Source organism: Allostigmatella hybrida, assembly GCF_020103775.1.
Taxonomy (GTDB): domain Bacteria; phylum Myxococcota; class Myxococcia; order Myxococcales; family Myxococcaceae; genus Hyalangium; species Hyalangium aurantiaca.
In genome coordinates, this window is the sequence record NZ_JAHXBH010000001.1 from 1,143,524 (window position 1) to 1,199,296 (window position 55,773).

At 69.9% G+C, this 55,773-nt stretch carries 49 protein-coding genes (1 of these 49 running past the window's edge); 23 read left to right on the forward strand and 26 right to left on the reverse strand.

Annotated features, from left to right (window positions below; all coding sequences use genetic code 11):
• The 3 genes from KY661_RS04600 to KY661_RS04610 all read left to right on the forward strand — a co-directional run.
• A protein-coding gene (locus tag KY661_RS04600) for an immunity 52 family protein (RefSeq protein WP_225409018.1) crosses the window boundary here: on the forward strand, window positions 1-709 show its 3' portion. 20 nt of this gene lie to the left of the window's left edge; 709 of the gene's 729 nt are visible here — the last part of the coding sequence; its start codon lies beyond the left edge, outside the window; its stop codon occupies window positions 707-709.
• Window positions 702-3,467 carry a serine/threonine-protein kinase gene (locus tag KY661_RS04605; RefSeq protein ID WP_225409019.1) on the forward strand — a complete coding sequence of 922 codons (2,766 nt, stop codon included), beginning with the start codon at window positions 702-704 and terminating at the stop codon, window positions 3,465-3,467. The genes KY661_RS04600 and KY661_RS04605 overlap by 8 nt, the downstream gene beginning before the upstream one ends.
• A gap of 66 nt (window positions 3,468-3,533) precedes the next feature.
• Window positions 3,534-4,832, forward strand: coding sequence for a hypothetical protein (locus tag KY661_RS04610; protein ID WP_225409020.1), 1,299 nt, complete (start codon window positions 3,534-3,536; stop codon window positions 4,830-4,832).
• On the opposite strand, the gene KY661_RS04615 is transcribed toward KY661_RS04610, so the two are convergent.
• The 3 genes from KY661_RS04615 to KY661_RS04625 form a co-directional block, all read right to left on the reverse strand.
• On the reverse strand, window positions 4,833-5,939 hold the full coding sequence (locus tag KY661_RS04615) for a hypothetical protein (protein ID WP_225409021.1): 1,107 nt from the start codon (window positions 5,937-5,939) through the stop codon (window positions 4,833-4,835).
• A 13-nt stretch (window positions 5,940-5,952) separates the two neighbouring features.
• Window positions 5,953-7,365: a vWA domain-containing protein gene (locus KY661_RS04620; protein WP_225409022.1), complete on the reverse strand. Its 1,413-nt coding sequence runs from the start codon at window positions 7,363-7,365 to the stop codon at window positions 5,953-5,955.
• Between the two features lie 110 nt (window positions 7,366-7,475).
• Window positions 7,476-10,376 carry a PAS domain S-box protein gene (locus tag KY661_RS04625; protein ID WP_225409023.1) on the reverse strand — a complete coding sequence of 967 codons (2,901 nt, stop codon included), beginning with the start codon at window positions 10,374-10,376 and terminating at the stop codon, window positions 7,476-7,478.
• Between the two features lie 307 nt (window positions 10,377-10,683).
• Between KY661_RS04625 and KY661_RS04630 the strand changes: the two genes are divergently transcribed.
• Window positions 10,684-12,417, forward strand: coding sequence for a sensor histidine kinase (locus tag KY661_RS04630; protein WP_225409024.1), 1,734 nt, complete (start codon window positions 10,684-10,686; stop codon window positions 12,415-12,417).
• A gap of 3 nt (window positions 12,418-12,420) precedes the next feature.
• Here KY661_RS04630 and KY661_RS04635 read toward each other — a convergent pair whose 3' ends face one another.
• Entirely contained in the window at window positions 12,421-12,936 is a 516-nt protein-coding gene (locus KY661_RS04635) for a GreA/GreB family elongation factor (RefSeq protein ID WP_075005760.1), read from the reverse strand.
• 60 nt (window positions 12,937-12,996) lie between these two features.
• On the opposite strand from KY661_RS04635, the gene KY661_RS04640 reads away from it, so the two are divergent.
• On the forward strand, window positions 12,997-13,278 hold the full coding sequence (locus KY661_RS04640; RefSeq protein WP_225409025.1) for a rhodanese-like domain-containing protein: 282 nt from the start codon (window positions 12,997-12,999) through the stop codon (window positions 13,276-13,278).
• Between the two features lie 25 nt (window positions 13,279-13,303).
• On the opposite strand, the gene KY661_RS04645 is transcribed toward KY661_RS04640, so the two are convergent.
• Window positions 13,304-14,107 (reverse strand): prolipoprotein diacylglyceryl transferase, encoded by an 804-nt coding sequence (locus KY661_RS04645; RefSeq protein ID WP_225409026.1) that lies wholly within the window; start codon window positions 14,105-14,107, stop codon window positions 13,304-13,306.
• A gap of 563 nt (window positions 14,108-14,670) precedes the next feature.
• Here KY661_RS04645 and popC point away from each other — a divergent pair.
• Both popC and popD read left to right on the forward strand, forming a co-directional pair.
• On the forward strand, window positions 14,671-16,071 hold the full coding sequence (gene popC, locus KY661_RS04650) for a subtilisin-like protease PopC (protein ID WP_225409027.1): 1,401 nt from the start codon (window positions 14,671-14,673) through the stop codon (window positions 16,069-16,071).
• 61 nt (window positions 16,072-16,132) lie between these two features.
• On the forward strand, window positions 16,133-16,543 hold the full coding sequence (popD, locus tag KY661_RS04655; RefSeq protein ID WP_450097567.1) for a PopC secretion inhibitor PopD: 411 nt from the start codon (window positions 16,133-16,135) through the stop codon (window positions 16,541-16,543).
• Window positions 16,544-16,775: 232 nt separating this feature from the next.
• Here popD and KY661_RS04660 read toward each other — a convergent pair whose 3' ends face one another.
• Window positions 16,776-17,522, reverse strand: coding sequence for an SDR family oxidoreductase (locus KY661_RS04660; protein ID WP_225409029.1), 747 nt, complete (start codon window positions 17,520-17,522; stop codon window positions 16,776-16,778).
• Window positions 17,523-17,614: 92 nt separating this feature from the next.
• A complete protein-coding gene (locus KY661_RS04665) occupies window positions 17,615-18,496 on the reverse strand; it encodes a serine hydrolase (protein WP_225409030.1) in 882 nt (293 codons plus the stop codon).
• Between the two features lie 180 nt (window positions 18,497-18,676).
• Here KY661_RS04665 and KY661_RS04670 point away from each other — a divergent pair, with 180 nt between their 5' ends.
• The 3 genes from KY661_RS04670 to KY661_RS04680 are packed head-to-tail and all read left to right on the forward strand — an operon-like array spanning window position 18,677 to window position 22,013.
• Window positions 18,677-19,279, forward strand: a complete 603-nt coding sequence (locus KY661_RS04670) for a hypothetical protein (RefSeq protein ID WP_225409031.1) — start codon at window positions 18,677-18,679, stop codon at window positions 19,277-19,279.
• Window positions 19,280-19,323: 44 nt separating this feature from the next.
• Window positions 19,324-20,982: a hypothetical protein gene (locus KY661_RS04675; RefSeq protein WP_317987209.1), complete on the forward strand. Its 1,659-nt coding sequence runs from the start codon at window positions 19,324-19,326 to the stop codon at window positions 20,980-20,982.
• Window positions 20,983-20,984: 2 nt separating this feature from the next.
• A complete protein-coding gene (locus tag KY661_RS04680) occupies window positions 20,985-22,013 on the forward strand; it encodes an alpha/beta fold hydrolase (protein WP_225409033.1) in 1,029 nt (342 codons plus the stop codon).
• Window positions 22,014-22,016: 3 nt separating this feature from the next.
• Here KY661_RS04680 and KY661_RS04685 read toward each other — a convergent pair whose 3' ends face one another.
• The 3 genes from KY661_RS04685 to KY661_RS04695 form a co-directional block, all read right to left on the reverse strand.
• A complete protein-coding gene (locus KY661_RS04685; protein ID WP_225409034.1) occupies window positions 22,017-23,039 on the reverse strand; it encodes a lipase family protein in 1,023 nt (340 codons plus the stop codon).
• 108 nt (window positions 23,040-23,147) lie between these two features.
• Window positions 23,148-23,735: a tetratricopeptide repeat protein gene (locus tag KY661_RS04690; RefSeq protein ID WP_225409035.1), complete on the reverse strand. Its 588-nt coding sequence runs from the start codon at window positions 23,733-23,735 to the stop codon at window positions 23,148-23,150.
• Between the two features lie 93 nt (window positions 23,736-23,828).
• Entirely contained in the window at window positions 23,829-25,505 is a 1,677-nt protein-coding gene (locus tag KY661_RS04695) for a methyl-accepting chemotaxis protein (RefSeq protein ID WP_225409036.1), read from the reverse strand.
• A 507-nt stretch (window positions 25,506-26,012) separates the two neighbouring features.
• Between KY661_RS04695 and KY661_RS04700 the strand changes: the two genes are divergently transcribed.
• Window positions 26,013-26,375, forward strand: coding sequence for a helix-turn-helix transcriptional regulator (locus KY661_RS04700; RefSeq protein ID WP_225409037.1), 363 nt, complete (start codon window positions 26,013-26,015; stop codon window positions 26,373-26,375).
• 13 nt (window positions 26,376-26,388) lie between these two features.
• Here KY661_RS04700 and KY661_RS04705 read toward each other — a convergent pair whose 3' ends face one another.
• From KY661_RS04705 to KY661_RS04725, 5 genes are read right to left on the reverse strand one after another with little or no spacing between them, the layout of a single operon-like run.
• Complete coding sequence (locus tag KY661_RS04705; protein WP_225409038.1) at window positions 26,389-27,918, reverse strand: response regulator; 1,530 nt, start codon at window positions 27,916-27,918, stop codon at window positions 26,389-26,391.
• A complete protein-coding gene (locus KY661_RS04710; RefSeq protein ID WP_225409039.1) occupies window positions 27,911-29,959 on the reverse strand; it encodes an ATP-binding protein in 2,049 nt (682 codons plus the stop codon). The genes KY661_RS04705 and KY661_RS04710 overlap by 8 nt, the downstream gene beginning before the upstream one ends.
• A 12-nt stretch (window positions 29,960-29,971) precedes the next feature.
• Window positions 29,972-30,685 carry a hypothetical protein gene (locus KY661_RS04715; protein WP_225409040.1) on the reverse strand — a complete coding sequence of 238 codons (714 nt, stop codon included), beginning with the start codon at window positions 30,683-30,685 and terminating at the stop codon, window positions 29,972-29,974.
• Window positions 30,686-30,690: 5 nt separating this feature from the next.
• Window positions 30,691-31,356: a cobalamin B12-binding domain-containing protein gene (locus tag KY661_RS04720; protein WP_225409041.1), complete on the reverse strand. Its 666-nt coding sequence runs from the start codon at window positions 31,354-31,356 to the stop codon at window positions 30,691-30,693.
• Between the two features lie 47 nt (window positions 31,357-31,403).
• Window positions 31,404-32,210 (reverse strand): GNAT family N-acetyltransferase, encoded by an 807-nt coding sequence (locus KY661_RS04725; protein WP_225409042.1) that lies wholly within the window; start codon window positions 32,208-32,210, stop codon window positions 31,404-31,406.
• A gap of 69 nt (window positions 32,211-32,279) precedes the next feature.
• Here KY661_RS04725 and KY661_RS04730 point away from each other — a divergent pair, with 69 nt between their 5' ends.
• From KY661_RS04730 to KY661_RS04745, 4 genes are all read left to right on the forward strand, one after another.
• Window positions 32,280-32,738, forward strand: coding sequence for a hypothetical protein (locus KY661_RS04730; protein WP_225409043.1), 459 nt, complete (start codon window positions 32,280-32,282; stop codon window positions 32,736-32,738).
• 145 nt (window positions 32,739-32,883) lie between these two features.
• Entirely contained in the window at window positions 32,884-35,337 is a 2,454-nt protein-coding gene (gene gyrB, locus KY661_RS04735) for a DNA topoisomerase (ATP-hydrolyzing) subunit B (RefSeq protein WP_225409044.1), read from the forward strand.
• A gap of 56 nt (window positions 35,338-35,393) precedes the next feature.
• Window positions 35,394-36,428 carry an AAA family ATPase gene (locus KY661_RS04740; RefSeq protein WP_225409045.1) on the forward strand — a complete coding sequence of 345 codons (1,035 nt, stop codon included), beginning with the start codon at window positions 35,394-35,396 and terminating at the stop codon, window positions 36,426-36,428.
• Window positions 36,425-37,024, forward strand: a complete 600-nt coding sequence (locus KY661_RS04745) for a hypothetical protein (RefSeq protein WP_225409046.1) — start codon at window positions 36,425-36,427, stop codon at window positions 37,022-37,024. Before KY661_RS04740 ends, KY661_RS04745 begins: the two co-directional genes overlap by 4 nt.
• On the opposite strand, the gene KY661_RS04750 is transcribed toward KY661_RS04745, so the two are convergent.
• Genes KY661_RS04750 through KY661_RS04765 form a run of 4 tightly spaced genes read right to left on the reverse strand, consistent with a single transcriptional unit; the run spans window position 37,008 to window position 40,210 of the window.
• Window positions 37,008-37,574 (reverse strand): hypothetical protein, encoded by a 567-nt coding sequence (locus KY661_RS04750; protein WP_225409047.1) that lies wholly within the window; start codon window positions 37,572-37,574, stop codon window positions 37,008-37,010. The genes KY661_RS04745 and KY661_RS04750 overlap by 17 nt on opposite strands.
• Window positions 37,575-37,582: 8 nt before the next feature.
• Window positions 37,583-38,422 (reverse strand): formate dehydrogenase accessory sulfurtransferase FdhD, encoded by an 840-nt coding sequence (gene fdhD, locus KY661_RS04755; protein ID WP_317987214.1) that lies wholly within the window; start codon window positions 38,420-38,422, stop codon window positions 37,583-37,585.
• 22 nt (window positions 38,423-38,444) lie between these two features.
• Complete coding sequence (gene mobB / locus KY661_RS04760; protein ID WP_225409049.1) at window positions 38,445-38,975, reverse strand: molybdopterin-guanine dinucleotide biosynthesis protein B; 531 nt, start codon at window positions 38,973-38,975, stop codon at window positions 38,445-38,447.
• Window positions 38,972-40,210 carry a molybdopterin molybdotransferase MoeA gene (locus tag KY661_RS04765; protein ID WP_225409050.1) on the reverse strand — a complete coding sequence of 413 codons (1,239 nt, stop codon included), beginning with the start codon at window positions 40,208-40,210 and terminating at the stop codon, window positions 38,972-38,974. The genes mobB and KY661_RS04765 overlap by 4 nt, the downstream gene beginning before the upstream one ends.
• Before the next feature lie 109 nt (window positions 40,211-40,319).
• Between KY661_RS04765 and mobA the strand changes: the two genes are divergently transcribed.
• A complete protein-coding gene (mobA, locus tag KY661_RS04770; RefSeq protein ID WP_225409051.1) occupies window positions 40,320-40,943 on the forward strand; it encodes a molybdenum cofactor guanylyltransferase in 624 nt (207 codons plus the stop codon).
• On the opposite strand, the gene KY661_RS04775 is transcribed toward mobA, so the two are convergent.
• Both KY661_RS04775 and KY661_RS04780 read right to left on the reverse strand, forming a co-directional pair.
• Window positions 40,906-42,735: a sensor histidine kinase gene (locus KY661_RS04775; protein WP_225409052.1), complete on the reverse strand. Its 1,830-nt coding sequence runs from the start codon at window positions 42,733-42,735 to the stop codon at window positions 40,906-40,908. The genes mobA and KY661_RS04775 overlap by 38 nt on opposite strands.
• A gap of 6 nt (window positions 42,736-42,741) precedes the next feature.
• Entirely contained in the window at window positions 42,742-43,110 is a 369-nt protein-coding gene (locus KY661_RS04780; RefSeq protein WP_225409053.1) for a response regulator, read from the reverse strand.
• Window positions 43,111-43,248: 138 nt separating this feature from the next.
• Here KY661_RS04780 and KY661_RS04785 point away from each other — a divergent pair, with 138 nt between their 5' ends.
• Together KY661_RS04785 and KY661_RS37170 are read left to right on the forward strand one after the other, a co-directional pair.
• Window positions 43,249-44,868, forward strand: a complete 1,620-nt coding sequence (locus KY661_RS04785) for a sigma-54-dependent transcriptional regulator (RefSeq protein WP_398577134.1) — start codon at window positions 43,249-43,251, stop codon at window positions 44,866-44,868.
• A gap of 219 nt (window positions 44,869-45,087) precedes the next feature.
• A complete protein-coding gene (locus KY661_RS37170; RefSeq protein ID WP_263436622.1) occupies window positions 45,088-45,219 on the forward strand; it encodes a hypothetical protein in 132 nt (43 codons plus the stop codon).
• Here the strand turns inward: KY661_RS37170 and KY661_RS37175 are convergent.
• The 5 genes from KY661_RS37175 to KY661_RS04810 form a co-directional block, all read right to left on the reverse strand.
• Complete coding sequence (locus KY661_RS37175; protein WP_263436623.1) at window positions 45,216-48,821, reverse strand: serine/threonine-protein kinase; 3,606 nt, start codon at window positions 48,819-48,821, stop codon at window positions 45,216-45,218. The genes KY661_RS37170 and KY661_RS37175 overlap by 4 nt on opposite strands.
• A gap of 30 nt (window positions 48,822-48,851) precedes the next feature.
• Window positions 48,852-49,496, reverse strand: a complete 645-nt coding sequence (locus KY661_RS04795) for a hypothetical protein (RefSeq protein WP_225409055.1) — start codon at window positions 49,494-49,496, stop codon at window positions 48,852-48,854.
• A gap of 140 nt (window positions 49,497-49,636) precedes the next feature.
• Complete coding sequence (locus tag KY661_RS04800; RefSeq protein ID WP_075005735.1) at window positions 49,637-50,572, reverse strand: proline dehydrogenase family protein; 936 nt, start codon at window positions 50,570-50,572, stop codon at window positions 49,637-49,639.
• Window positions 50,569-51,456 carry an alpha/beta fold hydrolase gene (locus KY661_RS04805; protein ID WP_225409056.1) on the reverse strand — a complete coding sequence of 296 codons (888 nt, stop codon included), beginning with the start codon at window positions 51,454-51,456 and terminating at the stop codon, window positions 50,569-50,571. The genes KY661_RS04800 and KY661_RS04805 overlap by 4 nt, the downstream gene beginning before the upstream one ends.
• The gene (locus tag KY661_RS04810) at window positions 51,449-52,099 is read right to left on the reverse strand and encodes a lysophospholipid acyltransferase family protein (protein ID WP_225409188.1); all 651 of its coding nucleotides are present in this window, start codon (window positions 52,097-52,099) and stop codon (window positions 51,449-51,451) included. The genes KY661_RS04805 and KY661_RS04810 overlap by 8 nt, the downstream gene beginning before the upstream one ends.
• A 283-nt stretch (window positions 52,100-52,382) precedes the next feature.
• On the opposite strand from KY661_RS04810, the gene KY661_RS04815 reads away from it, so the two are divergent.
• The 5 genes from KY661_RS04815 (at window position 52,383) to KY661_RS04835 (ending at window position 55,703) form a co-directional block, all read left to right on the forward strand.
• Window positions 52,383-52,799 (forward strand): hemerythrin domain-containing protein, encoded by a 417-nt coding sequence (locus KY661_RS04815; RefSeq protein ID WP_225409057.1) that lies wholly within the window; start codon window positions 52,383-52,385, stop codon window positions 52,797-52,799.
• Between the two features lie 225 nt (window positions 52,800-53,024).
• Window positions 53,025-53,561, forward strand: coding sequence for a cell wall protein (locus tag KY661_RS04820; RefSeq protein WP_225409058.1), 537 nt, complete (start codon window positions 53,025-53,027; stop codon window positions 53,559-53,561).
• A gap of 180 nt (window positions 53,562-53,741) precedes the next feature.
• Window positions 53,742-54,617: a tryptophan 2,3-dioxygenase gene (locus KY661_RS04825; protein ID WP_225409059.1), complete on the forward strand. Its 876-nt coding sequence runs from the start codon at window positions 53,742-53,744 to the stop codon at window positions 54,615-54,617.
• A 94-nt stretch (window positions 54,618-54,711) separates the two neighbouring features.
• Window positions 54,712-54,885: a hypothetical protein gene (locus KY661_RS04830; protein ID WP_225409060.1), complete on the forward strand. Its 174-nt coding sequence runs from the start codon at window positions 54,712-54,714 to the stop codon at window positions 54,883-54,885.
• Window positions 54,886-54,947: 62 nt separating this feature from the next.
• On the forward strand, window positions 54,948-55,703 hold the full coding sequence (locus KY661_RS04835; protein ID WP_225409061.1) for a hypothetical protein: 756 nt from the start codon (window positions 54,948-54,950) through the stop codon (window positions 55,701-55,703).
• Window positions 55,704-55,773 lie beyond the last annotated feature (70 nt).

Here is a 55,773-nt window from a genome sequence, read left to right on the forward strand (position 1 = left end):
GGGGGCGTACTGGTTGGCCCGTCACGAGTCCGCCGAGGAGTGCGCCCGGCGCTCAGAGCGCTTCTTCAGCATTCTGGGCCATTGCAACCCAGGCTGGACCCGATGGCATGAAACGGCGGACTCCTTCGAGGAGGCGCGCAAGTTGCGCGCCGGCACGGATGCCACCGCGTTCCTGAAGATGTTCGGCCGGAAGAGGAATCGGATCGGTGATGGTTTCCACTTCTGGTTGTGGGCGGGTGATCATCCAGATGAAACAACGACCGTCAATGTGGCCTGCGGTTCATCTTCGCCGCTGACAACCTCTGTTTGTTTGCTCAAGCCGCCCAAGCAGGGTCCCCATGTAGAACGGTTGCTGAGTGCTTCTCTTTTGACCGAAGTCGTGCGCGCCTTGGCGCTGGCGTGGGAACCTGAGTGGGCGATTGCGACATCCGATGCGTACAGCTCTCAGGGGAGCGGCCGCCCCCGGCCAGGCACGTTCACCGGATGGGTGATGTACTTCTCGGGCTCACGGGGCAAGGTCCCCCCGCTGCCCGAGCCCGTGAGGGTTGAGGCAGTGGAGGACAAAGGATCGCTCGTGGTCCTGACCCCAGAAAAGTTCACTGTCTCCAATCCGGAGCATGTGGCTCTGGCGGGCCGGGTCCATACCCTGTTGGAAGGGAAGGGACTTTTGAGGCCCCTTCAACCCATGGGTTCCAAGTCGCATGAGTGATGGGACGCGGGAGGACAGGAAGAGCAGTCCCCCGGTGCCCACGCCGGATGACGAGGACACCCAGGTCATCGCCCCGCCGCCTCCGCCCGTTCCCTGGGACACCCCCGGGGCCGCGCTGAACTCCCCGCCCCTGCCGGAGCGGGGAGACCCCGAGGCCTTCGAGAAGACGGCGACGAGCCCGAGCCTCTGGCGGCCCCCACGGGATGTGCCCCCTCCGGGACGCACGGTGGCCGGGCGCTACACGGTGCTGGACCGGCTGGGCGAGGGCGGGATGAGCATCGTGCTGGCCGCCTATGACGTCCGGCTGGACCGGCGCGTGGCGCTCAAGCTGCTGAACGCGCGGACGGGGCCGGCCCAGGACCACTCGGAGCTGCGCATGGTGCGCGAGGCCCAGGCCATGGCCCGGCTCAACCATCCGCACGTGGTGGCCGTCTACGACTCGGGCGCGCTGGAGGACGGCTCGTTCTTCATCGCCATGGAGTACGTGGAGGGGCAGACGCTGCGCCAGTGGCACGTGGAGAAGCCCCGGAGCTGGCGCGAGGTGCTCGAGGTGTTCCTGGCCGCCGGCCGGGGGCTGGCCGCCGCGCACGGGGCGGGGCTGGTGCACCGGGACTTCAAGCCTGACAACGTGCTGGTGGGGCAGGATGGACGCGTCCGGGTGACGGACTTCGGCGTGGCGCGCACCGAGGCGCTGCCCGAGGGGCCCTCGCTGGGCCTCCCCCTGCCGCTGCCGCCCGGGGCCTGGGACACCTCGCTCACCCAGCCGGGCTACGTGGTGGGCACGCCCCGGTACCTCGCCCCCGAGCTGCTCAAGGGCGCCCCGGCGGACGCGCGCAGTGATTTGTTCTCCTTCTGTGTCGCGCTCTACGAGGCGCTGTGTGGCCAGCCCGCCTTCGCCGGGAGCACGGAACGCGAGCGGACCCTGGCCCGGCTCGAAGGCCGCGTGGCGCCGCCGCCCCCGCAGCTGCCCGGCTGGCTCCTGCGCGCGGTGCTCCAGGGGCTGTCGCCCCAGCCCGGGCAGCGCCCGGCCTCCATGGCCGTGCTGCTCAAGGCGCTGGCGGACGACCCGGCCCTGCGGCGGAGCGTGTGGATCCGCTCGGCCCTGGCGGCCTCGGCGGGCATGGGGCTGGTGGCGCTGGCCGCGTGGGGCTGGCTGGGCCACCGCGAGCCCGCGCCCGATTGTTCCCAAATGCCGCGCCAGTTGGAGGGCATCTGGGATGCGGACGTGCAGCAGCGGATCCGCCAATCGCTGGAGGGCACGGGGCTGCCCTATGCGAAGGCCACCGCGGACCGGGCCGTGGCGGCGCTGGAGGGTTACGCGGGGACCTGGGCGCGGATGCGCGTGGAGGCGTGCGAGTCGCCGCGCGTGGAGGCGCCCCGGCCCCTCGGCCTGGCGGTGTTGCAGGAGTATTGCCTGGAGCGGCGGCGCAGCCAGCTCCGCGCCGTCACCGGGCTGCTGGCGGGAGCGCCGGACGCCGAGCTGGTGCCGCGCGCGGTGGAGGCCATCCAGGCCCTGCCGCCGCTGGCGTACTGCGCGGACGCCCAGGCGCTGACGGCGGCGGTGCCCCCGCCCGAGGATCCCCAGGTGCGGGCCCAGGCCGAGGCGCTCCACGCGGAGGTGGACCGGCTGGAGACGCTGTACGAGGCCGGCAAGTACGCGCAGGGCCTGGCGCTCGGTGAGCAACTGCTGCCCCAGGTGGAGAAGGCCGCCTATGCGCCCCTGCACGCGCGCGCCCTGTACCACTTCGCCCAGAACCTGGAGGGCGCCGGCGAGTTCAAGCGGGCCGAGGCCCTGACCCGGGAGGCCATTCCCCTGGCCGCCAAGGGGCAGGATGACGCGCTGGCGGCGCGCGCCTGGGGACACCTGGTGTTGCTGGTGAGCAACCGGCAGGGCCGCCATGAGGAGGCGAAGGGGCTGGAGCTCGTCACCGCCGCCGCGGCGGCGCGCACGGGGGACGTGCTGGCACGGGCCGAGGCCCTCAACGCGCTGGGCATGCTGCTCAACGCGCAGGAGAAGTACGGCGAGGCGCGGGACACCTTCGAGCGGGCGCGGGGGCTCTGGGAGCAGGTGCGGGGCCCGAAGCACCCGTACGTGGCGGGGTTCCGCAGCAACCAGGGCATCGCGCTGTTTCTCCAGGGGCGGTACGAGGAGGCGCGGGCGCAGCTCGCCGAGGCGCAGGAGCTCTGGGAAGAAGTGCTCGGCCCCGAGCACCCGTACCTCATCCACGCGTTGATCAGCCAGGGCGCCTCGCTCTGGCGGCTGGGAAGGCTGCCGGAGGCGGCGGGGCTCCTGGAGCGCGCCCAGTCCCTGATTGAAAAAGTCCTGGGGCCCGAGCATCCCTTCCTGAGCGAGCCCTTGAGCGTGCTGGGGTTCGTGTTGACGGACATGGGCCGCTACCCGGAGGCCCAGCAGCGGCTGGCGCAATCCCTGGCGTTGATTGAAAAGGTGATGGGCCCGGAGTCTCCCAGCGTGGCGGATCCGCTGCGGGGCCTGGCCCACCTGCACCGGATGCAAGGCGCGTCCGCGAAGGCCCTGCCCCTGCTTGAGCGGGCCCTGTCCCATGCGCAGGGCGGCACGCTCGCGGAGGTGCAGTTCGAGCTGGCTCAAACCCTATGGGAATTCGAGACACGGCGGCCGCGCGCCCGCGAGCTGGCCACGCAAGCACATACTTACTGGCAACGATTGGAACACCCGCAAAGCACGCAGTCTCAGCAATGGCTGTCGAGCCATTCCCTGTCACGTGGACAGGGTGAATAGGCTTGCCTGCTTGCCGTCCTGAGGGCGCCCTGAATACTCCGGGCATTTCCAACAAGGACTGGGCTGATGAAGCGCAACAAGGCGTGGATGTCCGTATTGCTTCCTGCGGTGCTGGCACTGGGTGCATGTGGTGGCGAGGACGAGCCCTCCCCTCAGCCGGGCGGACCCACGGTGCATGAGGGGTTCATCACGTCGGATGAGACCTGGCTGGCTTCGGGCAATCCGCACGTGGTGAAGGGGATGCTGTTCGTGGGCGGAAGCCAGAGTCCCGTGCTGACCCTGGAGGCCGGCGTGCAGGTCCGCTTCGAGAGCGAGTCAGGATTGAGCGTCGGCACCTCTCCCCGGGAGCTGGGCTCCCTGCGGGTGGCGGGAACGCAGGAGGCCCCGGTGCTGCTCACGGCCAACGCGGACGCGCCCCAGCCCGGACACTGGCTGGGCGTGACGCTGGGGACGGGGGCCGGGCTCTCGCGCTTTTCCCACGCCACCATCGAGTACGCGGGCGGCATCTTCAGCAGCGACGACGAGGAGACCCGTGAGTTCTGGAAGCAGAACGCCGCGGGGCTGCACATCGTGGGAGGCGAGGAGGCGCCGGAGAATTTCCGCCCTGCCGCCCTCCAAGCCGTCACGGTCCAGCGGAGCGCGAACCACGGGGTGATTTTGACGGGGGGCGGCTTCGCCGAGGGCTCCCTCGGGCTGAACCTGCGGGACAACGAGGGCGTGGCCCTGAAGTCGACCGCCAACGAGGTGGGCACGCTGCCCGCGGGGAGCGCCATCAGCGGCAACACCGTCAATGAAATCCACGTGCTCGAAGGGACGGTCACCACCAGCCAGACGTGGCACAACGCGGGGGCGCCCTACGTGCTCACCTCGGTCATTGACCTGGGCCTGCCCAACGCCCTCCGGGTGGGCTCCGCCGCGGCGCCGGTGCTCACGTTGAGCCCGGGCACGGAGCTGCGGCTGCCCGAGGAGGGCTACATCAGCATTGGCTACCAGAACGAGGACGGCACCCTCGTTCCCGGCAGGCTCCAGGCCGTGGGCACCGCGCAGGCGCCCATCCGCTTCGGTCCCACCGGCGCCACGGCGGGCTTCTGGTCGGGGCTGTTCTTCTACGGCGCCCAGGACACGTCGCTGGAGTACGTCACCGTGGCTCAGGCGGGCCAGCCCCTCTTCGGCCTGCTGGGCGGCGGCAACCTGAACGTGAATGGCGACCTGGGGGTGTCCGTGCGCCACAGCACGCTCAGCGGCTCGGTCGGGTGCGGCATCGCCGTCACGATAGGGCCCAATGGCTCCGCGCCGGACTACGTCGCGGAGGAGCTCCAGAACGTCTTCACCGGCAACGCCGGTGGGGCGCAGTGCAACCGGTAATCACGCGCGCAAGCGCGTGACGGACGCGGTGGGCGAGGCCGGGGACTCCTCGCCGGCAGGGGCCGGGTTCTCCTGGCCCAGGGCCGCGAGCCGCTGGGCCAGGTGGGCCGCCTGGGCCCCCTTGGCACCGGCCTCGCTGCCGGCCACGCCCACCAGCGACACCCGGGCCCGCTCCAGCAGCGCCACCTGCGCGTGGAGCTGGGCCAGCAGGCGCTCCCGCTTGCTGGCCAGCAGGTTCAGCCGGTTGAGCTCCTCGCCCAGCGAGGAGGCCGCCAGCTCCAGTTGCCGCCGCGCCACCGCGTCCCCGGTGGCCTGGGCCCGCGCCCGCAGGTCCTCCACCTGTTTCTGCACGTCCTGGGGCGCCACGGCGGACAGCTGGGCCTCCAGCTCGGCATGGGTCTCGGCCAGGGTGAAGGCCTCGCCGGTCATCTTCTGCAGCACGCCCACCAGCTCGTTGCGGCCTGCGCCCGGGCGCATCTTCAGGGCCACCGTGCGGCACTGCCGGTACAGCTCCCGGGTGCGCACGAGCAGCATCTTGGCCTCGCCGCTCACCTGCTCCTCCAGCGTGCCCCCGCGTGACTCCACCGCATCCCCGTGCACCGTCATGTGCGAGGCCAACGTGCCCACGCTCCAGAAGAGGGCCACCGCCGTGTGGCCCACCAGTGCGCCCAGCAGCCCCCCGGTGGGGAAGAAGCGCGCCTCCAGCACCTGCTGCACGTACAGGCCCACCGGCACCAGGAGCCCCGAGGCCACCGCGCCCGCGGCCACCTGGGAGGGCTGTCCCCCCCGCTCGCCGCCCTGGCCCAGCCAGCACACCATCGCCGCGGCGAGGGCGCCCGAGAGGGCCTGGGGCACCGGCGCATCGGCCTGGAAGAGGTAGGGCAGGGCCGCCAGCAGGGGCATGCCTACCCACATCAGGGCCTGGGTGCCTGGCTTCGGCCGGGCCCCGGCCAGCGCCGCGGCCACCACCGCGAAGCCGGGGTTCAGGGGCAGGTGGGCCTGCTCGGCCAGCGTGGCCAGCATGCCTACGGCGGCGCCTCCCACCAATGCGCGCAAGGTGCGCGTTTCGAAGTCTTCACGGTGAAGCAGCTGGAGGGCGGGCGCCATGGTCGTCATCCCCTCAATACGCATTTTCCTGCCCAAAGTTCTTGATGGACTTGATCTGGAGGGAGCGGGCGTGGTCCCTCTGCTCGGATGCGCTCTGGGCGTGCTCGTAGGCGTCCCGGGTACGGTCCAGGTCCTCGATGTCCCCGGACAGCGCCGAGGCGCTCGCGCCAAAGAAGCGCCGGGCGCTGCCCATCAGGCTCAGGGCGCTCTGGCGGTTGCCCCGCTTCATCTCCTCGGCCGCCGCGCGCATCTGCTGGGTGCCCAGGGCCCGGTGCGCATGCACGCGCACATCCTTGTCCAGGTGGGCCCGCACCACCTTAGACTTCTCCGTGGACTTCGCCGTCAGCGCCACCTGCACCTCCGCCGGGCGGTCCGTCTCCACGTTGATGTAGTGCACCGTGGCCACCAGCAGCTCCAGGGGGTCGTCCGAGGCTTCCGTCTCCAGGGACAGCTTCACCACCAGCCGCGCCGACTGGCCGCCCGCCATGTCGTACAGCGGCACCCGCACCTCGTTGCCCTCGCGCACGGCGTTCACGCCCATCACCTCCACGGTGTGGACGGCCGGCGGCAGGGTGAGCCGCACCTCCACGGCGCGCGCCACCGTGCTCGTGGCCTGCTCCAGCTCGCGGGTGAACACCTCGGCGAGCTGCTCCGAGCGCAAGAAGCCGCTGAAGCCGCCGCCCTGGTCCGCGATTCCCTGCATCAGGTTCTCGTTGAAGTCCGCGCCCACGCCCAGGCCGCTCACGGCGATGCCCTGGCCCCGGAGGGTGCGCGCCAGCGCCAACAGCTCCTCCTCGCGCTGCAGGCCCGCGGTGGGCTGCCCGTCGCTCAGGAGGATGATGCGGCTCACCTTGAAGAACTCCGTGGCACCCTTCAGTTGCTCGGCCGCCGCCTCCAGGGCGCCGCTGATGTTGGTGGAGCCCCCATCCTCGATGCCCTCCACGAAGGCGTACATCCGCTCGCGCTCGTACTCCGTGGCCAGCGTGGCGGGGAACACGGTGACGTCCGTGCCGTAGTGCACCAGCGTCACCCGGTCCTCCGGGCGCACCCGGGAGATGAACTCGCGCGCGGCCTGCTTGGCGTCATCCATCTTCTGCCCGCGCATGGAGCCGGAGCGGTCGATGACGAGCGCCACGTTCGCCGGCACCCGGCGCCGCTCCTTGGGCTCCCGGGCCTTCACCTCCAGCACGGCGAAGGCCTCGCTGGGGCCCGCCTGCACCCAGGCCCCGGACAGCTTGCCCTCCAGCGTCAGGGGGCCCCAGCCCGAGGAGGCCACCCACGGGAGCACCTCGGTGGCGGCCTCCTCATCCGGGGTGGCCACCGTGTGGGTGGTGTCCAGGACGGGGGGCGGCTTGGGCAATCCCAGCGCCAGGGCCCCGAGGGCGAGCAGCACGGCGGCGGACAGCAGCAGGACGGTGCGGCTCATTCGGGGAACCTCGCAGGCGGAAGCTTGGGAAGCAGGCTAGGGAGTTTCCTGCTTCCGTCACATCGGGCACTGGGAGGACCCCGGGCGTTTGTGGCCCGCGGCCGCATCGGTCAACGGGAGGAGGGTCCCCGGCTCACCAGGTCCTGCACGATTTGCCGCAGCGCCGGCTCGTTGAAGGGCTTCTCCAGCTTGGGGTTGGGGATGGCCTCCAGGAACTCGCGCGCGTTGGTGGTGAAGGCGCCGCCGGACACGAAGATGAAGCGCCGCTCCAGCCCGGCCTGCGTCTTGCGCACCGCCTCGTACAGGTCCTTACCGCCCAGGTCCGGCATCATCACGTCGCACAGCACGGCGTCGAAGAAGTCCGGCTCGCGCTGCAGCCGCTCCAGGGCCTGGCGCCCGCCGGAGGCCACCTCCACCTCGTGCTCCTTGAGGATGCGCCGCAGCACCTTGCCCACGCCGGGCTCGTCGTCCACCACCAGCACGCGGCCCTTGCGCTGCGTGGCCGGCTGCGCCGCGGGGAGGGCGGCGTGGGTGCGCGCGCGGGTGCGCGGCTCCAGCGAGGGCAGGATGACGCGGAAGGTGGAGCCCTTGCCCATCTCGCTGTCGGCGGAGATCTCGCCGCCCAGGTTGGTGATGATGCCGTGGCAGATGGACAGGCCCAGCCCCGTGCCCACGCCCACCGGCTTGGTGGTGAAGAACGGATCAAAGATGCGGCCCAGCGCCTCGCGCGGAATGCCCGAGCCCGAGTCCTGCACCTCGATGAGCACCCGGCCCACATCCAGGCGCCGGGTGACGAGGCGGATGGAGTGGCGCTGCGCGTCGCCCTCGGGGATGGCCTGGGCGGCGTTCACCACCAGGTTGAGGAACACCTGGCACAGCCGGCCCTCGTTGGCCATGACCATGGGCACCGAGGCGTAGTCCCGGTGCAGCTGGGCGCGGTGGCGGATTTCATTGGCCGCCATCATCACCACCGAGTCCAGCACCTGGTGGATGTCCACCGGGCTCAGCCGCTCCTCGTCCGGCCGCGAGAACGTCTTCAGCTGGCGGACGATCTGCCGCACGCGCTCGGCGCCCTCGTACGCCTCGCTGAGCACCTCCTGCCACTCGGCCAGGTCCAACTCCGCGCGCTGGCGCAGCTTGGGGCCGCTGCCGGCCGTGGCCGAGGCGGTGGAGGGGGTGCTCTCCATCGACAGCTGGCTGCGGCGCATCTCCTCGGACAGGAAGCTCAGGTTGGAGATGACGAAGGCGAGCGGGTTGTTGATTTCGTGGGCGATGCCCGCCGCCAGCGTGCCCACCGAGGCGAGCCGGTCGGCCAGCGTCAGCCGCGCCTGGAGCTGGCGCTGCTCCGTCACGTCGCGCGCGATGGAGACCACCGCCGGGGCGCCGTCGAACAGGAGCGGCAGCGAGACGAGCTCCGCCACGCGCGTCTTGCCATCGCGCCGCACGAGCCGCCGCTCGCCGGTAATCATGCCCTTGATTCCGCTCGGGTCCGGGGGCGGGCCGGGCACCTCTTCGAGGTCATCCTCCACGAAGCGCATCAGCGCGCGGCCGATGAGCTGGTCGGGCCGGTCGAAGCCCAGCGTGGTGACGAGCGCCATGTTGGCGTAGACGATGCGGCCGTCGCGCTGGATGGCCGCCGCGTCCGTCACGCCCTCCAGGAGGATGCGGAAGCTGGCCTCGGACATCTTGAGGGCCTCCTCCACCTCGCGCCGGTCGGTGATGTCCCGGGCGATGCCCTCCACGGACACCGCGCGCCCGCTGCTGTTGAGCACCGGGGCCACGGTGTGCTCCAGCCACTTGGTGCGCCCGTCCCGGCACGTGAAGCGCAGCACCACCGGCTTGTTGCTCACCGACTGGGGGTTCTCCAAGAGCTGCGTGAGCGCGGGCAGGTCGCCCGGGTGGATGTGCCGGTGCCACAGCTCGGGGTCCGCGTAGTGCTCCTCGGGGCTGTAGCCGAGCTGATCGCTCACCACGCGGCTGACGAAGAGGAAGCTGCGCGGATTCTCCAGCCGGTACCGGTACTGGATGTCCGAGGCGTTCTCCGCGAGCTGCCGGTAGCGCGTCTCGCGCTCGCGCAGCGCGCTCTCGGACTGGCGGTGCTCCAGCTCCAGGGAGATGGCGCCGGCCACCGCCGACAGCAGGTCCACCTCCAGCTGCGTCCACAGCCGCTGCTCCCGGCAGTGGTCGAAGCCGATGAAGCCCACCAGCGCCTCGTTGACGCGCAGCGGAAGGACGAGCAGGGACTGGATGGCCTGCGGGACGAGGAGGGTGCGCTCCGCCTCGGGGAAGTCCTTCACCAGCCCCATGATTTTGTCGCCCTGGGACAGCCGCTCCAGCCAGCGCGAGAAGGCGGGCTCCATGGGGAGGTTTTGCAGCTGGGGGTTGTCCAGCTCCGGGGTGATGCCCTGCGCGCACCACTCGGCGCGCTGGCTCATGAGCACCTGGCCGCCCTCGTCCCGGTGCAGGAGGAAGACGTAGACGCGGCTGGCCCCGGTGGCCTGGCCGATGGGCTCCAGCACCCCGCGGTAGGACTCCTTATAGGACTCCTCGCCGTGCTGGGCCACGAGCAGCCGCTGCTGCATCTCCACCAGCGCGGCCAGGTAGCGCTCGCGCTGCGAGAGCGCGTCGTGGGTGCGCCGCCGCTCGCTCACATCGGTGAGCGTCCCACAGAAGCCCTGCACGGAGCCGTCTTCCCCACGCAGGGAGCGCGTCACCACCTCCACCCAGCGCTCGGCCCCATCGCGCGCCAGGGCGCGCGCCTCGAACCGCTGGGGCCCCGGCGGCTGAGCCAGCATGTCCAGGAACCGCTGCTGGTGCTGCTCCCGGTCCTTCGGGTGGAGCGTGTCGAGGAACGCACGGCCCACGCTCTCCTCGGGGCGGTAGCCCGTCAGCTTCGTCCACGCGGGGTTGAGGAAGGTCACCACCCCCTGGGTGTCCATGTGGAACACCACTTCATCGAGGCTGTCGATGATTTGCCGGTGGAAGCGATCGCTGCGGCTGGGCTCGGACATGACCGAAGACATCGTTCTGTGGGCCTTGAGGAGAGGAAGGCTGCATTATTTCACGAGCCGAGCGCCCCGTGCTCGCCGTGTCGCATGCCCCCGAGGGGCATGCCGGAGCATCAAAGTTCGCGGAAAGCCTGGATGACGGCAAGTTGGGTCAGCCTCTACCCGTCCATCCCGGAGAGCCGGCTGGGGACGGCGGCCCCGCTTGCCCAGACGGGGACCAGGCCAGGGGGGCGCGTCATAAAACCGGGCGAGGAGGCTTCCGGAAGGCAGGCACTGTCGAGCAAGATGGGCGCAACGGGGGAGTGTGCGGATGTCCTTGGGTCGTGCTGCTGGACTGGCCTCGAGTGAGGAAATGGACGAGGACGGCTCCGCCGCGGCCCCCGAGCCGGTGACGGCGCGGGCGGGGCCCTGGCCGGCCGGGGATGCCACGGATCCGGACGCCGGGCTGGTACGGCGGCTGCTGGGGGTGCCGGCGCCGGCGCTGGCCATCATGGATGCCACGGGCCGGGTGGTGGACGCCAACGACAGCTTCCTGCGCCTGGGCGGTGTGGGCCGCGAGGAGCTGGAGGCGGGCCGGCTGCGCTGGGACGCGCTGGCGGCGCCGGAGTCGCCCGCGGCCGGGGCGCACGCGCTGGACATGCTGCGCCGGCTGGGCACGGCGGGCCCGCTGGAGACGGAGTACGTGCGCCCGGATGGCTCGCGGGTGCCGGTGCGGGTGGCGGCGCTGGGGCTGGAGCAGCCCGAGCGGCTGCTGGTGCTGGTGCAAGACTTGACGCCGCGCAGGCGCGCCGAGGAGGCGCTGCGCTTCCTGTCCGACGCGAGCCGGGAGCTGGCCGAGGTGCGGGCCGAGCCGGAGGCCATCCTCGCGGGGGTGGCGCACCTGGCGGTCAGCGCCATGGCGACCTGGTGCCTGGTGGACGTGCTGGAGGAGGATGGGAACTTCCGGCGGGTGGCCCAGGCGCACCGGGAGCCCGGCCGCGAGGCGCTCCTGCGCGAGGCGCCGCGCTATCCGCCCATCACCGATGCCCAGAGCCCCCTGTTCCAGGCGCTGGCGCGGGGCGAGTCCCGCGTCTACCCGGACTTCCTGCCGGAGCACCAGGTGCTGATGGCGCGGGGGGCGGGGGCGCTCGCCCAGCTCGAGCAACTGGGGGCGCGCTCGGTGATGCTGGTGCCCATGCGCTCGCGGGGCCACGCGGTGGGGCTGCTCACCTTCGCCTCGTGTGACGTGGGGCGGCGCTACGGCTCGGAGGACCTGGAGATGGTGGAGGAGCTGGCGCGCCGCGTGGTGGCGGCGGTAGACAACGCCCGGCTCTACCACCAGGGCCAGGACGCGGTGCGCCTGCGCGACGAGTTCCTGGGCATCGCCAGCCACGAGCTGAAGACGCCGCTCACGCCCCTGCGGCTGCGGCTGCAGATGCTCCAGCGCCAGGCGGAGGGCGCCCAGCGGACGGGCGAGTCCCTGTCGCCCGAGCGCTTCTCGGAAGGGCTGGATGTCGCGCTGCGTCAGGTGCGCAAGCTGGCGGACCTGGTGGACAACCTGCTGGATGTCTCGCGGATTACCGCGGGGCGGATGAAGCTGGAGCTGGAGGACGTGGACCTCGCGGCGCTGGCCTCGGAGCTCGTCTCGCGCTTCACGCCCTCGGCGGTGCAGTTCGGCTGCACGCTGGAACTGCACGCGCCGGTGCCGGTGGTGGGGCGGTGGGACCGGCTGCGGGTGGAGCAGGTGGTGACGAACCTGCTGACCAACGCGCTGAAGTACGGCGCGGGCCGGCCGGTGGTGGTGCGGGTGGAGGGGGCGGGGGAGCGGGCCCGGCTCACGGTGCAGGACCACGGCATCGGCATCGCCGAGGAGGACCTGGGCCGCATCTTCGAGCGCTTCGAGCGGGCGGTGAGCGACCGCCACTACGGCGGCCTGGGGCTGGGGCTCTACATCACCCGGCAAATCGTCGAGGCCCTGGGCGGCACGGTGCGGGTGTCGAGCCGCCCCGGCATGGGCTCCACGTTCACGCTGGAGCTGCCCCGGGGCGAGCCGGGCGAGCCGTAGCCCTCAGGCCACCTCGAGCACCGTCCACTCGCGCACCTCGCCCGCGAAGGTGACATCCACGCTGTCCCCGGCGCGGCGGCCCAGCAGGGCGCGGCCCACGGGGGAGGCGGGGGTGATGACGGACAGGAAGCCATCGCCGCCGGGGCCGGTGAGCTCCGTGCCCGCGCCCACGGGCAGCACGAAGAAGGTCCGCTCGTCGTAGCCCTCCTCGTCCTCGGTGCGCACATCCACGAGGGCGCCCAGGGCCACGGGGTCTCCCCGCCGGAAGCGGGGCGGCTCCGCCTCGCGGAAGGCCGTCAGCACGCCCAGCTCCTCCTGGAGGCGGCGGGCGCGGGCGGACTGCCCGGTGGCGAGGCTGCCGTACTCGATGGCGGCCCGGCCATCCTCCTTCTTCTCCGACTCGGTGGCGAGGCTGCGCGCGGCCTCGCGGGCCTCGGCCTGGGCCCGGTGGGCCAGCCGGTCACTGTGCTGGAGGCGCTCGGCGAGCTGCGCCATCAGCGCCTTCTTGTCGATTCCCATGCCACATGACTGTAGCGGCGCGGGCGGAAGGCTCCAGTTTCTGGATTACAGTCGGGCGCCATGACTCCGAAAGAACTCTCAGAGAAGGCCCGGACGCTCGTCGCGCAGGGCGCGGTGCTGCTGGATGTCCGGACGCCAGAGGAATTCCAGCAGGGCCACCCCGAGCAGGCGCTCAACATCCCCGTGCAGGAGCTGCCCCGGCGGCTCGCGGAGGTGGGCGCGCCGGGAACGAAGGTGGTGGTGTACTGCGCCAGCGGGGGCCGCAGCGCCATGGCCGCGCAGCTGCTGCGCGGCGGGGGCTACCCGGACGTCTTCGATCTGAAGTCCGTCACGTACTGGTAGCCCGGGCAGGGCGGGGCGCGCGGGGTCAGCGCGCCGTGCCCACCGCGCCGGAGGAGGCCGCGGGGGTGCCATTCTGGGGCGCGCGCTTGGTCACCAGCCCCCAGACCCCGTAGATGATGAGCAGGAAGCAGCTGTACTGGGCCGGGGTGAGGCCGAAGTAGCGCGCATCGACGTAGCTCAGGTCGGTGGCGCGCATGAAGTCGAAGCAGAAGCGGCCGCAGGCATAGACGATGGCCGTCAGGTGCAGGAGCCGGCCCTGGAGCTTGCCCGCGTTGCGCAGGGCGTAGAGCAGGCCCGTGAGGCAGAACAGCAGCAGGGCGTCATAGAGCCCCAGGTCATGCCGGGGGCCGCCGTAGATGGACGCGGGGAAGTCCACGGCGAGGAAGAAGTCCGTGCGCGTGCCCGGGTGGTCATGGGCAACGAAGCAGCCGAGCCGGGCCACGCCCCACCCCGGGACGACGCCGAGCGCGAAGGCATCCGCGTACCGGGAGAAGGGCACGTTGCGCACCCGGAAGAAGATGACGGCCGCGAGGATGCCACCCAGCAGGCCGCCGAAGGAGGACAGGCCGTCCCACACCTTGAAGAGCTGGAAGGGGCTCTTGGAGAGCTCCTCCGGGTGGTACAGCAGCAGGTGCACCAGGTGCCCCATGACGACGCCGCCGGCCACCCCCCACATGGAGTAGTCGTGCACGGGGTTGGGGTCCAACCCCTGCCGCTCCGAGGCCTTCACGATGAGGCGGGCGGCCAGGAAGATGCCCAGCGCGACGAAAATGCCGAACGGCTCGATGGGGCCGATCTTCAGCGAGTGCGGATTGACGTAGGGAATCACGGAGCCTCTCCAACGGGCGGGAACCCTCCCATACCCGTATGACGCGAGCCTGACGAACAATTCGTGAAGCCGAATCATCCGGCGACCACACCGTACGCCCTTGGACGACACGCACTGTCACCCCGCGGATGGCGGGAACGCGCCCGGTAGGGAATGATTCTCACTTCCGGACGTTCAGGGAGGCACCGAAGGACCCGCCCAGCGTGGATTGGCGTCTAATAAGGGAAAACCCGTGATTTTTTGTCAGGGTTTTTCGTCTCAAGCCACAGAGGCCTGAGAACCCGAAGAAGGGGGGGCGGACATGCAGGCGGTTGAAGCGTCCAGTGGAGGCCCACTGGAGCACATTCCCCAGGTGGGGCGAGGTGACGCGAGGGGCTCTCCGGAGCGTGTGGGAGCCCCCGTGTAGCATCTCCCCCCGGCGCAGCCGGTGCGCCCTGGCGCTGTGTCCATCCCGATGGGTTGGCTCAACACCTGAATCAGCCGGAGGTGCTCATTCCCCCTTTCCCAGCAGCGAGCCCGAGGTCCCCTAGCCGTCCGAAGTTCCAGTGAGGAGTGCACAGTCCATGAGGTCCTATCTGTTGGTTTCCAAGGAGAGCATCGAAACCCAGGCGCGCGATGGGGTCAGGGGGACCGCGCGCGGCGAGCGTCAGTTGCTGCGGTCCACAGCGCTGCGCTTCGGAGGCGCCGAGCGGGCGGCCGAGGCCCTGCAGCAGCTCGGGCTGCGGTCGGCGACGCTGCCGGGCGCCCGGCCCGCCGTGAAGCAGGCGGCGAACAGGAAGACCGGGCGCACACGGGGCAACATCGTCGCCGCCCAGGCCACGCCCATCCCCGGGCCGGTGCAGGAGCTGACCGGGCTGGAGAACGGCTCGTACCGGTACATGCCGCTCATCGGCGCGACGATGGCGCACTTCTACTCGGATCAGGCCGAGCGCGCCGCGCGCGGGGAGCTGGAGGGCGACTTCGAGTTCGTCCCGGACGTGGTGCCCCTCTCGTTCCCCGGCCCGGTGGCCGGGCAGACGGGCCCCCGCAACCGCGGCATGGCCTCGCTGTCCGAGCGCGAGTGGCCGGCCGAGTGCGGCGTGTCCCTGGCGCACGCGGAGGGCATCCGCGGCGCGGGCGTCATGCTGGGCATCCTCGACACCGGCGTGGACGCCGACCACCCCGAGCACGCCAGCAAGGTCATCCAGTTCCGCTACGTCTCGCTGTTCCCCAACTCGCCGCACACGCCGGCGCGCGACATCCGCGGGTTTGATCCGTCGGGCCACGGCACGCACGTGTCGGGCATCGCCGCGGGGGTGCACCATGGGGTCGCCCCCGAGGTGGACCTCTATGTCGCCTCGGTCATCGAGTCGGAGACCATCCGCACCAGCCTGGGGCGGGTGGCGGCGGGCATGGACTGGCTGCTGCACCAGTTCTCCCGCCCGGAGAACGCCTCGCGGCCGGCGGTGGTGAACATGTCGCTGGGCTTCCCGGTGCAGTGTCCGCAGGGCATCAGCGAGGCCGACTACCGGCTGAACCTGCGCGCCCTGCAGAGCATGATTCGCCGGCTGCTCGACAGCAACGTGCTGCCCGTTGTTGCGGCAGGCAACAGTGGACCCAACACGGTTGGTTACCCAGCAGGCTTTCCCGAAGCACTGGCCATCGGTGCAGTCGACTTTGACCGCCGAGTGGCCAGTTTCTCGGCCAGTGGCGCCGTAGGGAAGCGGGTTGTACCGGACGCCATGGGATACGGTGTTAACATCTACTCAAGCACCGAGCGGCGCTGCAACAACCAGGCTTTTTATGAGAGAATGAGTGGCACCAGCATGGCTGCCCCTTATGTAGCGGGTATCGCAGCACTGTATCGTTGCCGTGCTCCTGACTTGACGGCGGCCGAAGTCAGGGATTTGATACTGGGCAACACGATCAAGCTTCCTCGCTCGTCGGTTCACCGCACAGGCAAGGGCTTGGCTGTATATCGGTGACGGTCGTTGTGTCCGGGGTCGGCGCCACTAGAACGCCGGGCCCGGGGAAGGGTTGATGGCCATGAGCAGGAAACAGAGCGGATCCGGAAAGAGCCTGTACGCTTTACCGCGCGCGTCTCCCCGGGTTCGGCCCCTGCCGGGCCACAGCGGCGGTGACGCCGCGTCATCGGAGTGGATTGACGTGATGGTCATGCCGGCGGAGGACCGGATGCCCGCACGCCCGGTCGCCTCGGCGCCCCGGAGCCGGGCCGAGCTGTACCGTGACGGCCAGGCCGCCAGCGCTCAATTTCGCGACAGCCTCATGGATTGGCTCAAGGCGCACCACCTGCTGGGCGCGGTCCGGGCCGTCAGTGAGCCAGGTGGCTCGCTTCCCATGTTGACCTTGCGCTGTGCGCCCCGCGTGTTGGACCAGTTGCGGCGCGCTCCCGAGTTCGAAGCCGGCACAGCCATGTCGCTCGAACTTCACTCCTGAAGAGAACCGACGCGCCCAAGTTCTTCTTCCTGAATAATCTAGATTCTCTGATTTATCGCGGCAACCTGCCAAGAGGCTGCGAAGGCCGATTTCTTGTCTGCGGTTGGACACAAGACGAGAAAGCCGTTCATGTCCCAATAGACAGCGCATCCCGGATTTAAGTTTCACCCGCGTAGGGGCCCTGGGCCGCGGCCGAGGGGCTCCCTGCTTGCCTGCTTCACGGGCCCGCGCCTCAGAAGGCGAGGCCGCCGTCCACGTCGAGGGTGCGGCCGTTGAAGTAGTCGCACTCGAGGATGAACTTCACGGCGATCCAGATGTCCTCGGGCAGGCCGATGCGGCCCACGGGGATGGCGGCCACCAGCGCGTCCCGGGCCTTCTGGTTCATGCCCTGGGTCATCGGTGTCTCAATCATGCCGGGGGCCACGGCGCCCACGCGGACGCCGAACGGGGCGAACTCGCGCGCCCAGGTGACGGTGTTGGCCGCCAGCGAGGCCTTGGCCGCGACGTAGTTGGACTGGCCGCGGTTTCCGTGCCGCGCGATGGAGGACATGTTGACGATGACGCCCGGCTTTTGATCCGTCTGCACCATCTTGGTGACGACCTCGCGCACCATGAGGGTGGCGCCCGTCAGGTTCACCCCGATGACGGCGTTCCAGTCCGCGGTGCTCAGCTTCTTCACCTCGCCGGTGGTCTTGTCCTTCTTCACCAGGAGCGAGTCCCGGAGGATGCCCGCGTTGTTGATGAGGCCGTTGAGGCCGCCCATGGCCCCGTGCGCCCAGTTCACGAAGGCCGTGCAGTCCTCCTCGCTGGAGACATCCAGCCTTCGGCGGTGAATCCCCGCGGGCAGCGCGGCGAGCTTGTCCTCGCTGATGTCGCCGACGGCGACCTGGGCCCCGGCCTCGAGCAGCCGCTGCGCGAAGTGCGCGCCCATGCCCTGGGCTCCGCCCGTCACCACGATCTTCAGGTCCTTGAGCTGCATGGAGAATCTCCTGGGGATGCGGTGGCGGGGCCACCTTGAAAGGGGGCGGAGGCTATGTCCAACGCGCGGGCACTGGCCAGCCTCAAGCGCGCTCAGGGCTTGGCGAGGGGCCGCACCGCGTGGGCATGCACCTGGCGCGCGAGGTCCGCGATGAGCGCCTCGGCCACCGGGGCCTCGGGGATGTCCCGGGTGAGCACCACGAGCACATAGGGGGCGCGGCAGGGCGGATACACGATGGCCGCGTCGTGGAGCACGCCGGAGATCTGCCCCGTCTTGTGGGCCACCGGGGTGCCGGGCGGGAGGCCCGCGGGGATGAGCGAGTTCAGCTCCTGCGCGAGGAGGATGTCCCGCATGGCCTGGGTCGAGCGCGGGGAGGCGGCCTTGCCCTGTTCGAGGGCGGCGAGCAGCGTGGCCAAGTCCTTCGCCGTCGCGGTGTTGTTGAGCCCCTTCGCGTAGGCCTTCGCATCCTCCACGCCCCGCAGCACCGTCATCGAGCGGGTGCCCAGGGCCCGCAGGGTGCGGGTGACGCGCTTGGCGTCCACCCGGGCGATGAGGGTGTTGGTGGCGAGGTTGCTGGAGCGGGTGATCATCCGCTTCAGCAATTCGCTCGCGGGCACGGACTGGCCCAGCCGCTCGTAGAGCGCGGCATCCTCGTCCTCCGTCGCATCGAGCGTGTACGGCGAGCCATCCACGATGGATGCGAACCGGTTGGCCAGGGGCACGGGCTGATCCAGGGACAGCTTCCCGGCATCCACCTGCCGGAAGAACTCGATCATCACCGGCACCTTCATGGTGCTGGCCGCGTGGAAGGCGGCCTCCGCCCCCAGAAACACCGTGTCCCGGGAATCACCGAGATCCAGGTACGCGACGGCCACCGATGCCCCCTTCACTTGGGCGATCCGTTGCTGGAGGATCTCCGGGAGCGAAGGGGCCGCCGGTGAGGACGCGAGGAGCACGAGGAGCAGGGAGGTCATGACGCACGGGGCCATGTCACGCGAGGTTTTGACAAAGATGTCAACGCGATGCTACCCGTGTTTGAGAGAGGATTCCTCCAGCGTGCCTCGCGAGCCGCGCGTGACCCCATCCGGAACCTCGCCCCCCCGTTGTCCCTGTCGTCCCCGGCGTCCCGCCGGGTTCAAGAGGAGTCTCCACACATGAAGAAGAAGCTGCTGTCGGCGGTGGTGCTGTGCGCGCTCGGGTTCGTGGGCTGCGGGGACGATTCTGACGGAGAAACGCCTCCCCCCGGCTCCCAGAAGTTCACCACGGCCGATGGCATCCGCACGTACCTCGACGGCAAGACCATGCTGATGGAGGGGGCGAACATCCCCAGCCACCCCAATGGCTTCAGCGAGGACCTGAACCTGGGCTCCTCCTCGCAGTGCTACGAGAAGGTGCAGATGACCAGCTCGGGCGGGAACTTCACCGTGAACAGCTCGCTGGCCACCGTGCGGGCCGATGGGTGTGACCACGTGGCCTCGGGCACCCAGACCTTCACCTCCACCGGCGTGCTCATCGAGAACGTGAAGGGCAATGGCGAGTGCTTCGACATCACCATCACCTTCGTGGGCTTCAAGCAGGTGGGCCGGGGCATGCTGAGCGAGGAGGGCAAGACGCTCACCCTGGAGCTCTTCTTCGAGGGCCAGGCCGTGGGTGCCAACTGCGCCGCGGGCGCGGTCGGTGCCTCCACGGTGACGCTCAACAATGCGCCCTTCACCGGTAACGCGAAGCAGGTCTATATGGTCTCCGCCGGGCAGTAGCGCGCCCCGGCGTGTGACGGCTCCTTCTCGCTCCCGAGGGGTTTATGACGTGGTGGTTGAAGGTTGAATCAGGCAGGACCCTCCGGGGGGGCGCGGCCGCCCTCGTCCTGGGGGCGCTGGGCACCGGGCTTCCCGCAGAGGCAAGCCCCACCACCGTCCCGGGCGCGTATTACGGTCCCTGGCAGGACGAGAAGGACCGCGAGAAGGAAGCCGAGCCGCGCGAGTTCTCGCTCATCAACTACTTCTTCACCCGGGGCTCCTTCACCAACCAGGTGGGGGACCCCAGCGGCCTCAAGGGCGTGTCCCTGGGGCCCATCGGGAACCTGACCGGCAGCGCGGTGCGGGTGCAGGACTCGCAGGCGTACTTCATCGAGCAGCGCTGGATTCCCATCATCGAGTACAGCCCGTGGTTCGTGGACGGGCTGGCCAGCTTCCGCGCCCAGTTCGAGGTGGACTTCCTCTGGGGCCGCGCGGCCAACACCGTGCAGCCCAACGAGGGCGGCGGCTTCAACGCCGACCAGATCAACCTTCAGACGAAGAACATCAACGTCGCGCTCTACCCGTTCCGGGATCCGTCGAAGCTCACCCTGCTCATCGGCGCGCAGCCCGTGTACGACTCGTACCAGGACCCGACGCGCTCCGCGCTCAGCGAAATCATCCGCACCGGCTACAAGCTGACCTTCCTGGGCAGCGATGCGACGGGCCTGTCCCTCTTCAGCAGCTACAAGGGCCACGCCAAGCTGAGCCTGCTGCCGCTGGGCACCGCGCAGGCGGACAAGGCGCTCGAGGATGATCCGCGCCTGAAGTACATCTGGCTGCTCACCGCGGACTACGTGTACCCGGTGCAGCCCGGCACGAACGTGGGCGTGTCCGCCTGGGGCCTCAAGGATGACACCAAGGGCGATGCGTTCGCCTTCGAGGGGCTCGTGAAGAGCGGCCCGTCCTCCTCAGGCCTGGGCGGCTTCACCGGCTCGGCGCGCTTCAGCATCGACCGGCCCACCGGCTCGGTGTTCTGGCTGGGCGCGCACTTCAACCACAACATCGACTTCCGCACGGGCCCCTTCGCCGCCTCCGGCTTCGTCATGTACAACGGCGGCAGCTACGAGAGCAGCAACCCCGAGACGCCGCTCAACCGCACCGTGGACATCAGCGGCCTGTCCGCCAACGTGGAGGCCGCCTACAACTGGGGCCGCACCGGCAGCGACGTGGTGACGCTGGAGGGCATCTACACCACCGGCGACAAGGACCTGACCGACGGCAAGTACACGGGCGCCTTCACCCTCAACCAGTACGGCCTGCCCGGCGCGGTGTGGTTCAACCACAAGACGCTGATCCTCTTCCCCTTCACCAGCACGGCCAACAACTACACCGGCGCGGTGACGGACATCTCCAACCAGGGCTACGGCCTGCAGGCCGCCATCGCCACCGGGGCCATGGACCTCATCCCGAACAAGCTCAACCTGAAGCTGGGCGCGGCCATGGCCTCCAGCACCGTCACCCCGCCGCGCTGGGACGAGGGCGTGGAGCGCGGCCGCTTCATCGGCGCCGAGGTGAACGCGGAGCTGAAGTACCACATCCGCTACCTCATGACCGTGGGGCTGCACGCGGGCTACATGTTCAAGGGCAGCTTCTATGACGGGGCCGCGCGGGTGACGTCCAACCCCTGGGCCGGCTTCACCACCTTCACCTGGTACGCGTTCTGATCATGACGACTTCTCGCGCCGTCCCGGCCCTGCTGCTCGCCGCCGTGCTCGCCTCGGGGTGTGTCCGCTCCTACCGCTCCCAGCCGCCCCTGGACTTCCAGGACTTCCCCTACACCTCGCTCGAGGGCCAGCCCTGGCCGCTCCAGCGGGTGCCGCTGCCCAAGACGGCGGAGGCCTACCAGCTGGCCTCCGTGCCCCAGGTGGCCTACGTGGAGCTCAACCCCCAGGGGACCCGCACGCTCGTGTTCATCCACGGGCTGGGCTCGTACCTGAAGTTCTGGCGCTACCAGCTCGATGCCTTCGCGCAGCAGGGCTACCGCGTGGTGGCGGTGGACCTGCCCGGCTACGGCAAGTCCGACAAGCCCGCCACGTTCCCGTACACCATGGAGGCCATGGCGGACGCGGTGCGCGAGCTGGTGCAGACGCTGGGCGTGGAGCGGCCCATCCTGGTGGGGCACTCCATGGGCGGGCAGACGGCGCTCTCCTACGCCATCCGCTACCCCGAGGAGCCCGCCGCGCTCGTGCTCACCTCGCCGGCCGGCTTCGAGAAGTTCTCCGACAAGGAGAAGCGCTGGTTCCGGCGCTCGCTCACCTCTGCCTTCATCAAGTCCTCGCCCGAGTACAACCTCTGGGGCAGCGTGCGGCAGTCCAACTTCGCCCGCTGGCGCCCGGAGCTGGAGTGGCTCATCGAGGAGCGCGTGCGCGTGGTGAACACCCCCGCGTTCGATGCCTACGCCTACGCCAACGTGCGCACCGTGGACGGGCTGGCGCACAACGACTTCGTGCGCGACAACCTGGGCCGCGTCCAGGCGCCCGCGCTCATCGTCTTCGGCGAGGACGACCGGCTCATTCCCAACCCCTTCCTCCACGGGGGCTGGACCCGGGACATCATGGCGTACGGCCACGCGGGGCTGCGGGGCTCGTCGCTGGTGGGGCTCGCGCGCTGCGGCCACTCGGTGCAGCTCGACTGCCCCCAGGAGTACAACGCCGCGGTGTCCACGTTCCTGGGGGCGCTGGCGCCCGCGCCCTGAGCGCTACGGGATGCGGTGGTTCTTCACCATCTCGTACTGCACCTCCGCCGTCAGGTCCTTCGAGTTGAAGTGCCCGTACGGGTAGCCCGTGTACACCTTCTCGCCCGTCTGCCCCGGGATGCGGGAGGTGTACGCGCCGTAGACGAGGCCGCCGTAGCCCACCACCTCATCCGCCGTGGAGTAGAGCGCGTAGCGGTAGGCGCCCTCGTAGCCCTGGCTGGACTGGAGGTTCTTCAGGTAGGCCGAGGGGCCCGCGCCCGCCCAGCTTCCCGGAAAGAGGCCGTTGGTGGCCCCGCACGTGGGGGTGGTGGCCCCCGAGGTGTAGCAGTTCGTCAGCCCCAGGTTGCCGCCGGCGATGCCCACGAAGGTGTCCACCGAGGACGTGAGCGCCGGGCCGACGGTGTAAGAGCCACCCTCCAGCGCGTCGTTCGCGGTGCCGCCGAGCAGCGCCTTGCGCGCCAGCGTCACGCCCATGGAGTGGGTGACGATGTCCACCTTCGAGGCCCCGGTGTACGCCTTCACCGCCTCGATGAACTTGCGGACCTTCATCACGTACGTCTTCGAGTGGTACTGCTGCGACGAGAGCATCACGTTCGCCGGGCCCCACGTCATCGCGTAGAGCTCGCTCGGCTTGTAGCCCCGGGACAGGAAGTACTCGATGGAGGCGTTCCAGCCCGTCTGGCCCGCAGTCCCCGTGCCAATGGCCTTGTCCGAGTTGCCGTGGATGAAGATGACGGGCTGGTTCACCACGGTGTCGCTGGCGCTGCTCTTGCCGCCGTAGCTGGCGCCTGAGATGTCCGTGCGGACGAAGTTGTAGCCGCCGTAGCCGTTGGCCGTCAGCCACTGGCTGAAGTGCGGGGTGAAGCCCGCGGTGGAGACGGCCTCCGCCTCGTGCGTGGCCAGAGCGGGGGCGGTTTGCGCCTCACCGGAGGCGAGCTCCGGGCCGCAGCCCAGGGACAACGAGCCCAGGGACAACGAGCCCACGCACAACGCACCCAGCACGGCTTGGCAGGAGCGCAAACGCATCGTGATTCTCCTTGAAGGGGGATGGGCGCCCTCCCGGAGGAGGGACGCTCGCGAAAGTGTACAGCCAACGTGAAACAATATGGAGACAGGTGTCTCAGTCGCGGTGCGTCAACCCCGGGTGGGTCCGCGGCGACGCCCCGAGGCGGCCGCGCGCTTCGGCTTCGGGGCGGGCAGGGCGGCCATCACCGGGGTGAGGGAGGTGGCGATGCGCACGGAGTCCGGGAAGAGGTGCTGCGCGCGCTGGCCCAGCGCGGCGGCCTCTTCCAGCCGGCCCTGGGCGTACAGCACGTCGATGAGCCCGCTCCACCCATCCTCCAGCACGGTCAGCGCCTTCTCCACGCCCGCGAGCAGGTAGCGCTCCGCCGCGTCCGAGGCGCCCTCGGCGACGTGCAGGAAGTAGCCCAGCTCCACGAGGGAGGCCGCCGAGCGGTCCGAGGCGAGCACCGCCTGCTGCAGGTACCGGCGTGCCTTGCGCAGCCCGGCGCGCTTCTCGGCAGGCCCCTCCGAGGTGCTCGTCTGGAGGCGCCGGCCCGCCAGCAGCAGCGCGGGCACGTACGCGGGACAGGACTCCAGGGCCTCGTCCAGCAGCTCCAGCGCCTGGGAGGATTCCGCCGCGCGCTTCATCCGCGAGGCCTGGCGGTGCAGCGAGGCCACCTCGGTGAGGGAGACGTGCGGCGGGGGCTTCCGAGGCTTCATGGCGTCTTCCCGGGACAGAGGAGCGTTCGTGGGCACGGCGCGGCGGACCGATTTAGTCACGCCGGGCGCACCCGCCTCAACCGCCTTGACGGGTCACGCGTCCTGCGACGTGGGGGCAATGGGCTTGCGCGCCTCCGCGGGTGAGAATCGGGCCGCGAGCGTCCACAAGTGCTGGGCCTGCGCATGCAGATCCAGCACCGACTGGGCGATCTGCTCCACCCCCGTGACCGCGTCCTCCGCGCTGGCGGACAGGGAGTGGATGCGATGGGCGAGGGACTGGCCCGAGCTGGACTGCCGGGTCCCCTCGGAGGCGAGGGTGCTCACCCGGCTCTGGATTTCCCGGGCGCCGGAGACGATGCGCTCCAGGGCATCGCCCGTGGCGGTGGACAGCCGCACGCCCTCCTCCACCTTCAGGGTGCCCTGCCGCATCTGCGCCGCCGCGGCGGTGGTCTCCTCCTGGTTCTGTTTCAGCAGGTGGCCGATCTGGGACACCACGTCGCGCGAGCGCTCGGCGAGCTTGCGCACCTCGGCGGCCACCACGCTGAAGCCCTTGCCGCTCTCGCCCGCGCGCGCCGCCTCGATGGCGGTGTTGATGGCCAGGATGTTCGTCTCGGTGGTGATGTCCTCGATGAGCTGCAACATCTGCCCCACCACCTCGCTGGAGGCCTGGAGCCGCGCCACCATCTGCGCGGCGCGGTGCACCATCTGGACGAGCTCGCCGATTTTGCGTGAGGAGCGCTCCACCGCCTCGTTGCCCTCGGCCGCCACGCGGCCGTTGCTCTCTGCCGTCTGGGCGGTGAGCAGCGCCTGCTGGGCGCCTTGAGACATCCCCCGGCTCATCTCCTGCACCGACTCCGCCACCAGCTTCATCTGCTCGGAGCGCTGGCGGGTAATCATGGCGAGCACCTCGGAGGAGCGCCGGATGCGGTCGGCATGGGCCACGGTGGAGTCGGCCACCGCGGCGATGCCCTGCACCGTGTCCCGGAGGCCCGTCACCATGGTGTTGAAGGCATGGCCGAGCTGGCCCACCTCGTCCTCCTTGTCCATGGGGACGGTGACGTTCAGGTCTCCCGCGGCCACGCGCTTGGCGGCCTCGGACAGCATGCGCACGGGCCGCACCACCCGCCGGGAGAAGACCCAGCCCACCCCCGCCACCAGCAGCAGCACCGCGCCCACCGTCACCATCAGGCGCTGCTCCATGACGGCCATTTCCTTCTCGATGTCCTCCACGTACACGCCCGTGCCCAGCACCCACCCCCACGGGGTGAAGAGCTTCACGTAGGACTCCTTGGGGATGGGCTCCTTGCTGCCCGGGCGTGTGGCGGCGTAGGCAATGGCGCCCTCGCCCTGGGTCTTCGCCAGCTGGACGATGTCCACGAAGACGGCCTTGCCGCGCGCATCCCGGTACGCCGTCAGGTCCTGGCCCAGCATGGCGGGCAGGTGGGGATGCATCACCAGCCGTGGCGACATGTCGTTGACCCAGAAGTACTCGGTCTTGCCGTAGCGCAGCTCCTGGAGCTGCTGGGCCGCGGCCGCCTGGGCCTGCTCCCGGGACAGCTCCCCGGCGGTGACCTTCGCCTGGTACATCTCCAGCACGCCGTAGGCGGTCTCCACCACGCTGCGCAGCGTGCGCACCCGGTCCGCGTGCAGCTGGGCCCGGACTGCGGGCAGCACGTAGAGCGGGTGGAGCAACAGCAGCGGCAGGGCCACCATGCCCATGGCGATGTAGAGCTTCGTCAGCAGGCTGCGGCGTCCCGGTCTCCACTTCATGCCCGCAGCCTAGGGCACTCAGGGCCCGCACAGGAGGGTTCCTCCCGCTTCCCGGCGCGGAAAAAGTGCGTCGATCCGGGGCTTCCCAGACGTATCAGGTTCAGGCCGGAAAAGACCTGTTCCGAGGGGTGGGGTGAGAACCTCCCGGGTCAGGTCCTCATTTCTCACCTACGCAGCCCCTGAAATGATTCACCCGGAAGAGACCCCGTGGATTCGGCGCCCCCACAGAGCATCCTGGGTTGGAACCCGCGGCGGGGCCGCTCGGGCGTGAACCCGCTCGGAGAATCCCCACGTGAGCGCCACGGGGCCCGCGGGGTGGCCTGGCCCGTAGGGCGCCAGCATCCAACTTGACGCGTCCGGCGAATCCTGATGACGCCGCGACGCGCCATCCTGTCTCAGTCAGCGACCTGCCAGGTGAAGACACACCGATCTACCCGGCAAGTTCTGTGCGTCTGCCTCCATACGTCCTAAGCCGTCAACCGCACCCTTCGGGTCGGGCAAGGAAGCATGGACAAAGAACTCGCATCGACAATCGGCGCTGCGGCGCGTGCCGCCCGGATGCGCCTGGAGCTGACACAGGCAGACGTGGCGGAGCGCATCGACGTGGCGACGGAGGTGTACGGGCGTCTCGAGCGCGGGGGCATGCTTCCCAGCGTCCAGACCCTGCTGAAGCTGTGCCACGAGCTGAACGTCTCCTCCGATGAGCTGCTGGGCCTGGCGCAGCTCAGCCCCATCAACCGTGTTTCGGAGGCGCCCACGCCCCCGGCCGAGCGGCCGGAAATCCGCCGACTGCTGCGCAGCATGCGCCAGCTGGATCCGGCTCACATCAAGCTGCTGGGACTGGTGGCCAAGGCGCTGCTGCGCCGCTAACGCCCGGAGCGGCTCACAGGTTCATCAACAGCCGGTTGAGCTCGTCCGGTTTCACGGGCTTGACCATGTGGTGGTCGAAACCCGCCTGGTGCGCGCGCGAGCGATCTTCGGGGCCCCCGTAGCCGGTGATGGCCACCAGGCGGATGTTCCGCCCGACCCGGGCCCGCAGCTCCTCCGCCACCCGGTACCCATCCAGTCCCGGCAGCCCGATGTCCACCAGCGCCAGGTCCGGGTGGACCGTCAGCGCCAGGGCCACGCCCTCCCTCCCATCCTGCGCCACCTGCACCTGGTGGCCCCACAGCTCCAGCAGGTCCTTGAGCGCCTGGCGCGCGTCCGAGTTGTCCTCCACCAGCAGGATGCGCCGGTGGCGGGCGCCGTCCAGGGGCTTCGGCTGGCCGGCCGTGACGGGGACGGCGGCGCACAGGGGCAGCTTCACCACGAACTCGCTGCCCTGGCCGGTGCCGCCGCTGGTGGCGCCAATGGTGCCCCCGTGCAGCTCCACCAGGTTGCGCACCAGGGTCAGCCCGATGCCGAGGCCGCCGCGCGAGCGCTCCAGGGATTCGTCCGCCTGGTTGAACAGCTCGAAGATGTCGGGCAGCTTGTGGCTGGGAATGCCAATGCCCGTGTCCCGGATGCGCACCACGGCCCGGGCGCTGCCGTCCACGCCCTCCTGGTAGGCCTGCACGAAGATGCGGCCCCCGGCGTCCGTGTACTTGGCCGCGTTGTCGAGCAGGTTCATGAAGATCTGCTCCAGGCGCGTGGGGTCTCCCTCCACCCACAGGGGCCCCTCGTGCAGCGTGCTCTCCAGCCGCAGGCCCCGCCCCTCGGCCACCGGACGGATGAGGGCGATGACCTGCTGGAGCACGGACAGCGCGTCCAGCCGCTCCCGGCGCAGCTCCACCTTGCCCCGGGTAATCCGGCTGACATCCAGCAAGTCGTCCACGAGCCGCGCCAGGTGGTGCGTCTGCCGCTGGATGATGGCGCGCATGCGCGCTTCCTTCACGTCCTCGGTGGGCTTGCGCTCCAGGATGCCGATGGCCGTCATGATGGCGGCGAGCGGGTTGCGCAGCTCGTGGGCGAGCATGGCGAGGAACTCGTCCTTGCGGCGGTCCGCGGCGGTGAGCTGGTCGGCGCGCACGCGCAGCTCGCGCTCCGCGTGGCGCAGGCGCAGGAGGCTGCGCACGGTGGCGATGAGCTCCGCGGGCTCGAAGGGCTGGGTGAGGTAGCCGTCCGCGCCCGCGTCCAGGCCCTGCACGCGCTTGTCCGGGGTGACGAAGGTGGCGGAGGTGTGCAGCACGGAGATGGAGGCCGTGTCGGGGCTGGCGCGCAGGCGCGAGGCCACCTCGTAGCCGAGGATGTCCGGCAGCTTCACGTCCAGGATGATGAGGTCCGGGCGGTGCTGCGCGGCGAGCTTCAGCGCCTCGGTGCCGGTGCCTGCCTCGATGACGCGGTAGCCGCCCATCTCGAGGATGCGGCTGGCGACATAGCGGCTGGCGTTGTCGTCGTTGACGTTGAGAATGGTCGCGTTGAGGAACTCAGCCACGGCGCACCTCCCGCTCCTCGATGCGGGTGCCCAGTCCCGCCTTGGCCAGGGCATCGCGGATGCGCGAGATGGCCACCTCGCGGCTCAGGGTGTGCTTGGCGAGGATGGCCGCGGTCTCCTGGGCCAGGCGCGAGCGCTCGTTCTCCTTCAGCTCCTGGGAGGTGTGGAGGATGACGGGAATCTCGCGCGTGCGCGGGTCCGCCTTCAGCTGGTCCAGCACGTCGAACGCCGTCATGTCCTGCAGGAGGAAGTCCAGGAAGATGAGGTGGGGGGCCTTGTCCCGGGCAAGCTGCACGCCATCCTGGCCGCCGCTGGCCTCCATCAGCACGTAGTGGGTGTCCTTGAGCAGCTGCTTGAGCAGGTAGCGGTGCACCTCGTCGTCGTCGATGATGAGGATGCGCTCGACGGGGCCGCGGTGGGCCAGCTCGTCCAGCTTGCGCCTGAGCCGGTCGGGCTCCACGGGCTTGAGCCAGAACTCGTCGGCCCCCAGGGCGCGCGCCTTCTGCTCGCGGTCGGTGATGGTGACCACCAGGATGGGGATGTCCCGGGTGTCCTCCCGGCTCTTCATCTCCGCGAGGAAGCTCCAGCTCGTCTCGCCCTCCAGCATCACGTCCAGCACCATGGCGGCGGGGCGCACGCGCTGCACGGTGCGGCGCGCCTCCTCCACGGTGCGCACCGCGAGGACCTGGAAGCCGGAGCGCTCCAGGTACTTCTCGTAGAGAAAGAGCGTCTGCCGGTCGTCCTCCAGCACCAGCACGGGCGCCCGCGCGGGATCCAGGTGCTGGCTGCGCTCGGAGAGCCCCGCCATCTCCTTCACCTCGGGGTGGACGCGGGGGAGGGTGACGGTGAAGGTGGAGCCCTTGCCCTCCGTGCTCTGCACGGTGAGCGTGCCCCCCAGCATCTCGGTGAGGCGGCGCGCCAGCGGAAGTCCCAGGCCGGTGCCCTTCACCTTCTTGTGCAGCGGCGTCTCCACCTGGATGAACTCCTCGAAGATGCGCTCCTGGTACTCCGGAGGAATGCCGATGCCGGTGTCCTTCACGCTGAAGCACACCGTGTCGCGCGGCCCCTGGCTCACCTGGATGGCGATGGTGCCCTGCTCGGTGAACTTCACCGCGTTGGAGACGAGGTTGCGCAGCACCTGGCTGAGCTTGGCCTCGTCCGTCTCCAGCTCCACCGTCGAGGGGCTCTCCGGGAAGACGATCTCCACCGGGGACTCCGGGGGCAGCAGCGGCCGCATCATGCCGCGCAGCGCGCTGACGAAGTCGCCCGCCACGAAGCGGTTGGGGCGCAGCACCGCCTTGCCCGCCTCCATCTTGGAGAGATCCAACAAGTCATTCACCAGTTCGTAGAGCGCCTCGGCGGAGGTGCGGACAAACTGGATCTGCTTCTCCTGCTCGGTGGTGAGCGGCCCATTGAGCGGGTTGAGCAGCACCTTGGACAGGCCGAGGATGGAGTGCAGCGGGGTGCGGAACTCGTGGCTGACGTTGGCCACCACGCGGCCCTTCACCTCGGCGGCCCGCTGAAGGCTCTCGGCCTTCTCGTCCAGGGCCGCGTGCAGGCTGCGCACGCCGCGGTTGGACTCCTCCAGCTCGCGGTTGAGCCGCTGCAGCTCGTCCGCGCGGCGCTGGAGCTCCCGCTGCTGGCGCTCCGTCTCCCGGTGGAGCGCGGACAGCTCGCTGAGCGTGGAGCTGACCTGGGAGAGCGCCGCGCCGTAGTCCTCCGGCACCAGGCTGCCCACCATCACCACCTGGCCCTCGTAGGGCTGGGCGCGGAAGGCGAAGGTGGTGGGCTTGTTCTCGCCAGCGCACAGGATGAGCTCCCAGCCATCCACGCGCTCCTCGAGGGCCTGGAGCAGCAACCGGTCCACCTTCTCCTCGGTGCCCTGCGCCGCCAGCGCCCGCAGCCGCTTGCCCTTTTGAGCCCCAAGGATGGTCTCCGCCCGGGCATCCGCCCAGGTGATGGTTCCGCCCGGGTCACACACGAGCGCCACTTCCCGGCTCAACGCATCGAGCAGGCGTGAGGCGAATGGGGCAGCCGTCATGAAAGACTTCTCCTAAAGGGCAGCGCGCGCCGAAGCGAGCACCGCCCGGACTGTTTCGACATCCGTGGGGGCCGTGGACACGAGGTGCTCCCGGAGGGCGGCGTCCAGTGCCTCAAGAAATCTCTGAAAAGGAAGACTGTCCAGCCCTCGTTGGGGCCAGAACTCCCGGTACCAGCTGGCATGTTGTGCAAAGAGTTCGGGCCGGTTCATGCCCAGGGCGTCCGCCAGGTAGGACAGCTGGAGCAGGCCCTCTTCCTCCACCTGGGAATGGAGGGGGGGCGGGACTTCCAGGGCGAGGGCCTGCAGCGTGCGCTGGGCCACCGCGGGGGTGGCCTCTTGGATCACCCGGGCGGGGCCCGAAGGATAGAGCAGCGCCGTGCGCGCGGCCTGGACGTAGGCATGGGCGGGCGAGTCCGGGCCGAAGCCCTCGGTGGCCAGCGCCGCCTGGAGCCCCGCGAAGTGTTGATCCAGGTGGCGGGTGCACATGCCACGGCCGGCGAGCAGCGGGCGCAGCCAGGCCGCGTAGCCCTCCATCACCGAGGGGCGGGTCTCCTGGAGCGCCTGCATGAGGTAGCGCACGTGGAAGAGCGCATCCTCGTTGCCAAAGCGCCGGGCCCGCTCCTCGCCGTAGCGCGCCCGCCAGAACGGATCCTGGTACATCCAGTCCACGGAGGCGCTGGCGAGACGCGCGGCCCGGGCGTCAATCTGACGGTGAAGTGCTTCCATGGGGCTCAAACTCCCAGCGTCTTGCAGGCCGAGGCGACCAGCTCGCGCGCGTCCTTTCCGAAGAAGGCGACGTCGAGCTCTTTCTCGAGGCCGGGCACCCAGCTGAAGGCCAGGCCCCCCACGGCGATGGGCAACTTGGGGACGGCCTCGCGCACCACGGCCACCGCGTCGCGAAGGGCCGGCAGGTGGTAGGTCATCGTCACGGAGAGGGCCAGCAGATCCGGCGTTTGCTCGCGCACCATGCGCACCAGGTGGTGGCTGGGAACATTGGCCCCGAGGAAGCGCACGTCAAAGCCGGCCATTTCCAAGAAGTCCGCGGCCATGCGCGCCCCCACCTCGTGCAACTCACCTTCCACGCACGATAGCATGATCACCTTGCCATTGAAGGGATCCCTCGGCAGGTGGCGGTAAAGGTGCGACAAGGCCAGCTGCGAGATGGCGGTGGCCAGGTGCTCCTGGGCCACGGAGATGTGGTTCTCCTGCCAGAGCCGGCCGATCTCGTACTGGGCGGGTTGGATGACCTTGAGGTGCAAGTCCTGCAGGGGAATGCCGCGCAAGAGCCCCTCATCGACGAGCAGGCGCAGCGCCTCGCGGCGATCTCCCGCAAGCTGGGCAGCCAGGTAGCGCTTCTGGAGCTGAACGAGAGGCTCGGTTTCCTCAGAAGGGCGCATGCCGGAGACTCTCCCCCATCTTACCAAGAAGGACTCCTGGCATTCTTTCATTCCTGGCCGGCGGCTGGGAGAGGGGTGTTCAGGCGGCGCACCCAGTTGGTCCAGCGGCCCACGGTCCGGAACCCCAGGCGCTGGTAGACGCCGTGGCCCAGCGCGGTGGACTGGAGCACGGCCGCGGCGCGCCCCCGGCCGCGGGCGTGGGTGAGCAGGCCGCGCATCACCTCGGAGGCGAGCCCCTGGCGGCGGGCCTCCGGGGCCGTGGCCACGAGGTAGATGCCCGCCGTGTCGGCCTCGTCCAGGGACAGGCCACAGGCGAGCACCCGGCCCTCGCGGCGCACGACGAGCGCATGCAGCGTGGCGGGGGGGTGGAGGTGCCACGGCTGGAGCCCCGCATCGGAGCCGAAGATGCCGGCGCTGAACGGGATGAGCTCCTCCAGCGTGCGGACGGGCTCCACCGGGAAGCGGGGCGGGGCGGAGGGCACCTGCGCGAAGGCCAGCCCCATGGCCTCGAACGCGTCCTCGCGGCGGTAACCCGCCTGGCGCAGGACGTGCTCGGCCTCGGGCTCCCCGGAGGGCACCTGCACCCGCCAGGCGGGGATGCCGTGGCCGCGGAAGAAGGCCTCGAGGGGGTGGAGCGCGGAGGCCAGCGCCCCCGTGTCCCAGAAGAAGACCTGTTGGAGGTAGAGCACCTGGGGCACGGTGGGGCGGACGGAGGCCCAGACCCCGGGCAGATTCAGGTTCCACGCCGGGGAGCCCGAGGCCTGCAGGCGCTTGAAGCCCAAAAGATTGGTGCGCAGCCGCGCGGCGAGTTCCACATCCGTCACGAAGGGGAAGGGTAGAGGCGCGCCGCTCACCGGAGAACAGCCTGGTGGTGGAAAGTCCCCGTCCGGTGGGACGGAGGGGGCTAGGTTGCAGGGCCACGCATGGATTCGCGCTTCTACGCCTTCAATCCCCGTCCCACCCGGCTGGCGCTCGGTCTGGGCGCTTGTGTGCTCGCGGTGCTCACCGCCTGGGCCCTGGCGGCCTCGCGCCAGGGCGCCGAGCCCTTCGCCGAGGCCCGTGCGGGCATCACCGCCGGGCTGATGCTCGTCTTCCTGTTCGCCTTCCATCGCCTGCGGCCCCGTCCGGAATGGGGCATTACCCTGGGACCGCTGGGCGTGAAGGTCGCCCGGCCGTTCAGCAACGCGCAGGCCCTGGAGCTAGGCTGGCCGCAGATCGGCTCCGTGCGCAGGCTTGGCCGGAAGGGGGACGTGCTGGGGCTCTTCTTCCGGGAGCAGGGGCGGGTGCTCGTGACGCGGCATTTGTTTGCCCGCCGGGCTATCTTCGAGGAGCTGGTCTCCGCGTTGGAAAAGCGTGTTCCAACGCCCCCTTACGATGCGTGAGGGGCGGGGAAAAGTGTGCTGCGGGTGAAGCGGGTTTTCTGAATCTTTCCGCTGCCTTGCACACGGTCGTTAACCTTGTCCGGGGGGGCCCGAAGTGATAGGCACACCCCCTGCTTTCTGGCAGCTTTTCGAAGGACAATCTCACATGGATAAGACCCCCTCTACCGGTGCCACTCCGGCCCCGTTGCCCGTGGAGTATGGGGCCGAGAGCATCACCAAGCTCGAGGGCCGCGAGGCTGTCCGCAAGCGCCCCGGCATGTACATCGGCGACACCATGACGTACGGGCTCCACAAGCTCGTCTACGAGGTGGTGGACAACGCGGTGGACGAGGCGCTGGCGGGTTACTGCACGGACATTGAAGTGGCCATTCACGTGGATGGCTCCCTGAGTGTCCAGGACAACGGCCGCGGCATTCCCGTGGGCCCGCACCCGGATCCGAAGTTCCACGACAAGGACACCGTGGACGTGGTGCTCACGGAGCTGCACGCGGGCAGCAAGTTCGGCAACGGCGCCTACAAAGTGTCTGGCGGTCTGCACGGCGTGGGCGTCACGTGCGTGAACTTCCTGTCCGAGTGGCTCCGGGTGCGCATCCAGCGCAACGGCAAGGTGTACGAGCAGTCGTACTCCCGGGGCATCGCCGACGGGAAGGTGAAGGAGGTCGGCACCACCGACAAGCGCGGCACCCAGGTGTGGTTCAAGCCGGACACCCAGGTGATGGAAGTGGTGGACTTCGACTTCGAGACGCTGAGCCAGCGCCTGCGCGAGCTGGCGTTCCTCAACGCCGGGCTGCACATCACCATCCGGGACGAGCGCACGAACAAGGAGCATGACTTCAAGTTCGAGGGCGGCATCAGCTCGTTCGTGGAGTACCTGAACAAGTCCAAGCAGGCCCTGCACGACAAGCCCATCTTCGTGCGCTCCGAGAAGGAGGGCGTGGCGCTGGAGCTGGCCATGCAGTGGAACGATGGCTACGACGAGCGCATCTACACCTTCGCCAACAACATCAACACGCACGAGGGTGGCAGCCACCTGTCCGGGTTCAAGGCGGCGCTGACGCGCACGCTCAACAGCTACGCGGAGAAGAGCGGGGTGTGGAAGGACCTGAAGGAGACGCCCACGGGCGAGGATGCGCGCGAGGGGCTCGCCGCCGTCATCTCCGTGAAGCTGTCCAACCCCCAGTTCGAGGGGCAGACCAAGACGAAGCTGGGCAACAGCGAAATCAAGGGCCTCGTCGAGCAGATGGTGAATGATCAGCTCGCCACCTACCTGGAGGAGAACCCCGTCAACGGCAAGAAGGTCGTCGCGAAGATTGGCGACGCGTGCCGGGCGCGCATCGCGGCCCGCAAGGCGCGAGAGACGGTGCGCCGCAAGGGCATCCTCGATGGCGGCGGCCTGCCGGGAAAGCTGGCCGACTGCCAGAGCCGGGATCCGAACGAGAGCGAGCTCTACATCGTCGAGGGTGACTCCGCAGGCGGCTCGGCCAAGCAGGGGCGCGACCGGCGCAACCAGGCCATCCTCCCGCTGCGCGGCAAGATTCTCAACGTGGAGAAGGCCCGCTTCGAGAAGATGCTGACGAGCGCGGAGATCATCACGCTCATCACGGCGCTGGGCACGGGCATTGGCGCGGAGGATTATGATCCGGGCAAGGCGCGCTACCACCGCATCATCCTGATGACGGACGCCGACGTGGACGGCAGCCACATCCGCACGCTCCTGTTGACGTTCTTCTTCCGTCAGATGCGCGAGCTGCTCGACCTGGGCTACCTCTACATCGCCCAGCCGCCGCTCTATAAGGTGACGCGCAACAAGAAGGACCTGTACGTCAAGGACGAGCGGGCCCTCAACGAGTACCTGCTGCGCATCGCGGCGGAGCACTCGCGGGTGGTGACGCCCAACGGAGAGCTGGGCGGCAGCGAGCTGAAGACGCTGCTGGAGAAGGTCATCACCTACGAGGAGCGGCTGGAGAAGCAGGCCAAGCGGCGCGACGGGCGGGTGGTGGACGCGCTGGTGCAGGCGGCACGTGTGAAGGCGGAGACGCTCGCGGACGAGAAGGGGCTGGAGGCGGAGGTGGAGCGGATGTACGCCGACTTCCGCAAGCGGATGCCGGACGTGCTGGGCCGCTTGAAGCACGAGCGCCGGGATGATCCGGAGCACCACACGAAGAAGCTGGTGTTCCACACGGACATGAACGGCAGCATGCGCGAGACGGTGCTGGACCACGCGTTCCTGTCGTCGCCGGAGTACCTGGAGCTGGTGGCGCTGCGCGAGGCCGTCTCCGGGATGGGCCGGCCGCCGTACACCGTGAAGGTGGCGGACGGCGAGGTGTTGGCGTTCTCGGTGCAGGAGGTGCTGGCCGTGGTGCGCAAGGACGCGCAGAAGGGGCTGGGCCTGCAGCGCTACAAGGGACTGGGCGAGATGAACCCGGAGCAGCTCTGGGACACGACCATGAACCCGGCCACGCGCACGCTCCTGCAGGTGCAGCTCAAGGACGCGGTGGAGTGCGACGGCATCTTCTCGCTGCTCATGGGCGAGGCGGTGGAGCCGCGGCGCGAGTTCATCGAGAGGAACGCGCTCGACGTGCAGAACCTGGACATCTGAGTCCGTAGGCCAGAGCCCCTCTCCTTTGAGGAGAGGGGCCAAGGGAGGGGTGAGGCTTGATTACGGAGATTGCGGTCAAGAACTTCAAGACCCTCCGGGACGTGACGATCCCGCTCGCGCCCGGCATCACGGTGATGGTGGGCGCCAACAACAGCGGCAAGTCCAACGCTCTGGCGGTGCTCAAGCTGCTGGCAGAGGTGAGCCGGCAAGGCACCGAGGCGGCAGTGCAGGCGCTGGGAGGATGGAAGTCAGTGCTCAGCCGGGAGGAGGATTCCCCTCTCGGCATCAATGCAAAAGTACGGTTCGCGGGGGTCACTCTGAGTCACAGTCTTTTCGAGGCAGGAGACGTCCGCTACAGCCTCGAAAACGCCACAGAGGTCGAAGACTATGATTGGGAGCGTCCGAGGCAAGAGCAGGAGGAGCAACTACTGAAGCAGCTGGGCTTCTTCCTGAAGGCAACCACAGTGCATGATTTGTCGGTTCCTTCCCTCCGGAAACCCGCCCTGGTGCATCGAGACGCCAGCATGGGCCCAGACGGTCTCGACACGGCTGCGGTTCTCGATAAGTGGTCCGGAGAGACGCCTTCTCTGAGAGATGAGATTGATAAAGTTGTCCGCAGCGCCGCTCGTGAGGTGAAGCGGGTCATTACCCGTCTTGGTCCGGAACCTGGAACCAAAGTATTGGGCGTCGAGGAGGCGGATGGGCGGGTTTACGGGGCTGAGGACATGTCAGATGGCCTTCTGCTCTTCATCGGGTTGGCGGTTGCTGCCCAACTGAAGGCGAGAACCCCCTGTATTCTTGCGATCGAAGAACCCGAGCGAGGGATTCATCCCCGGCGGCTTCGTGAGCTCCTGGACCACTTGTTACGTCTGACGCAATCCGGTGTTCAGGTCGTGCTGACGACGCACTCTCCCACGCTGCTCGACGAGTTCAGGGACTCACCGGAGAGTGTCCTGATCTTCGAGCGTGACGAGCAGGGAACGCACATCACTCGGCTGTCAGACCGTCCAGATTGGGAGAAGGAACTCAAGGGCGCGCCGCTGGGTGAACTCTGGTACTCGGGCGTACTGGGGGGCGTGCCAAGCCGATGAGGTTCGCCTTCTGCGTCGAGGATGACACCGACGAGGACGTGTTTCGCGTCCTGCTCTCCCGGGTGTTTCAGTCGGAAGTGGTGCCCAGCGAGACGCAGTACCGCTTCCCGCGTGGCGGATGGACCAGTGCACTTCGACTGGCTCCGATCATCGCCAAGGCCGCGCATCACGAGGGGCTCGACGGGGCACTCTTCGCCATCGACAACGATGGCGCAGGGCCTACGCATCTGGCCTCTCATGGGGAGGTCTTGAAGGGCTGCCGGTTCTGCGAACTGCGCGCTGCGGCCCGGATTCATGAGCCATTGTCCTGGCCGCGTCCTGAACTGCCTGCCTTGAAGTACCTGTTTGCCGTGCCCGTCCAGGCGCTTGAGACCTGGCTGCTCCTGGCCCGTGGGCATGACTTCAAAGGGAAGGGCGAGACCTTGGGGAGTGATCCCTCGGGCCGGGTCCAGCTCAAGCAGTTGCTCTACGGGGTCGAGCGTCCGGATCGCGCGACCATGCGGCAAGCGGCCCTTCCCCTTGCCGAATCGGTCAACGTGGAAGCCCTGGCGAGCCAGAGCCCCAGCTTCGCAGCGTTCCTCAGCCAGCTTCGATGAGCCGCGCCAGCGCTTCGTCCACGATGTGGCCCGCCTCCGCGAGTGGGTAGCCTCGCTCGATGTAGAGGTTGCGCACGTTCTGGTCGAATTCGCGCCGTAGCCGCTCCGCTGCCAGCCGCGCTGCAGGTGAGAGACCCGTTCTTGAGGCGGGCAGGGTGAGCCGGAGGGACTGTGGGCCCCCCAGCTCACGGGTGACGCTGGCCACTGCTTCTCTCGTGGCTTCCCGCCCCAGGAGCCGGGTCAATGCCTCGGTTTCTTGCTTCAGCCGCACCTGGCAGCGCTGCACTTCATCGTCTCGTGAGGCGAGCTGTTGATGCGTCTCCGCCAAGAGGTGCTCGATGGCTTCCTGCCCTGCGGGAACATCGAGCGTGCTCAAGGTCCCCATCCGGGCCAGGAGGAACCGATAGCGTGGAGGTTGTCCCCCCTCGGAGGGAACGAACGACACCTTCTGCACTCGGTGCCCAGCGGCCAGTTGAGATTTGAGGAGGCGGAAGAAGGCGTCTCCTTCCGCTTCGGCCTTCACCTGGTCGAGGTATTCGGTGAATCCCATCGCTCGGTTTACTCCACCCCCAGGCGGGCAGGGTGCGTGTAGATGTTGAAGCGTCCGTTTCTCACGAACGTGGCGAGTGTAATCCCGGAGCGCTCCGCCAGGTCCACCGCCAGTGAGCTCGCCGCGGACACGCTGGCCACGACCGGAATCTTCGCCATCGCCGCCTTCTGCACGATTTCGAAGCTCGCCCGCCCGCTCACCACCAGCACCCACGGTTGATGCTTGAGGCTGGGATGCACCAGGGGCGTGGGCGCCCGCGCGGAGCGCACCACGCCCTCCAGCACCAGGTCTCCCACCACTTTGTCCACCGCGTTGTGCCGCCCCACGTCCTCGGCCGCCGCCAGCAGCTCTCCCTTCGCGTCGAGCGCCGCCGCCGCGTGCATGCCGCCCGTGCGCGCGAAGTTGAGCTGAACCTCTTTCAGCCGGTCCGTGGCCCGGGCCACCACCTTGGGCGAGAGCGCCGCTCCCGGTGGCACCGGCATGCAGATCGCCATCAGGTCGTCCACGCTGCGCCTTCCGCAGACGCCACACGCCGACGTCGTCAGCGTTCCCCGCCGCGTGGCGCTCACCTTTTCGATGTCCAGCACCAGCCCCGGCGCGGGCGTCACCTCGATGATGTTGCCCCAGCCCTCTTTGCCAGGATGGCCGCAGTGCGCGAGCCCTCCCAGGTCGTCCGAGGAGCGGATGATGCCCTCGGAGAAGAGGAAGCCCGCCGCCAGCTCGCGGTCCTGTCCCGGTGTCCGCATCGTGATGGCCACCGTGTCCCCGCTCACGCGGATCTCCAGCGGCTCCTCCACCGCCACCGCGTCCAGCTCCGAGGGCGTTGCCTTCCCCGACGCGAACCGCATCACCTTCCGCTGGGTGACGCCTTTATTGTCGCTCAACTTGAGTCCTCTCCCGCGCCCATCGCGCGATGAACACCGCCAGCCCCTGCACATCCTCCAGGCCAAACCGTCTCGCCCCCGGGGGCGCTCCTTCCGGGAGCACCGGGGCATCCGTGACGATGGCCACCACCTCCGGCCGTCCGGCCGCCAGCAGGGGACTCTGCCCTTCGCGCCACACTTCCAGCTTGGGCAGGGGCCCGTTCTTCCAGCCCTCCACCAGTACCAGATCCACCGTGTCCCCGAAGCGCTCCAACAGGGGCAGCAAAGCGCTCGAAGGCGGCTCGCGCACCGTGAGCTGCACCCCCGCAGGGGTGGCGAAGGCCACGAAGGCCGCTTCCGCCCGCTCGAAGCGGGCCGTATCGCTGTTCTCCCGGTGCAGGGGGTGCGGATCCGAGGAGTGTTTCACCACCCCCACGCGCAAGCCCTGCGCCCGGAGTTCTGGCAGCAGCCGCTCCACCAGCGTGGTCTTCCCCATGCCCGAGCCGCCCATGATGCTCACCGCCGGGGGCGCCCTCATGGCTCGGCCGCCACGTACCGGGGCCGGTCGAACAGCTCCACCTCCACCGCGTCCCCCTCGGCGAAGTCCGCCTGTCCGGGCGGGAGCACGGCATAGCCCTCGGCCCCCACGTTCTGGAGAATCTGTCCCGCCCCCTGGGGCCGCAGCCGCGCCCAGGCGCCGTCCGGCCGGTGCTCCACCTGGGCGCTGATCAGGTAGGTGAGGCCCGCCTGCTTGTGGCGGCCTTCCGTGAGCCGGGCGCTCAGGCGCCGCCGCTCCTCGTGCACGCCCTGGAGCTTGAGCAGCACGGGCCGCCCGAGCTGATCCCACGCCACGGTGGCCGCCCCAGGATTGCCCGGCAGGACGATGACCACCGTGTCCCCGAGCTGCGCCACCGCCACCGGCTTGCCCGGCTTGAGCGCCACCCCGTCCACGAGGAAGCGCGCCCCCAGGGCCGCCAGGGTGCCCTTCACCCGGTCCTTGTCTCCCACGGAGGCCCCGCCCGTGGTGATGAGCACGCTGGCCTCGGAGGCCAGCCGCGTCACCGCCGCGCGCAATTCCGCGTCGTCGTCCCGGGCCCGCCCGGTGGAGCACACCTCAGCCCCGGCTTCGCACGCCAGGGCGGCCATGAGGAGCAGGTTGCTCTCGTACACCTGGTGCGGCTGCGCGGGTTGGCCGGGGGCAATGAGTTCATCCCCCGTGGCGAGCACGGCCACGCGCGGCGCGGGCCGGACGCGCGCTGTGGCCTCTCCCAGCGAGGCGAGCACCCCCAGCACCGCGGGCTCCACGCGCTGGCCCGCGGGAAACAGCGGCGTGCCCTCCTGGACTTCCTCCCCGGCGCGGCGGATGTCATGGCCCGGCGGCACGGTGATGAAGAGGGAGACCTGTCCGTTCTCCTCGGCCCGGGCGGCCTCCTGGCGGACGACGGCATCGGCCCCGGCGGGAAGGGGGGCTCCGGTGAAGATGCGCGCGGCCTCTCCTGGCTGGAGCGCGCGCGAGGGCAGGGCCCCGGCGTACACCGTGTCCACGATGCGCAGGCGCACGGGGTGGCCCCGGGTGGCGCCCTGGGTCTCCTGGGCCCGCACCGCCCAGCCATCCATCGCGGAGTTGTCGCACCCGGGCAACGAGCGCGAGGCGCTCACCGCGGCGGCCAGGAAGCGGCCGTGGGCGTGCAGCAGGGGCACCGCCTCGGCGGGCGCGGGGCGGAGGGCGTCGAGCACGGCCTGTCTCGCCGTGGCGAGGGAGATCAAGGGCATGAAGGGCCGGAGGCCCGCGCTTCCCACGCGTCCTCAGGCAGGCAATCCTATCCCAAAGGTGGGGTGGCCTGCTGGACAGACAGGACCCCACCGGGAGGAGCGTGGAGCCATGGGCCCCTATCCGGATGTTACCTGGGCGGTGATCGCAGGCGGCCAGGCCCGGCGGCTGTCGGGCGTGCCCAAGGGGCTCCTCGTGTTCGAGGGCCGCCCGGTGCTGGAGCGGCTGCTCGCGCTGTCCCCGCTGTTCGCGGAGACGCTGCTGGTGGCCAACCACCCGGAGCCCTATGCCCGCTTCGGGCTGCGCACGGTGGCGGATGCAGTGCCGGGCAAGGGCGCGCCCGGAGGGGTTCACGCGGCGCTCGGCGCGGCCCGCACGGAGTGGGTGATGGCGGTGGCTTGCGACATGCCCTTCGTGGCCCCGGCCGCCGTTCACGTGCTGATGGAGGCGCGTGGCCCCGAGGTGGACGCGGTGGCCTTCACGGTGGAGGGGCGGGTGGAGCCGCTGCTGGCGGTCTACCGGGCAGCGCTCGCCGCCCCTTGGGGCGAGCGCCTCGCGCAGGACAACCCTTCGCTGCGCGGCCTGCTCGCCGGGTGCCGCGCCCGGCTCCTGCCCGAGGAGGCCCTGCGCGCCGTGGATCCGCACCTGCGCTCGCGGGTGAGCGTGAACACCCCCGAGGACCTGGCGCGCTTCGGCCTCACGTGGCCGGGAGCGCCCGAGGCAGGGACACGATGAAGCGCGTGCCCTCCTCCCGCGTCGAGCGCACCTCCAACTGACCCCCGTGGGCCAGGGCGATCTGCCGGGCGATGAAGAGCCCCAGCCCCAGCCCGGAGGGCTTCGAGTCCTCCGCCTTCACGCCCCGGCGGAAGGGCTCGAAGAGGACGGGGAGGATCTCCGCGGGGATGGGCTCGCCGTGGTTGTGTACCTCCAGCCGCACCTGGTGGCCCTCGTCGTGCAGGCTGACCGTCACCGGCGTGTCCTCCGGGCTGTAGTCGAGCGCGTTCTTCGCCAGGTTCCCCACGAGCTGCGCCAGCCGGTCCCCGTCCCACTCGCCCTGGAACTGGCCGTCGCCCTTGAGCCGCACCTCGCGATCGGGCCGGGCCACCCGCAGCTCGTCCAGCACGTGGCGGCACAGCGGGCGCAAGTCCCCGGGCCTCCGGGTGATGGGGATGCCCCCGCCCAGCCTCCCCCGGGTGAAGTCCAGCAGCTCGCCGATCATCCGTCCCATCCGCTCGGTGCTGTGGACGATGCGGCCGGCCGTCTTCTGCGCCCGCGCGGACAGGCCCTCCTCGCGCACCAGCGCCCCGGCCGACAGGGAGATGGCGTTGAGCGGGTTGCGCAGGTCATGGCTGACGATGCCCAGGAAGCGCTCGCGGAACTCCGCCGCCCGCCGCAGCTCGCTCTCGCGCTGCTGGTGCTCCGTCAGGTCCGTGGCCACCACCACCGCGCTGACGATGCGCTCGCCCATGCGCACGGGCGCCGCCGCGATGCGTATCCACAAGTCCTTGCCCGTGCGCGCGTGGCACAGCACCAGCTCACGCGTGAAGGCCTCGCCCGCGAGGGCGCGCGTGAAGGGCTCGTCCGCGGGGAGGAGGGCTTCGCCGGTGTCCGGCGCCCGGCACGTCAGGCGCCGTCCCAGCTCCTGGGGCGCCACCCCCTCCAGGTCCTCGCCCAGCAGCTCGCGCGCCCGGGCGTTGGCGTGCTTGATGCGCCGCGTGTCCCCCACGTACACCGCGTCCGGAATGCTCTGGAGAATGGCCTCCAGCTTCGCCGCGTTGCGCGCCACCGCGTCCGCCGACCGCTTGCGCTCGGTGAGGTCCACCACCACCGAGCCCATCAGGAAGGTGCGTCCCTGGGCATCCTTCACCGGGTAGCAGCTCACCAGCCAGAAGCCCTGCTTGCCGCCCAGGCCCGGCGTCGTGCCCGACATTTCGAGGTCGAGGACGGGCTCCCCCGTCTCCAGCACCTGCTGGTAGAGCGGTTCGAGCTCGGACGCCATCTGCGGAACCACCTCGCGCAGGGTGCGCCCGACGGTCTCCTCCACGGGCACGCCGTTGATGGCGGCGATGGTGTGGTTGAGGTGCACGTAGCGCAGCTCCGGGTCCATGAAGCACAGCCCCACCGGCGCGGTGGCCAGCATCGTGTCCAGCAGCACCTGGGATTCGACCTGGACCCGCCGCTCCGTGGCGGCCTTCGCTTCCGTCTGGGTCTGCTCCAGCGTTTGGTCCAGGAAGCGGTGGAGCCTCCGCAGCGTCGGAAAGTCCGCCGTCCCTCCGGTCTCCTCCCACAGGTCGAGACTGCACTCCCGGACGAGGCTCAGTCCGGCCCGCAACGGACCCGCGTCCACGTCCGCCAGGTCCGGGAGGGCTTCTCCCCCGGGGGCTTCCGCGGGGGACTCCAGCGCGGTCTGCAACCGGTCCAGCAGTGCCGGGAGTGCCTCGAGCAGGCGCGCGGGCGGGGCCTTGCTCGCGATGCGCTGCAGCAGGTCCTCTCTGCGGGTGGAGAGCAGCTGGGCCAGTCCGTCCATGGTTCTTCATCCACCACAGTGCGCGGCGACCGTGGCGAACAGTTCTCCGATTTCGAACGGCTTCTTGAGGATGCCCTGCGCCCCGGGGAGGGGCTGCCGTCCACTGGCGGTCACGATGATGACGGGCAGGGCGTGGAAGGTGGGGTGCTTGCGCAGGTGGCGCAGGAAGTCCTCCCCGCTCATCACCGGCATCATGAGGTCCAGGAGGACGAGGCACGGGGGCGGCATCTGCTCGATGACCTCCAGGCCCTCCTGGCCGTTGGACGCCACCGAGATCTCGAACCCTTCGTTCTCGAGAAGCTCGGCCATGGCAGCCCGGATGTCCTCATCGTCCTCGACAATCAGGATGCTGCCTCGCGAAGTGGGAACGCTCACGCCCTGATTCTAGACAGCCCGCGCCGTGGGGGGATTTGGATTACACGGGCTCTGTCGGATTCCGACAACGCGAGGGAGGAAGGGACGCCACCCGCCGCCCTCCGGTACACTGGCGGTGACAGGATGGGCGGTCACGGTATGGATGGCTTCTCGCACGAAGGCAACATGGCCGACGTCTCCACCCTGGGAGCGGCGGGCCGGGAGCGGGTTCAGGAGCCGCGGTCCCGCCTCGTTCCCGCGCTGACCGTCGTCGCGCACGCCCTGCCCCACCGGGTGGGCGAGCGGCTGCTGCTGCACCCGCTCCTGCTCGGCCGGGAGGTGGCCGTGTCGCGTAACCTCCCGGACTTCCAGCGTCCCGGGGCGCCGCTGGGCCTGCCCCTGGCGGACCCGTTCCTCAGCCGCAAGCCGCTGGTGTTCTCGCCGGCCCCCGGGGAGGGCGTACGGCTGGACCCCGGCGAGGGCAGCAAGGTGATGCTGGGCGGGGAGCTGCTGCAGGGCCCGTGGGCGTTCACCCGGGAGGAGGTGGCCGAGGGCGTTGTCCTGGAGCTGGCCGGACGCGTGGTGCTGGTGCTGCACCTGGCGGACGTGCAGGCCGAGACGGCCGGCCCGCTGGGCATGGTGGGCGGGGGCGTGGGCATCCAGCGCGTGCGCCGCCACATCGAGCAGGTGGCGGACCTCCATGTGCCCGTGCTGGTGCGGGGCGAGACGGGCTCCGGCAAGGAGCTCATCGCGCGCGCCATCCACCAGCGCAGCAAGCGGCGGGACCAGGCCTTCGTCAGCGTGAACCTGGGGGCCATTCCCAAGGAGCTGGCGGCGGCCGAGCTGTTCGGGGCCCACAAGGGCGCCTACACGGGCGCCACCCGGGACCGCGAGGGGTTCTTCCGCGCGGCGCACGGCGGCACGCTCTTCCTGGACGAGGTGGGCGAGGCGCCCCCCGAGGTGCAGGTGATGCTGCTCCGGGTGCTGGAGACCGGCGACATCTACCCGGTGGGCGGCCACACGCCGGTGGCCACCGACGTGCGGCTCATCGCCGCGACGGACGCGCAGCTGGAGGAGCGCATCCAGGATGGGCGCTTCAAGGCGCCGCTGCTGCACCGGCTGTCGGGGTATGACCTCCGGGTGCCCCCGCTGCGCGAGCGCCGCGAGGACATCGGGCTCTTGTTCCACCACTTCGCCCGCGAGGTGCTGGAGGAGCTGGGCGAGGCGTGGCGGCTCACGCCGGAGGATGCGTCGGCGGAGCCGTGGCTGCCGGCGCCGCTGGCCGCCCGGCTGGTGCGCTACGCGTGGCCCGGCAACATCCGGCAGCTGCGCAACCTCTCGCGGCAGCTCATCATCGGCAGCCGGGGGCAGCCGCGCTTGAGGCTGGACCCCCGGCTGGAGCAGGAGCTGGAGGCGGCGCAGGCCCCCCGGCCGGGCCGGCCCGCGGTGGCCTCCGTCTCCGCGCCCGAGCCGAAGGCGGCCCCGCGGCGCAAGGCCTCGGAAGTCACCGGGCCGGAGCTGCTGGCCGCCCTGCGCGCATGCGCGTGGGACCTGAAGGCCACGGCCGACCGGCTGGGGATTCCCCGCTCCTCCATCTACGACTTGATTGACCGGAGCCCGAACCTGCGCACCGCGGGGGACCTCAGCGTGGAGGAGCTCACCCGCTGCTACCAGGAGTGTGGTGGGGACCTGGAGGCCATGGCCCAGCGGCTCGAGGTGTCCAAGCGCGCCCTGGGCCGCCGCATCAAGGAGCTGGGGCTGGTGCCCGAAAACACGTGAAACATGAAACCAGGGGAAAAAGGCTGCCATTGACGTGTCGGCGGGGGCGGTCCGACGTGTCGAGCGCGGGGGGCCCCCCCTTGTTCAGCACCGGATAGGACGGTCATGCTGCAAATGGCTGCTGACCTTGTGGGTTCCCCGCCTGGCATCGCCGTTGCTGATGCGCCAGGGCGGATGGCCCATGAGGGATCCACCCGGCAGACACTTGGAGACATGCACATGGCCAACGAGAAAGAGACCCCGGCGTCCCCCACCCCCACCCCGACGACCACGACCGGCAAGGGCGGGGGCTTCACCACGAGCGCGGGGCCGGGAGGCAAGACCGGGGATGTTCCGGTGGTCCCGAACTAGTCCTTCCCGCCTGGTGCCAGGTTGGGGTTCTTTTTCAGCGCCAGGGAGAGGTCATCCTGGCTCTGGGCCAGCCACGCTTGCTGCGCGGTGGCGTTGGTTTTCTCCGCGGCCGCCTGTACGCGCCGGAACTGGGCGCGTAGCAGCAGGGCACGGGGCCACCCGGGGCATGAGGAGAGCGCCTCTTCCACCAGGCTGAGGCCTCGTTCCAGGGGAACCGTTGGCGCACGTCCTGCCCGCGCTTCGAACGTGGCCCAGCCGTACAGCACCGCGGCGAAAGCCAGGCGCGCGTCGGAGGTGTCTTTCGACAGCGCCAGGGCCTTCTCGAAGGCGCGCGTGGCTTCGGCGAAGTCCGGTGGGGTTCCTGGGCCCCGTTGCGACCGCCAGCGGGCTTGAATGCCGTGGAGTTGGCCCAGGTTGAGCCAGGCGCTGGCGTGCTGTGGATTCAGGGCCAGGGCCTCGCGCAAGGTCTTCGCGGAGCGCTGAAGGAGGAGGTCCGGAGCCTTGCCTCGTTTGAGCTCCGCGTCCGCCAGCCAGGCCAAGCTCTCGCCCAGTCCCGCCTGAGCGTCTGCGTCGTCCGGGGACAGCTGGACGGCGTGCTCGAACGCGCCCACCGCGGAGCGAAGGCTGGCGCTGGTGTCTTGCCCCAGGTCGCGCTGGAAGGCGGCGCGCAGCAGGAAGGCCGAGCCACGGTTGATGTGGCCGTAAACCTGGCGGGGGGCCAACCGGATGGCATCGCTGTACGCGGCCTGCGCTTCATCGAGGAGCGCGAAGGCATTGCCGCCTTGTTCCCAGCGCTGGTTCGCTTGGGTGAACAGGCTGAAGCCCAAGCCGTTGTAGAGGTTGGGGGTCTGGGAGTTGATGGCGAGCCCCTTGCGGAACAACTCCCGGGCGGTGTCCAAGTAACGCGAGCCTTCCGCCTCGCAGCGATGCATCGCGCCCCACAGGTTGTGGATGTTGCCTCCATAGAAGTAGGGCACCCAATGTTGGGGATTAAGGTCCATGGCCCGCTGGAGCGCCTCCCAGGCTTGCTGGAGCCGCCGCTCGCGCAGCGCCTTCGTTGAGGGGGCCGTTATCGCCCCATCCGCATGCCGGTAGCAGGCCATGCCGAGGTTGATCCATGCGCCTACGGAGAGGGGAGAGAGGCGCGAGGCCCCTTCAAAGGAGTCGATGGCGTTCTGCCAATGGCCCTGGGAGTCCGCTCCGGTGTCATCGTCATGGCCTGCCCAGGCGAAGAAAATGAGGCCGAGCGCGTTGTAGAACTCGACATCCCGTTTCTCCGGCGGAATCCGTTCCAGGGCATGCTGCGCGGCACGGAGCTGTTCACGGGGATCCATGCCCTTCTCTTTGAGGAAACGCGCCGAGAAGTAGAGCAGGAGCCCCTCCTCCTCGTGGGCGTCCCAGGAGGTAGGTTGTTGGTGGATCACCTCGCGGGCTGCCGTCAGCGCTCCCTCCAGGGTCTCCTGTGCTCCCTCGCCGCGGATGATCCGGGCCTCTGCGAACCGGCGGTAGAAGCGCGCTTTCTGGAGCAAGGAGACGGGGGCATTGGGGAGTGCCTGAAGCGCACGCGTCACGCTGTCCATGCCGCGCTGGAAGGGCGGCTGCACATCCCCCTGGCCATACAGCGCCATCAGCATGGCGGTGTACTCGAGCTTGGCCACGGCCTGGTGCACCGCGGGCACGCTGCGGGCGACGTCCGCCGCCGCCGCGTAGGCGCCCCGGCCGTCTTCCAGGTCCTTCTTGGCCTCCTCGCCCTTGCCCTGGTTCCAGTGCTGGGCGGCCCGGGCCTGGAGGATGTCGCCGCGCAGCAGGGGCGCCTCGTAGAACCACGGCAGGCGGTTGCCCATCGCGTCCAGCCGCGCCAGGGCATCGTCGAACCGCCCCTCATAGAAGGAGAGCAGCGCCGCCACGTACTCCGTGGAGGGCACGTCCGCGCCCTCGCTCTGGCGCAGGTACGCCAGGGCCGGGTCGCGGTACTGCTGCTCCACCTCGCGCCTCCGGGCCTCGCGCACGGCGGGGTCTCTGAGCCGCTCGGCCTCCAGCAGCCCGTCCTGGTACAGGTGCCCCATCACCAGGGCGAGCGCGTACGCGACGCGCGGCTCCCGGTAGCCGTTCTTCCACGCGGCCTCCAGGTGCTGGCGCGCGGTGGCCTCCTCCCCGAGCGCCAGCGCCCCACGGCCCAGGGCGTAGCGGCCCGGCGCGGCGGCGAGCCCTCCGGCCCGGGCCACCTCCGCCTCCAGCACGCCGATGTGCCGGCGCAGCTCCTCGCGGTCCGCGCGCGTGTCGTGCAGCGGGGACAGGCCGGAGTAGCGCGCCAGCGCCTCGATGTGCTCCACCTGCTCGGTGAAGCGGCGCGCCAGGTACTCGCGCCGGGAGGCCTGGCGCTGGGTGTAGAACGCCCAGCCCAGCGCCAGCGCCACCGCCAGGAGCGCCACGGCGGACACGCTCACCGCCACCCGGTGCTTGAGCGCCTTCTTGCGCAGCCGGTACCCCAGCCCCGTGGGGCGCGCGAGCACCGGCTCGCCGGCCAGGAAGCGCTCCAGGTCCTCCTCCAGCGCCCGGGCCGAGTCGTAGCGGGCCGAGCGGTCCTTCTCCAGGCACTTGAGGACGATGGCCTCCAAGTCCCGGGGCACGTCTGGGTCCAACGCGCGCGGCGGGCTGGGCTCCACCAGGGGGATGTTGGTGAGCACCTCCAGGCCGTTGGTGCCTGGAATCGCATGCTGGCCGGTGAGCAGGAAGTAGAGCGTGGCGCCCAGGCTGTACACGTCCGCGCGCCGGTCCAGCCCGGCCACCTCCCCGCGCGCCTGCTCGGGGGACATGAAGTGCGGGGTGCCCAGCACCGCGCCCGTGGCGGTGTTGCCCGTCTCGCTCCACTCGCGCGCCAGGCCAAAGTCCATCACGAAGGGCTTGAGCCGCCCATCCTCCATGCGCTCCACGAGGATGTTGGAGGGCTTCAGGTCCCGGTGGATGAGGCCCGCGCGGTGTGCGGCGTGCACCCCCTCGGCCGCGTCCCGGAGCACCATGACCTTCTGCTCCACGGTGAGCTCGGGGGCGAGCTGGCCCAGCGGCTGCCCGGCCACGTACTGCATGGCGATGAAGGGGCGCCCCTCCACCTCGCCCACCTCGAACACCTGGCAGATGCGCTCGTGGTCCACCCGGGCCTGGGCCCGGGCCTCGGACAGCAGGCGCTGGACGAGCTCCACGTCATCGCCCCGGACGAACTTGAGGGCCACGTTGCGGCGCAGCCGCGGATCATACGCGAGGAACACCTGGCCCATGCCGCCCTGGCCCAGGAAGCGCACCCCCTGGTAGCGCTCCCAGTGGGGCACGGGGAAGGGCGGGTCCACCTTGTGGCGGTCCTGCAGGGTGAGCGCGGTGCTCAGCGTGTCCGGCTCCCGGGGCCGGGCGCGCGTCACCGTGGGCTCCTGTTCCAGGCCCCGCAGCGAGGCGAGCGAGTGCTCCGAGAGCACGCCCCGCTCCCGGAGCACGAGCAGGGGGCTGAGCCGCCGGTGACGGGACTCTTCGCGCAGGGCGTCGGCCTCGGCGCGGGTGATGAGCCCCTCGGTCAAGGCAATGCGCAGTTCCGCCTCGTGCTCTTCGTGCATCAGGACCCGATCTCCCTGGCTTCCGGGCGATTATGCCCCCTGGGCATAGCCCGAGCGGGCCACCTGCGCCCACTCTTCCAGACGCGAGGAGTCCTCCTCGGTCCACTCGCCGAGGAACACCTGGATGGTGCCCCCGTCCAGCGCCTCCAGGGAGGCTTCGATGCGGGCCCCGGGCTCCACGCTGAACCCCGGGGCGTGAACGCCCTCGAAGCGCTGCACGGAGAGCGAGGTGACGCGCGAGTCCGGGAACTCCGCCAGGCACGCGTCGAGCAGCTCCTGGGGCGGGCGGTAGGGCGGCGGGGCCCCCACGTGGACCTGCCAGGGGGCCATGTGCCGCCGCCGGGTGGTGTCCCTCACCCAGCGCGAGACGGCGCGGCGGTGCGCGGCGCCCACGTTGCCCACGGACTCCGGGCGCCGCATGCCGTCCTGCCCCCGCACGTGCAGCGTGTAATGGGGCTGCTCCTCGCCCCACCACAGGCTCATCTCGAACCGGTCCCCGGCGCCGAGCCCCTCGGGCTGGAAGAGCGCCTCCAGGTGCAGCAGGAACTCCTCCAGCGACAGGCCCACCCGGTGCTCGCGCAGGGCATGCCAGTCCGTGCGCGCGAAGAACAACACCCGGGCACGGTAGGCGTGGGGATCCGTGCGCAGCAATTGTCTCCAGACGTCGGCAATCATGGGCGGTCCCAGCCTATATCGTCCCGGCGGGGTGCTGGCGCACCGGGAAAACAGCCGCCGGGAGAACCGAGGAACCGCGAGGGCCGCCGGGGCTGGCGGGAATCTCCCGGGCTTCCGGGTTTCGCGGCGGGGGCCGTGCGCTAGCCCTTGAGCAGGTTCTTCATCACGAACCAGACGTTGGCGGGGCGCTCGGCCAGCCGGCGCATGAAATACGGATACCAGGAGCGGCCATAGGGCACGTAGATGCGCACCGGGAAGCCGTCCTGGGCCAGGCGCAGCTGCAAGTCCCGCCGAATGCCATACAGCATCTGGAACTCGAAGGCGCCCTTGGGCAGGTGCTGCTTGGCCGCGTACTCCAGCGTGGCGTCCACCATGCGCTCATCGTGCGTGGCGATACCATGATACACGCCGCTGTCGAGCAGCACGCGCATCACCCGGACGAAGTTCGCATCCACGTCCTGCTTGTCTGGGAAGGCCACGCGGGGGCTCTCCAGGTAGGCGCCCTTGCACAGGCGGATGCGCACGCGGCGCGCGCACAGCGCCTGGGCATCGGCCTCCGTGCGCCGCAGGTAGCTCTGGAGCACCGCGCCCACGTGGGCCTCGCCGAACTCCGCGTGCAGCGCGTTCACGGTGTCCAGCGTGGCCTGCGTCACCTCGCTCTGCTCCATGTCGATGCGCACGAAGGACTGGCGCGCGGCGGCCTCGGCCACCACCGTGCGGGCGTTCTCCAGCGCCAGCGCCCGGTCGAACATCAGGCCGCACTGGGTGAGCTTCAGCGAGACATTGGCGCGCACGCCCTGCGCGTCGATGCGCGCGAGCAGCCGGCGGTATTCCCTCACCTCGTCGCGGGTGCCCTCCGGGGTGCGCACCGCCTCGTTGAGGTGGTCGAAGCTGGCCATCATGCCCTGGGCGTTGAGCGCCTTCACCGCCTCCACGGCATCCTCCAATTGCTCGCCGGCGATGAAACGGCTGGCCAGCTCGCGCAGGGGGCCGAGCCGCGTGGCGGCATGTTTCAAACCCTCCTGGCGCGAGAGGAAGAGCAGCGCGGAGCGGGACAGACCGGTGGTGGCGTTCATGGCGTGAGAAGTCCGGAGGCCGGAGCCTGGGAAGGGTGGTCTTGCAGAAAGCCGTCCACGAAGGCGTTGAAGGCTTGCGAATGGCTCATGTACGGCAGGTGGCTGGCCTCGCGGAGCACCTCCAGCCGCGCGCCCGGAATCCGCCGCGCCACGTCGCACGCATCCGACAGGGGCACCAGGTGGTCCCTCGCCCCGTGGAGCACGAGCGTGGGCACGCGCAGCCCCTCCAGGGCCCCCAGGTAGTCCGCGTCCAGGATGTCCCGGAGCCGCCGCAACATCTCCAGCGGGGAGAGGCGCCGGGCCTCGCGGACGATTTCCGCGCGGCCCTCCGGGGGCAGGTACCGCCCGCCGAGCACGCGCGCCACGGTGGGGGCGAAGACAAAGGCGAAAGGCTTGGGAATGCGCACCAGCGTGGACAGGCTCAGCGCCCAGCGCCGCACCCGGTGAACGCTCGTCACCGGAGAGACGAGGATGAGCGCGCTGACACGCTCCGGATGTTTCAGGGCGAAGGCCAGGGAGATGAGGCTTCCAAACGACGAGCCCAGCAAGGCAAAGCGCGGGGGGAGCCCGGCGCTGGGGTCCGCCAGCGCCTCCAGGTTCCACTGCAAGGGCGTATGGGTGAGCGGCGTGCGCAGCGTGGGCGTCCACAAAAGCAGACGGTGCCCGGGGGCCAGGGGCGCCAGGGGCGCGAAGGAGCGGCCCGAGGCCCCCAGCCCCGGCAGACACACCACGGTGCGCGAGGGGTCCTGGCTCCCGTGCGGAAAGGTAAACAGGCGGATGGGCTCGCCGCGCACCCGCCGCTCCTCCATGGGCAGCCCATAGCCGCGCTGGATGTCCTCCAGGGCGGGGACGAGCGCCGGGGCGTGGGAAGGCACCTCAAGCATGGCAGGCCCTCAAGAGCAGACGGCGCACGCTGGCGGCCACCCGGTCCCGGAAGGCCTTCAGCCGGTGCTCGGAGGCATCCGGGGGCGGGGGCGCGTGGGGTTCACCCATGGCGAATGTCATACGCACCGGCAGCGGGAGCAGGCCCAATCCCATCACCAACGGCACACGGTATTTGTCCCGCGCGGAGAGTCTCAGACACAGCCGTTCTTCTCCTGGAGGGTAGAAGAAGGTGTCATCCACGCCGAAGCCGGCGAACGGGACGATGGGCACGCCGGTGCGCGCCGCCAGCTTCACGAAGCCCAGGGCCTGCTCCCAGCGCAGCATGTAGCGGCCCTGGGAGCGCTTGAATACCTCGCGGGCGCCCCCGGGGTAGCACACCACGAGCTGCCCGTCGTTGAGCGCCGTCAGGGCATTGGCCGGGGTGCCCTCCACCCCGCCAATCCACGGCAGCACCGTGCGGACCACGGGAATGCGGAAGAAGCCCCGGTCGGCGAGCCCCAGCGGATAGCGGCCGGTGGCCTGGTGGAGCAGGTGGAAGAAGGCAGGCGTTTCGTATCCCCACACCCCGTGGTTGCCCACCAGCAGCACCGGCCCGCTCCGGGGCAAGTGCTCTGAGCCCAACAATCGAGCCCGGTGATACATCGCCGACAGGGAGGCGCCCGCCTCGGCCAGCCGGAGGACCGCGCGACGGGTGGTAGAGGACAGAGGTTCCAAGCGGCCATGAAAATGGGGACGTCGGGCCCGGATGGCCAGCCCCTCTCTGGCGGCGGATGACAAGCGGACAACCAAGCATGCCCTTTGCCGGGGAGTGGACTTAAGGCTGCTTTTTTCCGGGGGTTTTGCCTCACGCAGTGCTCCCAGGCGGGCAGGGCCGGTGTTTCAAGCGGTTGTCCAAGCTCCTGGGCATGCGGATGGTTGTGAGGCCATGGGTCCTTTCGACATCCTGTCCGGACAGCACCGCGAGTTGGAGGAGCGCCTGGAGGCCCTCGTCTCGGAAGAGGGGGGGGAGGGGGAGGCGGAGGCGCGCACCCGGGAGCTGGCCGCGTTGATCCGGCTGCACGGGCGGCTGGAGGAGCGCCACCTGCAGCCGCTGATCCTCCGCTTCGAGGGGCGCGACCGGGCCCGCGAGGAGTTGGAGGATCATCTGACGCTGGGGGAGCTGGCCGAGGAGCTGGAGGAGCTCACCCCCGGAGGGCCCGAATGGCTGGCACGTCTCACGGCCCTGGGCGACCTGCTGGTGGCGCATATGCAAGAGGAGGAGGCAGCGCTCTTTCCTCGCATTGCTACATGCCTGAATGCTCGCGAGGGCGAGGAATTGCTCCGCGGGCTCGCGTCCTCCTGAGGAGGCGCTGGGAGGGCTTTGGGATCAACTTCCGGCGCTTGTCCGGTGCTGGAAGCGCCGCGTTGGGGGCCTTGAGCCAGGTCAGGATGATGAGGCTCATGTGACAATGCCTCAAAAGACAATCGACAATTGCGCGCGTGACAGATATTGAAGCGCCTGGAACGGTTCGAAGCGCTTTTTTTACCTGTCTCAAGCACACATTTCGGTACAAGAGGTTGGCCGCGCATGTCTGTCGACAAAGCTTTCCGTGAGATGATCCGCAACGAAATCGAAGTTCAGCTCAAGCCCCTGCGCGCGGTGGTCTCGCGCCTGGAGGCCGGCACGTCGGACCTGGAGTCGCTGCGCAGCGTGGTGGAGCGGCTGGCGCCGGTGGCGCAGGCCATCTCGCCGCTGTTCGGCGCGCAGGCGCCCAAGACGGGCAAGCGTCCCCCGGGCCGTCCGCCGCGCGCCGCGGCCCCCGCCGCGTCGAGCGCGTCGAGCGCGTCGAGCTCCTCTGGCTCCACCGGCAAGCGCCGGGGCCGCAAGCCTTCCGAGGACGGCGCGCGCGAGTGCGCGATCCGCGGCTGCGGCTCGCCGAGCCGGACCAAGGGCTACTGCGCGGCGCACTACCAGAAGCTGCGCATGCTGACGAAGACCAACCGCCGCCCGAACGCTTGGGTGGATTACGCGCCGGCCAACAGCGTCGAGGACGTGAAGCTGCCGCGTGGCCGCGCCGCCGCCAAGGCGCTCGCCGAGGCCGCCCAGAATGGTGGCGCGTCGTAAAGCAAGCTTCCGCAGTGCTGAACACATGAGCAGTCTTTGAGCGCTCCATTCCGTGGACAAACCCTCTCGCCGTCCGGGAAGGTGTTCCGGAAGGAAGCTCTCTTGGGGAGCGCGGCCCTGTCTCTCCTGGCGCGGCCGCGTCACCCCTACCATTGCGCCCAGCGGCGTGGCGGAGCATGAATGCCACCCATGAACAAGCGCGAGATGGAGCCAGGAATCGTCACGGAGCTGGCCGGCCACACCACCTACGGTGAGTATCTGCAACTGGACCGGCTGCTGGCCGCTCAGGTGCCCCGCTCCCAACCCCCCCATCACGATGAGATGTTGTTCATCGTCCAGCATCAGACGAGCGAGCTGTGGATGAAGCTGCTCATCCACGAGCTGACGGCATGCATCCGGTATGTCCAGGCGGACAAGCTGGAGCCCTCGTTCAAGATTTTCGCGCGCGTGGGGCAGATCCAACGGATGCTCTTCGAGCAGTGGAGCGTGCTGGAGACGCTCACCCCCAACGAGTATCTGGAGTTCCGCGCCGCGCTGGGCCACGCCTCGGGCTTCCAGAGCTTCCAGTATCACGCGCTGGAGATGCTCCTGGGGATGAAGGACGCGAAGACGCTCAAGCCCTTCGTGCACGTGCCGGCGCAGCACGCCGAGCTGGAGCGGCTCCTGGAGTCTCCCAGCCTGTATGACGAGTTTTTGCGTCACCTGGCGCGCATGGGGCACCCGGTGCCGCAGGACCGGTCGCAGCGCGACTGGCGCCAGCCGTATGAGAAGAGCCCCGGGGTGATGGAGGTGTTCCGCCGCATCTACGAGAACACCGAGCGTTACTGGGATGCGTACGAGATGTGCGAGAAGCTGGTGGACACCGAGGAGCGGTTTCAGCTCTGGCGTTACCGTCACATGATGACAGTGATGCGCATCATCGGGTTCAAGCAGGGCACGGGGGGCTCCTCCGGGGTGAACTTCCTGCGCAAGGCCTTGGACATCCGTTTCTTCCCGGAGCTGTGGGACGTGCGTACCGAGCTGGCGCCGCCCCCCGTGCGCCGCTCTCCTGCCTAGGTGCCCCCGGGGCGAGCCCCGCCCGCGTCCTGCTCGGGTGGGCGCCGCGCCCTAGGTTGGAGGCCTGGACCGCTGTCTGAAGAGGGACACCGCCATGGCCGAACACGACAGACCGAAGCAAGAGCCCGCCCTGCCCGAGGACGAGGGCGGCCCCCAGCGCCAGGCCGGCGACCGGCCCGTGCCCACCCCCGGACACATCGGCCACTTGCCCGATGACGCGCCGGGGCCCGGCAAGCCCGTTGTTTTTCCGCCCCACGAGCCGCGTTGAGTGGCGAGCGTTGCGCGGCGGTGGGGCTCGGCCCGGGGCGGGGGCTTTGGTAGACCCGGGGCATGTTCCCGCTCGCCGTGGTTCTGGCCGTGCTCGCCGCCCCTCCACCGGCCGTCACGGCGTGGGCCCAGCAGGCGTGTCCGCTGCCCAAGGGGGAGGCGGCCTCCAACGCGGAGTTCAAGGCCCAGCAGGCCGAGCGGGTGGCGTGTCTCGAGCGCGCGATGAACCGGGGGCTCGACAAGGTGCTGCGCCCGCTCAAGAAGAAGGATGCCGGCGCGTTCGAGGCGTGGATGGGCTTGCAGGCCGACTTCCTCCGCTGGGCCAGCGAGGCCTGTGCCACGCTGGAGGATGCCCGGTGGATTCATTTACACGCTGGGGCTCGCTCCATGGGCACCTCGTACGGCAGCGCCGAGCGTGAGTGTCTCCAGGCCCAGTATGCCTGGCGCGGCTTCTTCGCGGAGGGCTGGAGCCGGGGCGAGTGGAAGGCCCTCTTTTCCGTGCTCGAGGCGTCCGCGCGCCAGGGGGCCCGGCGCCAGGAGGCGCTGGCCCAATACACCGAGCGCGTGGCCGCCGCCGCCCGGCGCGCCTCCGTCAAAGCCAGCCCCCAGGACTCGCCCTCGCGCGCCCTCACCCCGGAGGAGTGGACGCGGTATCTCAGCCGGTTGAGCCGCATCTCCCATGTGCCGCAGGCACTCGCCGGGCGCCAGTGCGCCCTGATGCCCAAGCCCAGCACGTCCTGCCCGCCGCTGCTCATGTCTGGTTTCATGGATCCCCTGGACTTCCAGGAAGTACTGGGCGCGTCCGCGGACACGCGCTGAGCCGGATGCCGCAGCGTGTCGTCGCGGAGCGGGGCAGGGCCCGCGCGCGAGGGCTGTGCCGGGAGGCCAG

What these genes read in the sequence shown, in the direction of transcription:
- KY661_RS04605 (WP_225409019.1), top strand. Translation starts at nt 702, where the DNA reads ATGAGTGATGGGACGCGGGAGGACAGGAAGAGCAGTCCCCCGGTGCCC.
- KY661_RS04610 (WP_225409020.1), top strand. Translation starts at nt 3,534, where the DNA reads ATGAAGCGCAACAAGGCGTGGATGTCCGTATTGCTTCCTGCGGTGCTG.
- KY661_RS04615 (WP_225409021.1), bottom strand. Translation starts at nt 5,939, where the DNA reads ATGGCGCCCGCCCTCCAGCTGCTTCACCGTGAAGACTTCGAAACGCGC.
- KY661_RS04620 (WP_225409022.1), bottom strand. Translation starts at nt 7,365, where the DNA reads ATGAGCCGCACCGTCCTGCTGCTGTCCGCCGCCGTGCTGCTCGCCCTC.
- KY661_RS04625 (WP_225409023.1), bottom strand. Translation starts at nt 10,376, where the DNA reads ATGTCCGAGCCCAGCCGCAGCGATCGCTTCCACCGGCAAATCATCGAC.
- KY661_RS04630 (WP_225409024.1), top strand. Translation starts at nt 10,684, where the DNA reads ATGTCCTTGGGTCGTGCTGCTGGACTGGCCTCGAGTGAGGAAATGGAC.
- KY661_RS04635 (WP_075005760.1), bottom strand. Translation starts at nt 12,936, where the DNA reads ATGGGAATCGACAAGAAGGCGCTGATGGCGCAGCTCGCCGAGCGCCTC.
- KY661_RS04640 (WP_225409025.1), top strand. Translation starts at nt 12,997, where the DNA reads ATGACTCCGAAAGAACTCTCAGAGAAGGCCCGGACGCTCGTCGCGCAG.
- popC (WP_225409027.1), top strand. Translation starts at nt 14,671, where the DNA reads ATGAGGTCCTATCTGTTGGTTTCCAAGGAGAGCATCGAAACCCAGGCG.
- popD (WP_450097567.1), top strand. Translation starts at nt 16,133, where the DNA reads ATGAGCAGGAAACAGAGCGGATCCGGAAAGAGCCTGTACGCTTTACCG.
- KY661_RS04660 (WP_225409029.1), bottom strand. Translation starts at nt 17,522, where the DNA reads ATGCAGCTCAAGGACCTGAAGATCGTGGTGACGGGCGGAGCCCAGGGC.
- KY661_RS04665 (WP_225409030.1), bottom strand. Translation starts at nt 18,496, where the DNA reads ATGACCTCCCTGCTCCTCGTGCTCCTCGCGTCCTCACCGGCGGCCCCT.
- KY661_RS04670 (WP_225409031.1), top strand. Translation starts at nt 18,677, where the DNA reads ATGAAGAAGAAGCTGCTGTCGGCGGTGGTGCTGTGCGCGCTCGGGTTC.
- KY661_RS04675 (WP_317987209.1), top strand. Translation starts at nt 19,324, where the DNA reads ATGACGTGGTGGTTGAAGGTTGAATCAGGCAGGACCCTCCGGGGGGGC.
- KY661_RS04680 (WP_225409033.1), top strand. Translation starts at nt 20,985, where the DNA reads ATGACGACTTCTCGCGCCGTCCCGGCCCTGCTGCTCGCCGCCGTGCTC.
- KY661_RS04685 (WP_225409034.1), bottom strand. Translation starts at nt 23,039, where the DNA reads ATGCGTTTGCGCTCCTGCCAAGCCGTGCTGGGTGCGTTGTGCGTGGGC.
- KY661_RS04690 (WP_225409035.1), bottom strand. Translation starts at nt 23,735, where the DNA reads ATGAAGCCTCGGAAGCCCCCGCCGCACGTCTCCCTCACCGAGGTGGCC.
- KY661_RS04695 (WP_225409036.1), bottom strand. Translation starts at nt 25,505, where the DNA reads ATGAAGTGGAGACCGGGACGCCGCAGCCTGCTGACGAAGCTCTACATC.
- KY661_RS04700 (WP_225409037.1), top strand. Translation starts at nt 26,013, where the DNA reads ATGGACAAAGAACTCGCATCGACAATCGGCGCTGCGGCGCGTGCCGCC.
- KY661_RS04710 (WP_225409039.1), bottom strand. Translation starts at nt 29,959, where the DNA reads ATGACGGCTGCCCCATTCGCCTCACGCCTGCTCGATGCGTTGAGCCGG.
- KY661_RS04715 (WP_225409040.1), bottom strand. Translation starts at nt 30,685, where the DNA reads ATGGAAGCACTTCACCGTCAGATTGACGCCCGGGCCGCGCGTCTCGCC.
- KY661_RS04720 (WP_225409041.1), bottom strand. Translation starts at nt 31,356, where the DNA reads ATGCGCCCTTCTGAGGAAACCGAGCCTCTCGTTCAGCTCCAGAAGCGC.
- KY661_RS04730 (WP_225409043.1), top strand. Translation starts at nt 32,280, where the DNA reads ATGGATTCGCGCTTCTACGCCTTCAATCCCCGTCCCACCCGGCTGGCG.
- gyrB (WP_225409044.1), top strand. Translation starts at nt 32,884, where the DNA reads ATGGATAAGACCCCCTCTACCGGTGCCACTCCGGCCCCGTTGCCCGTG.
- KY661_RS04745 (WP_225409046.1), top strand. Translation starts at nt 36,425, where the DNA reads ATGAGGTTCGCCTTCTGCGTCGAGGATGACACCGACGAGGACGTGTTT.
- KY661_RS04750 (WP_225409047.1), bottom strand. Translation starts at nt 37,574, where the DNA reads ATGGGATTCACCGAATACCTCGACCAGGTGAAGGCCGAAGCGGAAGGA.
- fdhD (WP_317987214.1), bottom strand. Translation starts at nt 38,422, where the DNA reads ATGCGGTTCGCGTCGGGGAAGGCAACGCCCTCGGAGCTGGACGCGGTG.
- mobB (WP_225409049.1), bottom strand. Translation starts at nt 38,975, where the DNA reads ATGAGGGCGCCCCCGGCGGTGAGCATCATGGGCGGCTCGGGCATGGGG.
- KY661_RS04765 (WP_225409050.1), bottom strand. Translation starts at nt 40,210, where the DNA reads ATGCCCTTGATCTCCCTCGCCACGGCGAGACAGGCCGTGCTCGACGCC.
- mobA (WP_225409051.1), top strand. Translation starts at nt 40,320, where the DNA reads ATGGGCCCCTATCCGGATGTTACCTGGGCGGTGATCGCAGGCGGCCAG.
- KY661_RS04775 (WP_225409052.1), bottom strand. Translation starts at nt 42,735, where the DNA reads ATGGACGGACTGGCCCAGCTGCTCTCCACCCGCAGAGAGGACCTGCTG.
- KY661_RS04785 (WP_398577134.1), top strand. Translation starts at nt 43,249, where the DNA reads ATGGATGGCTTCTCGCACGAAGGCAACATGGCCGACGTCTCCACCCTG.
- KY661_RS37170 (WP_263436622.1), top strand. Translation starts at nt 45,088, where the DNA reads ATGGCCAACGAGAAAGAGACCCCGGCGTCCCCCACCCCCACCCCGACG.
- KY661_RS37175 (WP_263436623.1), bottom strand. Translation starts at nt 48,821, where the DNA reads ATGCACGAAGAGCACGAGGCGGAACTGCGCATTGCCTTGACCGAGGGG.
- KY661_RS04795 (WP_225409055.1), bottom strand. Translation starts at nt 49,496, where the DNA reads ATGATTGCCGACGTCTGGAGACAATTGCTGCGCACGGATCCCCACGCC.
- KY661_RS04800 (WP_075005735.1), bottom strand. Translation starts at nt 50,572, where the DNA reads ATGAACGCCACCACCGGTCTGTCCCGCTCCGCGCTGCTCTTCCTCTCG.
- KY661_RS04805 (WP_225409056.1), bottom strand. Translation starts at nt 51,456, where the DNA reads ATGCTTGAGGTGCCTTCCCACGCCCCGGCGCTCGTCCCCGCCCTGGAG.
- KY661_RS04810 (WP_225409188.1), bottom strand. Translation starts at nt 52,099, where the DNA reads ATGTATCACCGGGCTCGATTGTTGGGCTCAGAGCACTTGCCCCGGAGC.
- KY661_RS04815 (WP_225409057.1), top strand. Translation starts at nt 52,383, where the DNA reads ATGGGTCCTTTCGACATCCTGTCCGGACAGCACCGCGAGTTGGAGGAG.
- KY661_RS04820 (WP_225409058.1), top strand. Translation starts at nt 53,025, where the DNA reads ATGTCTGTCGACAAAGCTTTCCGTGAGATGATCCGCAACGAAATCGAA.
- KY661_RS04825 (WP_225409059.1), top strand. Translation starts at nt 53,742, where the DNA reads ATGCCACCCATGAACAAGCGCGAGATGGAGCCAGGAATCGTCACGGAG.
- KY661_RS04830 (WP_225409060.1), top strand. Translation starts at nt 54,712, where the DNA reads ATGGCCGAACACGACAGACCGAAGCAAGAGCCCGCCCTGCCCGAGGAC.
- KY661_RS04835 (WP_225409061.1), top strand. Translation starts at nt 54,948, where the DNA reads ATGTTCCCGCTCGCCGTGGTTCTGGCCGTGCTCGCCGCCCCTCCACCG.